At 63.3% G+C, this 54,704-nt stretch carries 55 protein-coding genes and 2 tRNA genes; 36 read left to right on the top strand and 21 right to left on the bottom strand.

Going from position 1 to position 54,704, the window contains the following annotated elements:
• Nucleotides 1–8 precede the first annotated feature (8 nt).
• Entirely contained in the window at nt 9–335 is a 327-nt protein-coding gene (locus HGO38_RS24425; protein ID WP_250958421.1) for a hypothetical protein, read from the bottom strand.
• 123 nt (nt 336–458) lie between these two features.
• On the opposite strand from HGO38_RS24425, the gene HGO38_RS24420 reads away from it, so the two are divergent.
• The 3 genes from HGO38_RS24420 (at nt 459) to HGO38_RS24410 (ending at nt 3,040) form a co-directional block, all read left to right on the top strand.
• Nucleotides 459–1,085, top strand: coding sequence for a HupE/UreJ family protein (locus tag HGO38_RS24420; protein ID WP_250958420.1), 627 nt, complete (start codon nt 459–461; stop codon nt 1,083–1,085).
• Entirely contained in the window at nt 1,082–1,981 is a 900-nt protein-coding gene (locus HGO38_RS24415) for a hypothetical protein (RefSeq protein WP_250958419.1), read from the top strand. The genes HGO38_RS24420 and HGO38_RS24415 overlap by 4 nt, the downstream gene beginning before the upstream one ends.
• 147 nt (nt 1,982–2,128) lie before the next feature.
• Nucleotides 2,129–3,040: a DUF1499 domain-containing protein gene (locus HGO38_RS24410; protein WP_250958418.1), complete on the top strand. Its 912-nt coding sequence runs from the start codon at nt 2,129–2,131 to the stop codon at nt 3,038–3,040.
• 5 nt (nt 3,041–3,045) lie between these two features.
• On the opposite strand, the gene HGO38_RS24405 is transcribed toward HGO38_RS24410, so the two are convergent.
• Nucleotides 3,046–3,972 carry an MBL fold metallo-hydrolase gene (locus HGO38_RS24405; protein WP_250958417.1) on the bottom strand — a complete coding sequence of 309 codons (927 nt, stop codon included), beginning with the start codon at nt 3,970–3,972 and terminating at the stop codon, nt 3,046–3,048.
• Nucleotides 3,969–4,265, bottom strand: coding sequence for a cupin domain-containing protein (locus tag HGO38_RS24400; protein WP_250958416.1), 297 nt, complete (start codon nt 4,263–4,265; stop codon nt 3,969–3,971). The genes HGO38_RS24405 and HGO38_RS24400 overlap by 4 nt, the downstream gene beginning before the upstream one ends.
• Nucleotides 4,266–4,523: 258 nt before the next feature.
• Here HGO38_RS24400 and HGO38_RS24395 point away from each other — a divergent pair.
• Both HGO38_RS24395 and HGO38_RS24390 read left to right on the top strand, forming a co-directional pair.
• Nucleotides 4,524–4,597: transfer RNA gene (locus HGO38_RS24395), tRNA-Gln, on the top strand.
• A gap of 427 nt (nt 4,598–5,024) precedes the next feature.
• On the top strand, nt 5,025–5,372 hold the full coding sequence (locus HGO38_RS24390) for a hypothetical protein (protein WP_250958415.1): 348 nt from the start codon (nt 5,025–5,027) through the stop codon (nt 5,370–5,372).
• Nucleotides 5,373–5,386: 14 nt separating this feature from the next.
• On the opposite strand, the gene HGO38_RS24385 is transcribed toward HGO38_RS24390, so the two are convergent.
• Nucleotides 5,387–5,836 (bottom strand): hypothetical protein, encoded by a 450-nt coding sequence (locus tag HGO38_RS24385; RefSeq protein WP_250958414.1) that lies wholly within the window; start codon nt 5,834–5,836, stop codon nt 5,387–5,389.
• Nucleotides 5,837–6,221: 385 nt separating this feature from the next.
• Between HGO38_RS24385 and HGO38_RS24380 the strand changes: the two genes are divergently transcribed.
• Nucleotides 6,222–7,271: a D-alanyl-D-alanine carboxypeptidase family protein gene (locus tag HGO38_RS24380; protein ID WP_250958413.1), complete on the top strand. Its 1,050-nt coding sequence runs from the start codon at nt 6,222–6,224 to the stop codon at nt 7,269–7,271.
• A 34-nt stretch (nt 7,272–7,305) separates the two neighbouring features.
• Here HGO38_RS24380 and HGO38_RS24375 read toward each other — a convergent pair whose 3' ends face one another.
• Entirely contained in the window at nt 7,306–8,520 is a 1,215-nt protein-coding gene (locus HGO38_RS24375) for a polyhydroxyalkanoate depolymerase (RefSeq protein ID WP_250958412.1), read from the bottom strand.
• Nucleotides 8,521–8,642: 122 nt separating this feature from the next.
• Here HGO38_RS24375 and HGO38_RS24370 point away from each other — a divergent pair, with 122 nt between their 5' ends.
• Together HGO38_RS24370 and HGO38_RS24365 are read left to right on the top strand one after the other, a co-directional pair.
• Complete coding sequence (locus HGO38_RS24370; RefSeq protein ID WP_250958411.1) at nt 8,643–9,296, top strand: glutathione S-transferase; 654 nt, start codon at nt 8,643–8,645, stop codon at nt 9,294–9,296.
• Nucleotides 9,297–9,642: 346 nt separating this feature from the next.
• Nucleotides 9,643–10,608 (top strand): flagellin N-terminal helical domain-containing protein, encoded by a 966-nt coding sequence (locus HGO38_RS24365; protein WP_250958410.1) that lies wholly within the window; start codon nt 9,643–9,645, stop codon nt 10,606–10,608.
• Nucleotides 10,609–10,942: 334 nt separating this feature from the next.
• Here HGO38_RS24365 and HGO38_RS24360 read toward each other — a convergent pair whose 3' ends face one another.
• Nucleotides 10,943–11,347 carry a hypothetical protein gene (locus tag HGO38_RS24360; RefSeq protein ID WP_250958409.1) on the bottom strand — a complete coding sequence of 135 codons (405 nt, stop codon included), beginning with the start codon at nt 11,345–11,347 and terminating at the stop codon, nt 10,943–10,945.
• A 324-nt stretch (nt 11,348–11,671) separates the two neighbouring features.
• On the opposite strand from HGO38_RS24360, the gene HGO38_RS24355 reads away from it, so the two are divergent.
• The 7 genes from HGO38_RS24355 to HGO38_RS24325 all read left to right on the top strand — a co-directional run bounded on the left by HGO38_RS24355 (nt 11,672) and on the right by HGO38_RS24325 (nt 18,471).
• Nucleotides 11,672–11,748 (top strand) — tRNA-Pro (locus HGO38_RS24355).
• A 153-nt stretch (nt 11,749–11,901) separates the two neighbouring features.
• Nucleotides 11,902–12,222, top strand: coding sequence for an ArsR/SmtB family transcription factor (locus tag HGO38_RS24350; RefSeq protein WP_250958408.1), 321 nt, complete (start codon nt 11,902–11,904; stop codon nt 12,220–12,222).
• A 53-nt stretch (nt 12,223–12,275) separates the two neighbouring features.
• Nucleotides 12,276–13,703, top strand: coding sequence for an NAD(P)/FAD-dependent oxidoreductase (locus HGO38_RS24345; protein WP_250958407.1), 1,428 nt, complete (start codon nt 12,276–12,278; stop codon nt 13,701–13,703).
• On the top strand, nt 13,700–14,947 hold the full coding sequence (arsK, locus tag HGO38_RS24340) for an arsenite efflux MFS transporter ArsK (RefSeq protein ID WP_250958406.1): 1,248 nt from the start codon (nt 13,700–13,702) through the stop codon (nt 14,945–14,947). The genes HGO38_RS24345 and arsK overlap by 4 nt, the downstream gene beginning before the upstream one ends.
• A gap of 397 nt (nt 14,948–15,344) precedes the next feature.
• Nucleotides 15,345–15,626 carry an EF-hand domain-containing protein gene (locus tag HGO38_RS24335; protein ID WP_250958405.1) on the top strand — a complete coding sequence of 94 codons (282 nt, stop codon included), beginning with the start codon at nt 15,345–15,347 and terminating at the stop codon, nt 15,624–15,626.
• Nucleotides 15,627–15,808: 182 nt separating this feature from the next.
• On the top strand, nt 15,809–16,492 hold the full coding sequence (locus HGO38_RS24330; RefSeq protein ID WP_250958404.1) for a response regulator: 684 nt from the start codon (nt 15,809–15,811) through the stop codon (nt 16,490–16,492).
• Nucleotides 16,489–18,471 (top strand): sensor histidine kinase, encoded by a 1,983-nt coding sequence (locus HGO38_RS24325; protein WP_250958403.1) that lies wholly within the window; start codon nt 16,489–16,491, stop codon nt 18,469–18,471. The genes HGO38_RS24330 and HGO38_RS24325 overlap by 4 nt, the downstream gene beginning before the upstream one ends.
• Before the next feature lie 419 nt (nt 18,472–18,890).
• Here the strand turns inward: HGO38_RS24325 and HGO38_RS24320 are convergent, their stop codons facing one another.
• Entirely contained in the window at nt 18,891–19,205 is a 315-nt protein-coding gene (locus tag HGO38_RS24320; protein ID WP_250958402.1) for a hypothetical protein, read from the bottom strand.
• A 318-nt stretch (nt 19,206–19,523) separates the two neighbouring features.
• On the opposite strand from HGO38_RS24320, the gene HGO38_RS24315 reads away from it, so the two are divergent.
• The 3 genes from HGO38_RS24315 to HGO38_RS24305 all read left to right on the top strand — a co-directional run bounded on the left by HGO38_RS24315 (nt 19,524) and on the right by HGO38_RS24305 (nt 23,876).
• Nucleotides 19,524–21,278: a type I secretion system permease/ATPase gene (locus tag HGO38_RS24315; protein WP_250958401.1), complete on the top strand. Its 1,755-nt coding sequence runs from the start codon at nt 19,524–19,526 to the stop codon at nt 21,276–21,278.
• Entirely contained in the window at nt 21,275–22,600 is a 1,326-nt protein-coding gene (locus HGO38_RS24310; protein WP_250958400.1) for an HlyD family type I secretion periplasmic adaptor subunit, read from the top strand. Before HGO38_RS24315 ends, HGO38_RS24310 begins: the two co-directional genes overlap by 4 nt.
• Before the next feature lie 244 nt (nt 22,601–22,844).
• A complete protein-coding gene (locus tag HGO38_RS24305) occupies nt 22,845–23,876 on the top strand; it encodes a LacI family DNA-binding transcriptional regulator (protein WP_250958399.1) in 1,032 nt (343 codons plus the stop codon).
• A gap of 407 nt (nt 23,877–24,283) precedes the next feature.
• Here the strand turns inward: HGO38_RS24305 and cysN are convergent, their stop codons facing one another.
• The 3 genes from cysN to HGO38_RS24290 all read right to left on the bottom strand — a co-directional run bounded on the left by cysN (nt 24,284) and on the right by HGO38_RS24290 (nt 27,574).
• Nucleotides 24,284–25,762: a sulfate adenylyltransferase subunit CysN gene (gene cysN / locus HGO38_RS24300; protein WP_250958398.1), complete on the bottom strand. Its 1,479-nt coding sequence runs from the start codon at nt 25,760–25,762 to the stop codon at nt 24,284–24,286.
• 1 nt (nt 25,763) lies between these two features.
• Entirely contained in the window at nt 25,764–26,714 is a 951-nt protein-coding gene (gene cysD / locus HGO38_RS24295) for a sulfate adenylyltransferase subunit CysD (RefSeq protein WP_250958397.1), read from the bottom strand.
• A gap of 110 nt (nt 26,715–26,824) precedes the next feature.
• Nucleotides 26,825–27,574: a phosphoadenylyl-sulfate reductase gene (locus HGO38_RS24290; protein WP_250958396.1), complete on the bottom strand. Its 750-nt coding sequence runs from the start codon at nt 27,572–27,574 to the stop codon at nt 26,825–26,827.
• Nucleotides 27,575–27,872: 298 nt separating this feature from the next.
• Between HGO38_RS24290 and HGO38_RS24285 the strand changes: the two genes are divergently transcribed.
• The 4 genes from HGO38_RS24285 (at nt 27,873) to HGO38_RS24270 (ending at nt 31,311) form a co-directional block, all read left to right on the top strand.
• Complete coding sequence (locus HGO38_RS24285) at nt 27,873–29,183, top strand: phosphatidylglycerol lysyltransferase domain-containing protein (protein ID WP_250958395.1); 1,311 nt, start codon at nt 27,873–27,875, stop codon at nt 29,181–29,183.
• Nucleotides 29,180–30,565 carry an AcvB/VirJ family lysyl-phosphatidylglycerol hydrolase gene (locus tag HGO38_RS24280; RefSeq protein ID WP_250958394.1) on the top strand — a complete coding sequence of 462 codons (1,386 nt, stop codon included), beginning with the start codon at nt 29,180–29,182 and terminating at the stop codon, nt 30,563–30,565. Before HGO38_RS24285 ends, HGO38_RS24280 begins: the two co-directional genes overlap by 4 nt.
• Before the next feature lie 174 nt (nt 30,566–30,739).
• Nucleotides 30,740–31,015, top strand: a complete 276-nt coding sequence (locus HGO38_RS24275; protein WP_250958393.1) for a YlcI/YnfO family protein — start codon at nt 30,740–30,742, stop codon at nt 31,013–31,015.
• Nucleotides 31,012–31,311: a type II toxin-antitoxin system RelE/ParE family toxin gene (locus HGO38_RS24270; RefSeq protein ID WP_250958392.1), complete on the top strand. Its 300-nt coding sequence runs from the start codon at nt 31,012–31,014 to the stop codon at nt 31,309–31,311. Before HGO38_RS24275 ends, HGO38_RS24270 begins: the two co-directional genes overlap by 4 nt.
• 3 nt (nt 31,312–31,314) lie before the next feature.
• Here the strand turns inward: HGO38_RS24270 and betA are convergent, their stop codons facing one another.
• Complete coding sequence (gene betA / locus HGO38_RS24265; protein ID WP_250958391.1) at nt 31,315–32,967, bottom strand: choline dehydrogenase; 1,653 nt, start codon at nt 32,965–32,967, stop codon at nt 31,315–31,317.
• A gap of 60 nt (nt 32,968–33,027) precedes the next feature.
• Between betA and HGO38_RS24260 the strand changes: the two genes are divergently transcribed.
• Nucleotides 33,028–33,306: a type II toxin-antitoxin system RelE family toxin gene (locus HGO38_RS24260; protein ID WP_250958390.1), complete on the top strand. Its 279-nt coding sequence runs from the start codon at nt 33,028–33,030 to the stop codon at nt 33,304–33,306.
• A 6-nt stretch (nt 33,307–33,312) separates the two neighbouring features.
• The gene (locus HGO38_RS24255) at nt 33,313–33,675 is read left to right on the top strand and encodes a helix-turn-helix domain-containing protein (protein WP_250958389.1); all 363 of its coding nucleotides are present in this window, start codon (nt 33,313–33,315) and stop codon (nt 33,673–33,675) included.
• Between the two features lie 10 nt (nt 33,676–33,685).
• Here the strand turns inward: HGO38_RS24255 and betB are convergent, their stop codons facing one another.
• The 3 genes from betB to betI form a co-directional block, all read right to left on the bottom strand.
• Nucleotides 33,686–35,149, bottom strand: coding sequence for a betaine-aldehyde dehydrogenase (gene betB / locus HGO38_RS24250; RefSeq protein ID WP_250958388.1), 1,464 nt, complete (start codon nt 35,147–35,149; stop codon nt 33,686–33,688).
• Between the two features lie 2 nt (nt 35,150–35,151).
• Complete coding sequence (gene betC / locus HGO38_RS24245) at nt 35,152–36,678, bottom strand: choline-sulfatase (protein ID WP_250958387.1); 1,527 nt, start codon at nt 36,676–36,678, stop codon at nt 35,152–35,154.
• Between the two features lie 106 nt (nt 36,679–36,784).
• Nucleotides 36,785–37,441 (bottom strand): transcriptional regulator BetI, encoded by a 657-nt coding sequence (gene betI / locus HGO38_RS24240; RefSeq protein ID WP_250958386.1) that lies wholly within the window; start codon nt 37,439–37,441, stop codon nt 36,785–36,787.
• A gap of 199 nt (nt 37,442–37,640) precedes the next feature.
• On the opposite strand from betI, the gene HGO38_RS24235 reads away from it, so the two are divergent.
• The 4 genes from HGO38_RS24235 to HGO38_RS24220 all read left to right on the top strand — a co-directional run bounded on the left by HGO38_RS24235 (nt 37,641) and on the right by HGO38_RS24220 (nt 43,964).
• Nucleotides 37,641–38,621 (top strand): hypothetical protein, encoded by a 981-nt coding sequence (locus tag HGO38_RS24235; protein WP_250958385.1) that lies wholly within the window; start codon nt 37,641–37,643, stop codon nt 38,619–38,621.
• 94 nt (nt 38,622–38,715) lie between these two features.
• The gene (locus tag HGO38_RS24230) at nt 38,716–40,521 is read left to right on the top strand and encodes a bifunctional diguanylate cyclase/phosphodiesterase (protein ID WP_250958384.1); all 1,806 of its coding nucleotides are present in this window, start codon (nt 38,716–38,718) and stop codon (nt 40,519–40,521) included.
• An 83-nt stretch (nt 40,522–40,604) separates the two neighbouring features.
• Nucleotides 40,605–41,606 carry an NAD(P)H-quinone oxidoreductase gene (locus HGO38_RS24225; protein ID WP_250958383.1) on the top strand — a complete coding sequence of 334 codons (1,002 nt, stop codon included), beginning with the start codon at nt 40,605–40,607 and terminating at the stop codon, nt 41,604–41,606.
• Between the two features lie 438 nt (nt 41,607–42,044).
• Nucleotides 42,045–43,964, top strand: coding sequence for an O-linked N-acetylglucosamine transferase, SPINDLY family protein (locus HGO38_RS24220; RefSeq protein ID WP_250958382.1), 1,920 nt, complete (start codon nt 42,045–42,047; stop codon nt 43,962–43,964).
• Between the two features lie 4 nt (nt 43,965–43,968).
• Here the strand turns inward: HGO38_RS24220 and HGO38_RS24215 are convergent, their stop codons facing one another.
• Nucleotides 43,969–44,706: a DUF3750 domain-containing protein gene (locus tag HGO38_RS24215; RefSeq protein WP_250958381.1), complete on the bottom strand. Its 738-nt coding sequence runs from the start codon at nt 44,704–44,706 to the stop codon at nt 43,969–43,971.
• A 72-nt stretch (nt 44,707–44,778) separates the two neighbouring features.
• Here HGO38_RS24215 and HGO38_RS24210 point away from each other — a divergent pair, with 72 nt between their 5' ends.
• Nucleotides 44,779–45,786, top strand: coding sequence for an asparaginase (locus HGO38_RS24210; RefSeq protein WP_250958380.1), 1,008 nt, complete (start codon nt 44,779–44,781; stop codon nt 45,784–45,786).
• A gap of 128 nt (nt 45,787–45,914) precedes the next feature.
• Here HGO38_RS24210 and HGO38_RS24205 read toward each other — a convergent pair whose 3' ends face one another.
• Nucleotides 45,915–46,295, bottom strand: coding sequence for a hypothetical protein (locus tag HGO38_RS24205; RefSeq protein WP_250958379.1), 381 nt, complete (start codon nt 46,293–46,295; stop codon nt 45,915–45,917).
• 89 nt (nt 46,296–46,384) lie between these two features.
• Nucleotides 46,385–47,140, bottom strand: a complete 756-nt coding sequence (locus HGO38_RS24200; RefSeq protein ID WP_250958378.1) for a DeoR/GlpR family DNA-binding transcription regulator — start codon at nt 47,138–47,140, stop codon at nt 46,385–46,387.
• Nucleotides 47,141–47,268: 128 nt separating this feature from the next.
• Between HGO38_RS24200 and HGO38_RS24195 the strand changes: the two genes are divergently transcribed.
• Nucleotides 47,269–47,625: a DUF4406 domain-containing protein gene (locus HGO38_RS24195; protein ID WP_250958377.1), complete on the top strand. Its 357-nt coding sequence runs from the start codon at nt 47,269–47,271 to the stop codon at nt 47,623–47,625.
• Between the two features lie 136 nt (nt 47,626–47,761).
• On the opposite strand, the gene HGO38_RS24190 is transcribed toward HGO38_RS24195, so the two are convergent.
• Complete coding sequence (locus tag HGO38_RS24190; RefSeq protein ID WP_250958454.1) at nt 47,762–48,490, bottom strand: carboxylesterase family protein; 729 nt, start codon at nt 48,488–48,490, stop codon at nt 47,762–47,764.
• Nucleotides 48,491–48,867: 377 nt separating this feature from the next.
• On the opposite strand from HGO38_RS24190, the gene HGO38_RS24185 reads away from it, so the two are divergent.
• Nucleotides 48,868–49,209, top strand: coding sequence for an ArsR/SmtB family transcription factor (locus HGO38_RS24185; RefSeq protein WP_250958376.1), 342 nt, complete (start codon nt 48,868–48,870; stop codon nt 49,207–49,209).
• Complete coding sequence (locus HGO38_RS24180; RefSeq protein WP_250958375.1) at nt 49,206–49,709, top strand: SRPBCC family protein; 504 nt, start codon at nt 49,206–49,208, stop codon at nt 49,707–49,709. The genes HGO38_RS24185 and HGO38_RS24180 overlap by 4 nt, the downstream gene beginning before the upstream one ends.
• Nucleotides 49,710–49,731: 22 nt before the next feature.
• On the opposite strand, the gene HGO38_RS24175 is transcribed toward HGO38_RS24180, so the two are convergent.
• Nucleotides 49,732–50,187: a cupin domain-containing protein gene (locus tag HGO38_RS24175; protein WP_250958374.1), complete on the bottom strand. Its 456-nt coding sequence runs from the start codon at nt 50,185–50,187 to the stop codon at nt 49,732–49,734.
• A gap of 214 nt (nt 50,188–50,401) precedes the next feature.
• Here HGO38_RS24175 and HGO38_RS24170 point away from each other — a divergent pair, with 214 nt between their 5' ends.
• Nucleotides 50,402–51,307 (top strand): LysR family transcriptional regulator, encoded by a 906-nt coding sequence (locus HGO38_RS24170; protein WP_250958373.1) that lies wholly within the window; start codon nt 50,402–50,404, stop codon nt 51,305–51,307.
• Nucleotides 51,308–51,370: 63 nt separating this feature from the next.
• On the opposite strand, the gene HGO38_RS24165 is transcribed toward HGO38_RS24170, so the two are convergent.
• Nucleotides 51,371–51,802 (bottom strand): VOC family protein, encoded by a 432-nt coding sequence (locus HGO38_RS24165; RefSeq protein WP_250958372.1) that lies wholly within the window; start codon nt 51,800–51,802, stop codon nt 51,371–51,373.
• Between the two features lie 250 nt (nt 51,803–52,052).
• Here HGO38_RS24165 and HGO38_RS24160 point away from each other — a divergent pair, with 250 nt between their 5' ends.
• Entirely contained in the window at nt 52,053–52,781 is a 729-nt protein-coding gene (locus tag HGO38_RS24160; protein ID WP_250958371.1) for a hypothetical protein, read from the top strand.
• Between the two features lie 81 nt (nt 52,782–52,862).
• On the top strand, nt 52,863–53,078 hold the full coding sequence (locus tag HGO38_RS24155; RefSeq protein ID WP_250958370.1) for a KTSC domain-containing protein: 216 nt from the start codon (nt 52,863–52,865) through the stop codon (nt 53,076–53,078).
• A 30-nt stretch (nt 53,079–53,108) separates the two neighbouring features.
• Here the strand turns inward: HGO38_RS24155 and HGO38_RS24150 are convergent, their stop codons facing one another.
• Nucleotides 53,109–53,768, bottom strand: coding sequence for a glutathione S-transferase family protein (locus HGO38_RS24150; protein ID WP_250958369.1), 660 nt, complete (start codon nt 53,766–53,768; stop codon nt 53,109–53,111).
• 307 nt (nt 53,769–54,075) lie between these two features.
• Here HGO38_RS24150 and HGO38_RS24145 point away from each other — a divergent pair, with 307 nt between their 5' ends.
• On the top strand, nt 54,076–54,657 hold the full coding sequence (locus HGO38_RS24145) for a DUF2087 domain-containing protein (protein WP_250958368.1): 582 nt from the start codon (nt 54,076–54,078) through the stop codon (nt 54,655–54,657).
• Nucleotides 54,658–54,704 lie beyond the last annotated feature (47 nt).

Here is a 54,704-nt window from a genome sequence, read left to right as displayed (position 1 = left end):
GCCCCAAATCAGCCGGGCACGGCCGGGATGGCGCGGCGCAAGTCCGGTTCGTTATGGATGAAGGTGATCTGCAGCGATCCGGAGAGGTCCTTGTCGGGCGGGCAGGCGGTCGGCAGGCCGTCCTGGTCGATGGCGATGTGGCTGTCGGCAAGGGCGGCGACCAGCGCCGGCAGGGCCTCGCCGGGCAGGGTGAAACGGATGGTGTTCATGATGTTGGAATACATGTGTACGTCATCCACCCAGCCGCCGAGCCGGTTCAGGGTGTCGAAGACGAGGGTGGTCGCTTCGTGGCGGGGCATGCGCGTCACCGCGCTCAGCATCATCAGGCGCTGCATGGTGATCTCATTCCTGGAAGAACAACTGTGCCGGCAGTTTAGCGCCGCGCCGCGATGATGACAAATCGCCCTGTTTGTGGAATAGCCGTGAGCAACAGGTGATTTGGCGAAAGTGTCGCGGCTATGGTGTTTTTTTCTCTTCCGGTCTTCAGGGCACATCCACGGCCAGCAGCCCGTGCGGCGCTTGCCGCCGCACTCCTGATCCTTACCGCAGCCGCGCCGGCCGAGGCGCATATCCTCGGCGGGCCGATGGGCGGTTTCGGCTCGGGCTTTGAACATCCGCTGCTCGGCTTCGATCATTTCCTCGCCATGCTGGCGGTCGGCCTGTGGGGCGCGCAGATGGGCGGCCGCGCCGTCTGGTCGCTGCCGGCCACCTTCCCGATGATCATGTGCCTCGGCGGCATCGTCGGCATGACCGAGATGTTCCCCATTCCCTATATGGAACTCGGCATTGCCCTGTCGATCATCGTGCTGGGTGGCGCCATAGCCGCGGCCTGGAAAGCCGGCGAGGCGGTGGCGCTGGTGATCATCGCCTTCTTCGCCATCTTCCACGGTTATGCCCATGGCCAGGAACTGCCGCTGGCCGCCGACCCGGCCGCCTATGCCGTCGGCTTTGTCGTCGCAACCGGCCTGATCCACGTCGCCGGCGTCGGCCTCGGCCTGGTGCTCGGCCGGTTTTATGACGGCAAGCTGACGCGGGCGCTGGGCGGGGCGATCGTGCTCTGCGGCCTCTATTACCTGATCCGATGACCAAAAAACCCGCCCGCAAGGCCAGAAAAACCGGCAATCCGGCCCGCCAGACCGCCAAGGCGAGGCCGCAGCCGACAGCCGCCGCCATCCCGTTGCCCGCCGTCCCCGCCGCCGTGGCGCCGGATGTGGTGCCTCTGACGCCAGCGGGCCGGCCGGACTGGCGGGTGATCGTGCGCACCCGTCGCTTCAGGGCGGCGGGCGGGTTTCTGGCGCTCGGCTTTGTCCTTTTTGCTTTTTCCCAGGCCATTCCCCATGACTACGGTTTTCTGGAGCTGGGCGGCCTGTTCACGCTCTCGGTCTACGATCTGGTGCTGGCCATGCTCGGCCTGTCGGTGGCCGCCGCCATCGCCGAGACCATGCGGCAGTTCCGCGCCATCGTGCTCACCTTTCTGGGCGTCTTGGCCGTCATGCTCATGTTCTTCGACAGCCTGTTTGCGCTGATCCTTTTGACCCCGCTCGGCGACAACCTGTTTCTGGTGGCGCCCTCGGCGGTGATCCTGACCGGCGCCTCGCTCTGGCTGCCGGGCCGCTGGCGGCAGCGGGCGGTCACGGTTTCGGCCGGCCTGGTCGGCTTTTCCTTCGCGCTGTTCATCGGGCTTGACGATCTCGGCGTCGGCATTGTCCGCTTTGCCTTCGGCGCCGTCGCGGAAGCGCTCTGGGTTATCCTGGCGCCGGCCTTCCTGCTGCGCCAGTTCCGCGGGCCCTGGCTCACCATTCCGCTGCGCATCGTCGGCAGCTGGCTTGTCGTCATCGGCGTGATCGTCATGGTCTCGCTCTACCTGCCGATGAAACAGGCCGATGCGCCGCCGCTGCCGGCCACGGGCGAGCCGCTGATGATCCTGCCGAACGGCGAGCAGGTGCCGCTGGTCCTGCCGGAAGACGAACCGGAGATGTAAAGCGGGAAGGGGGCTCGCGATCGCAGCCGGAAATCGATTCCGGTTTGGCCAAGAATGCAGTAGACAGGGGATCACGCAGACCGGCTATCGAAACCGGCGCCTGAAGCCGCTTGCAGACCTTAAGCCACAGACCCCGGTACCCGCCCGATGACCATCCGCTATGTCCGTCCCGTCTCCCACGCCGCAAGCATTGCCGAACGGCTCGGCTTCGTCGCGCTGGTCATGCTGGTCGTGGTCTTCCTGCTGCATCGCTTCGGGCAATTGGCAACCCCGGATGCGGTCGCCCTGGTGCTGTTTGCCGCGGTGCTCGCAGCCCTTGCCGTGCCGCTGGCCCTGATTGGTCTCGTCAGGCTCTGGCAGGTCGGGGCGCTCGGCGGCGTCGCCGCCGTCAAGGCCTTGCTGTTTGCCGCTTTGCCGCTGGCTGTGGTTGCGCTCGGTGCGGAACGTTATATGACGCGGCCGCTGCTCTATGACGTCTCGACCGACCTGATCGATGCCCCGGCCTGGATCGACGCGCCATCCGCGCCGCAGCGCCTGCTGCCGCGCCCGGCGGTGGTCACGCCGGCGGACCGCGAAGCGCAGCTGATCGCCTATCCGGGCCTCACCGGCCGGCGCTACGAGGGCGCGCTGGATCGGGTCTACGAGGCGGTCTTGAAAGTGGCGAAGACCAGCGGGTTTGTCATCAGGACCAGCCGCGGCAAGGAATATGCCCTGCCGGAATTCCTGCCGCAGAGGCAAGAGGAGGCCGAGCCGGGCCTGGCCGGCGGCCTGCCGCAGGTGGTGCCCGTGCCACTACCGCGCCCCCTGCCAGAACCGTCGCAAAGCGCGGGGGAGACGGAGCCGCCGGGCACGGTGCGCATCCAGGCCGAAACCCGCACCCTGCTGCTCGGCCTCAGCTTCGACATCATGATCCGCCTGCGCGAGGAGGCGGAAACCACGCTGGTCGACATCCGCGTTGCCAGCCGCTACGGCCCGCACGATCTCGGCCTGTCCGCCGCCATCGCCGAGGCCTATCTGCACGCGCTCGACGCCGAACTGCTCGGAATATCAGCGGATTGACGGCGTCACGCCACCATAAAAACCCCGGTCAGCCGGGCCGGGCCGTCGGTTTGAACCAGCCCCTTTTCCACCAGATCCTCCAGATGCGCCAGAACGGAGAGGGCGGCGGCGCCATGCAGGCGCGGATCTGTGTCGCGATAGATCGCCGCCACCATGTCGGGGATCAGCCGGTCGCCGCCCCGGATGCGCTCCAGCACGGCCCGCTCGCGCATGCGCCGATGGGTGCGCAGACCCCTAAGAAAACTCTGGGGCTGGCGCACCGGGCCGCCATGGCCGGGGAAATAGATCCGGTCGTCGCGGCTAAGCAATCGATCCAGCGAGGCCATGTAATCACCCATCGCCCCGTCCGGCGGCGCGACGATCGAGGTCGCCCAGGCCATCACGTGGTCGGCCGAAAAGACCACGCCGGTGTTTTCCAGCGCAAAGGCCGCATGGTTGGCGGTATGGCCGGGGGTCAAAATCGTTTCGAGAACCCAGCCGTCGCCCTCGATCCGGTCGCCCTCCAAAAGCGCGATATCCGGCTGGAACGCGAGGTCGGAGCTTTCGCCGAATGGATTGACCTCGCCCGCATGCAGGGCCCGCGCCGCCCGGTGCGGGCCTTCGGCAACGATCGTCGCACCGGTTGCCGCCTTCAGCCGGCGGGCCAGCGGCGAATGGTCCTTGTGGGTATGGCTGACGGCGATATGGGTCACCTCGCGGCCTTCGAGCGCTGCCATCAGAGCCTCAAAATGCGCGTCGCTGTCGGGGCCCGGATCGATCACGCAGACCGAGCGCGTCCCGACGATATAGCTGTTGGTGCCGTGGAAGGTGAACGGCGAGGGGTTGTTGACGGTCACGCGCTGCACCCCCGGCGCCACCGGCACCGGCTCGCCATAGGAGGGCTCGAAGGCCAGGTCGAAGTCCGGGCTCTTCGGCTCGCCCGCCTCGCTCATTTATATTCGATCTCGATGAAGGCCATCGGCTGGTCGCCGCCATTGACCACATTGTGCTCGACGCCGGCATCGCGGCGATAGACCTCGCCGGCCTTGCTGGTGACGCGCCGCTCGCCGGCGGCATCCTCGATCAGGAAATGGCAATCGGTCATCGGCACCACGACATAGCCCATGCCATGCACATGATGGCCGGTCGCCGCCCCCGGCTCGAAATCCCAGCGGGTGATCCGCACCATCTGGTCGTCGAGCAGCAGGGTGGAGATGGCGGGCGGACGGGCGGAATAACCGGGCATAAGCAGGCTCCTGTGCAGTGCGAAAGACAACACCCGTTTATCGAGCCCCGACGCGCCGCCGTAAAGCGGAAAATCGCCGCGTGTGAGCCTCGGCGCCGCCACCGCGCATGCTCAAGCCCCCCGGACCCGTGTAGCGACCGGCCGAGCCTGCGATAATTCCACAAAAATCGCCAAGGAAGTGATTGCCGCCCGTCCCGGCTTTTGCTAATCAGGCCCGCACCGGGCTTGGAAAGCATATCTTCTCAAGGCCCGTCACGGTGGGGCGTAGCCAAGCGGTAAGGCACTGGTTTTTGGTACCGGCACCCCAGGTTCGATCCCTGGCGCCCCAGCCACGCTTCAATGGTCAATCCAGAACGGCGATTTTGTTCGATTATAGGCATTGGTTTCATGTCATTTTCTTTTTGACATTCGGAATTCCACACGTATATTTGGATCTATTAGAACCCCACGCGATACTCCCGCCATTCGGGACAAGGTTGACCGTGCATCAATATTCCGGGGATGCGGCTACGCGTCCCCGTTTGTATATGAGGCGTGATGAATACGATCCCCTCTGCACCCACATAAACAGCTCCTATTCATATCATACTGGGTTCTGAATTCCTTCAGTTGCGGTCCCGAACATAAGTTCATTGACGAGGCCAGCTGTGCGCATTGCGCGGTTTAGGGTTTTGATAGCCAGGCGGGTCCGAATATCACAGATTTTGACCATCTAGGCCAACAGGTGGTCTCTGTCATTGCAACGGGGATGTAACCAAGATGGACCTGAAATCCTTCGTCAAAGCGGCGCTCAATGACGTGATGGATGCCGTTCAAGAAACGATTGAAGAGCGCAAAGCCAGAGAAAAGCAAGGCTTCATAAATCCTAAGATTCATGATCCTGAAGTGATGGAAATTGACACGATCAAGTTTGACGTGGCTGTTTCGGTCGGGACGAAGACGCAAGGCGGGGCGGAAGCCGGTCTTGAGGTTTTTTCTGTAAAGCTTGGCGGGTCTGGAACTCATGAGCGGGAGGCATCGAACGTCAGCCGTATTGAGTTCACGCTAGGCGTATCTTGGCCGCATACGCACATACTCGATGCGAAGAAATTAGTCAGGGCCAGCTAACGAATGGCCTATTCCTATCTATTGATATAGGCGCTCACACCATACTCCATACCCGAGTGCAGCAACACCAACAGTATGAGTGACAATCCGTTCGCAACAACGACTCTGACTCGTCCATTTCGAGCGGCGGGCCAAAAATCTCTGACGTTGGATTTAAACTCCGTTCCCATCCAAGCACTAATTATTGTGTCGACGAGATCGGAAACGACCCTGAAAATCGAAATCCAAAACAAGCAGTAGATAACGATGAAAAATAACATCGAAAAGTAGTATGTAGCTTCTTGCCCTCTTTGCGGGACAGACGCATAGATCACGTTAATGAGAGCGAGTAGAATTCCCATTCTGACAATCATCCCGACGAAGTCAGATATCTTTTTGGTGAAATCAAAACTCTGCTTAAGCTCTGAAGCCACGATCGGCTCAACAAGCCGCAACACATTGATGACTCGTTCGCGGGTTCCCATTTCGACCTCCTTGACCTGCCGTAATATTTGGCAAAATTCGACATAAATTAACAACTAATAATTTACGCCCCAAGCGTTCTCTGCGAGTATTTTGGGGATTGCTATTTAATGGTCCCAATGCCGCTCGCTCGGCGGACATTGTAAAGACCGCTGCACCTTCCTCACCCCCAAAAAAACCTACTCCCTCGCCAGAATCATAGTCCGCACCACCGGATAGATCTCGGTCGCCCCCAGCGCCGACCCTTGAGCACACCATAGTGCCCACATAACCCATTCCACCCTCTGGAACCCCCGCTCGCCTATTGCGTTCCGCTCACACCGATGAAGCCCTTGTGCCTCACCAGCGCATCGTGGCATTCAAACATCTTTTCCAGGAGACTGGCGTATGCGCAGAACACCATCGGCCGGGCGGTCACGCAATGCGTGGATGTTAATCGCATCGCTTGTCATGGCGCTGCCGGCCCATGCCACGCCTGTGCTGGTGGTCGATACCGCAAGCCGCCAGGTTCTCTATCAGGAGGAGGCCGGCGTGCCGTGGTATCCGGCCTCGACGGCCAAGCTGATGACGGCCTTTGTGGTGTTCGAAGCGTTGCGGGCCGGTCAGGTCACCCTCACCACGCCTGTTATGATGACGCGCAATGCGATGAAACAGGCTTTTCTGGAATCGGGCCTCACCTTCGGGCGGACCATGACGCTGGAAGATGCGCTGTTCGCCACGCTCACCGCCTCGGCCAATGATGTCGCGGTCGCGCTGGCCGAAGCCGTTGCCGGCGATGAAAAGACCTTTGTTCAGCGCATGAATGCCGCAGCGTCCAGCCTTGGCATGACGGCCACCCATTTTTCCTCTCCGAACGGCCTGTTCGACCGCGCCACCGTGACGACGGCGCGGGATCTGGCCGTGCTCGGCTTGGAGGTCGATCGCCGCTTTCCGGATTTTCAGCGTTTCTTTGCCGGCTCTGCCGTGACGATCGACGGCAAGGAGATCAAATCCAACAATGCCTTGCTGACCCGTTTCGCCGGCACGATCGGCATGAAGACCGGTTTTTTATGCGCTTCGGGACGAAACTATGTCGGCCTTGCCGCCCGGCAGGGCAAGCGCGTCATGGTGGTCGTTCTGGGGGCGACCACGGAGCGGGAACGCAATGAACGATCGGCGTTTTATCTGACCCAGGCCTTCGAGGGCCGCCTGACGCCGGCGGGCCGTGTCGACGATCTGCAAAATCACCCCGACAGGACGCCCGAGGATATGCGCATCCGGCTCTGCACGGACCAGAGCGCCGCCTATGAGGCCGAGCGGGAAGCGCTTTATCCGATGGGACTGCCGGGCCGCGAAACCTATCTGCGCGACGAGATCCCCGGCCATATCCACGCGATCAGTACCTGGCTTAATGAGACTGCCGCCGATGTGCCGATCCCGACGCCGCGCCCGTCGTGAGCTGTGCGCCCGCTAAGCTTCTACCGACGAAACCCTATTCCATCGCTAAAATCATGTTGCGCACCACCGGATAGATCTCCGCCTCCCAGCGGCGGCCGTTGAACACGCCGTAATGGCCGACATTGGCCTGCAGATGGTGGCGCTTCAGGTGCGGACGCAGCGACCGACACAGTTCGTGGGCCGAGGAGGTCTGGCCGAGTGCGCAGATATCGTCGCGGCCGCCCTCAACGGTCAGCAGCGCGGTCTTGCGGATATGGGCGGGATCGACCTTGCGGCCGTGATGGGTGAAATCGCCGGTGGCCAGCTCCGCCTTCTGGAACACCCGGTCGATCGTCTCGATGTAGAATTCCTCCGTCATGTCGAGCACGGCGAAATACTCGTCATAGAAGGTCTTGATCTTGTCGGCCTTGTCCGTCTCACCCTTGGCCAGATGCTCGAACAGCTTGCGATGCTGCTCCTGGTGGCGGTCCATGTTCATCGCCATGAAGGCGACCAGCTGCAGGAAGCCCGGATAGACCCGCCGGCCGGCACCCTCAAAGCGCGCCGGCACCTCGCTGATCAGCGAGGTCTCGAACCACGACAGCGGTTTGGACACGGCGAGTTCGTTGACCTTGGTCGGGCTTTCGCGCGGATCGATCGGCCCGGCCATCAGGGTCATGGTGCGCGGCGTGGCCGGATGCTGCTGCTCCGACATCACGGCGACGGCGGCCAGCGTCTGCACGCACGGCTGACAGACCGCCAGCACATGGGCGCCGGGGCCGATCTCCTCCAGAAAGCGGATGATATAGTCGACATATTCGTCGACGCCGAACCGCCCGGCCGACAGCGGCACATCGCGGGCATTGACCCAGTCCGTCACATAGACGTCGTGATCGCGCAAAAGCGTCTGCACCGTGCCGCGCAACAGCGTCGCAAAATGTCCGGACAGCGGCGCCACCACCAGCACCCTGGGGCGCGGCGTATCGACATCGACGGCAAAATGCAGCAGCTTGCCGAACGGCAGGTCCAGCGTGGTCTCGATCGTTACGGGCGCGTCGCGATTGCCGATCATCACCGAGGTGATCGCAAACTCCGGACCGGTATGGATGATCTCGAAGCGCGACACCAGCTCCATCGCCGCGCCGAAATAGCGCGACATCGTCTCCACCGGTTCAAAGAACGACAGGCCGGTAAAAGCCTGCAGTCGCCGCGCCATGTCGCGCATCGGCGCCATCAGGTCGTCGTGGAACTGGTAGGTTTGATAGAGCATGAGCAAGGGACCCCGTCACCGCAGAATTGCCGCACTGCAAAAAATGCTAGTGCAACAAGGTCCACTATGCGAGAAGATTGTGAGGGAATGTATAACATTGTCCGATAAGGATCTTCACGGCCATGGCCCATGCGACACTGACCCTTTCCTCCAAGAACTACTCCTCCTGGTCGCTGCGCGGCTGGCTATTGTGCCGAATGGCCGGTCTCGACTTCAAGGAAGTCATGGTCGATCTCGACGACGGTGCCCGCCAGGAGCTGCTGTTGCTGTCGCCCTCCGTGCTGGTGCCGCGCCTGACCCATGAAGGCGTGACGGTCTGGGATACGCTGGCGATCGCCGAATATCTGCACGAGATCACGCCCAAGGCCGGTCTCTGGCCGGCCGACCAGGCAACCCGCGCCCATTGCCGCTCGGTGTCGGGCGAAATGCATTCCGGCTTTTATAACATGCGCTCCGCATTGCCGATGAACCTGAAGACCGTCCACCCGCGGTTCAAGATGTTTTCCGGCGCCCGCCCGGATGTCGAGCGCATCAAGGCGATCTGGACCGAGTGTCTGGAGCAAAGCGGCGGGCCATGGCTGTTCGGCAAGACGCCCACCGTCGCCGATGCCATGTATGCGCCGGTCTGCAGCCGCTTCCGCACCTATTCGGTCGATCTGGATCCGACACTCTCCGCCTATTGCGACACCGTCTTCGCCTGGCCCCTGATGGTGGAGTGGACCGAAGGCGCCAAGGCCGAACCCGACGAGATCATCGAGCTCGAGGTGGAATTCTGACCCCCCTGAGCAGGGGCATCGGCGTTACGCCAGCCCATTCGGCAACGTCCTGATCTTTTGTCATGCGCGGCAGTCCTCGCAGACGCCGCCGCGCGCGCCCGGGCAACCGCCAGGCGAAACCTTGCCCGCTGCTGTTTTTCCTTTCTTCACTAATATAAAATTTCAGTAAATGCCCCGTTTACGGAATATTAATCTCGTTTATAAGGCATTTTTTAACCTTAACAGATGTATAAAAATACTGTTCAGGCATTAAGTCTCGTGCTTTGAGCCCAGAAAATAGAATAACTGTTACGAATTGGGCGGTCGTATTTCCATTTCCGGTTTTCGTACTGAATGAGTGAATTCCATGGTGAGTATAAACACCAATAGCGCAGCTATAGGCGCGCTTGATGTATTGAGGGCCACGGTGGATGGCCGGAACCAGACCCAGTCGCGGGTGATCACCGGCTACCGCGTCTCGCAGGCCTCGGATGACGCCGCCTACTGGTCGATCGCCACGACCATGCGCTCCGACAACAAGGCGCTCTCGGCGGTCGAGGATGCGCTTGGCATGGCCGGCGCCGTCGTCGACACCGCCAGCAACGGGGTGGAGAGCGCTGTCGATGTCATGCAGGAGATCAAGCAGCGCATGGTGCTGGCCCGCGAGCCCGGCGTCGACCGCGACAAGATCAATACCGAGCTCGTCGAGCTGAAGGAACAGCTGAAGACCATCACCCATGCCTCGACCTTTTCCGGCCAGAACTGGCTGTGGCGCACCGATGTCGCCGACGATGAGCCCAAGCAGCTGGTCGGCTCGTTCCGCCGCGATTCCGATGGCGGCGTGACGGTGACCAATGTCGAATACGAGGTGGCCGGCACGGCCGGAACCTCGGAGGTCAATTTCCTGATCGACGACGTCAGCGGCGATAGCGGCATCCTGACCGGCTCCGGCTTTGCAAGCGAACTGGGCACGACCAAGAACTGGGTGATGTTCAACAGCGAAGATGGCCCGACTTACGACGAGATGGTGCTCAACGACACCGTGACGGATACCGAGATCGAGGAAATGATCAGCGTCGTCGATGCCATGGCGCAACGCACCATCGATGTCGGCACGACGCTCGGCGCTTTGTCCATGCGGGTCGAATTGCAGAACGGTTTCGTGATGGACCTGCAGGATTCCATCCACTACGGCGTCGGCAAGATGGTCGATGCCGATATGGATCTGGAATCAACCCGCCTGCGCGCCATTGAAACCAAGGAACAGCTCGGCGTCCAGGCCCTGGCCATCGCCAATGCCAGCACCGAACCGCTGATCTCGCTGCTGCGGTAGATCGACTGAGGCGAAACGGGGTAAAGCCGGGCAGGGCGCCAGCGTCTGGGACCAGGGCAAAAGGATAGATCCGCTTCGACCCGCGGTACCCCACCTCTGGCTTGCCAGCCATCTCCCCCACATGGGGGGAGATCGATCCGGCCGCCACCGTTTGCATCAGTCAACGGCCAGCAATCAGGGCAGGAACAGTTCGGCAGTCCGGTCTCCCCCCATGTGGGGGAGATGCCCGGCAGGGCAGTGGGGGGTATCCTCGCTCTGCCGTCGATTATTTGCCCCGCATCCGACCGGAAAAGTCAGCCCCAAAGCTCCAGCCATGGGGCAGCTTACAAAGCGCTTACGCGCCGCCCAGGAACTCTTCGCAATAGCTCGGGCCACCGGCCTGGCCGGGCTTGTCGATCACCGTGCGGATGCTGCGGATATTGTAGTCCGGCGACACGGTCAGCTGCACTTCGCAGCGCAGGTATTCGGTGCGGGCCCGGGTCAGCATGGCGCCCTTCTTGCCGTTCGGCAATTCCTCATAGGTCGCCGGCACGGCGCGGGTCTTGTAGCCGCCGCGCCAGGTATAGACCGTCGCGCCGCCAGCCGTGCTGTCATTGATCGGCGGGCCGAATTTTGCGAAGAAGGCGCCGGCCGGCTGGCCGTTCCAGCGGGCTTCGACGGCGTTCTTGGCCGGTCCGGTCGTGGTACAGCCGGCAAGGGCCAGCCCCAGGCCGGCCAGGGTGAGCATGCGGAAATTCATCTGTTCTGTCCCTCAGATCTTGTGCTGGAAAAGCCTCGCCGCGCCCCCGAGCCTTGACGCTTTCCATCGGCATGTCCTTATCCGCAAATGCGCGATTGTGAAATCACGCTCCGCGCGATTTCCGCAAATTTTCCACGCTGATGCGTTGCAGCCACGCTGCCGGGCCGAAGACCCGGCTTTGCACCGGCTTAAGGGGAGGGCATGGGCACGGCCCGCCACCCGCCAGGGCCTTGGGCTGCCGCAGTTTTTGCACCGGCCTTCAGGTTTTTTCAAATCAGCGCTTGTGCAACAAAAAACGCTGGTCTATAGAGGCGCCGCTGGTCACGGAGTGTAGCGCAGTCTGGTAGCGCACCACGTTCGGGACGTGGGGGTCGAGTGTTCGAATCACTCCACTCCGACCAGCTGAAAAACTCCCGATCTTTTACCCCTTTTCCGGCCTATCTCGAGCGGATCCGTTCCGCCGCGTGGCTATGGCCTTAGCCCGCCCGCATTCTATTTCGACAATCATCGAAATAGCCTTGACGTCTCCCGTTTTCATCGATACGCCTATTTCCATGAAACTCGAAATAGCGGCATCCCAGATGGAATCCCTTGGCAATCCGACGCGGCTGCGGCTGTATCGGGCGCTGGTGCGCGCCGGCTTCGACGGCCTGCCGGTCGGCGCCCTGCAGCAGAAGCTCGACATCCCCGCCTCGACGCTCTCACACCATTGCCGGAAACTTGTGGATGCCGGCCTGGTGACCCAGGAGCGTCAGGGCACGACGCTGATCTGCCGCGCCAATTATACCGCCATGACAGCGCTGATCGGCTATCTCGCAGACGAATGCTGCGCCGATGGCCGTTGCACGGAGAGCCCGGTCGAGGCCGACGCCTGATATTTTTTTGACCTGATAATTCGATAAAACCGGAATTATGGAAGGAGAATGACATGACGGAGCTCAGGCACTTGCCGGTCGCGGTCATCGGCGCGGGGCCCGTGGGGCTTGCAGCCGGCGCCCATCTGCTGTCGCGCGGCCTGACGCCGGTCATTCTCGAGGCCAGCCCTTCGGTGGCGGCCTCCTTGCGCGCCTGGGGCCATGTCCGGGTCTTCTCGCCCTGGCGTTATGTCGTCGATGCTACGGCCGCCCGCCTGCTGGAGAGCACCGGCTGGTCGGCGCCGGACCCGGAAGGACTGCCGACCGGCGCGGAGATCGCCGAGCGCTACCTGGCGCCGTTGGCGCAGCATCCGGCCCTTGCGCCGCACATCCGCTTCAACGCCACAGTGTCCGCCGTCACCCGCCAGGGCCTCGACAAGATGTCGAATGCCGGGCGGGAGGCGTCCCCCCTGGTCATCCGCTATGTCGACGGGCAGGGCCGGGACCGCCAGCTGCTGGCCAGCGCCGTGCTGGACGCTTCCGGCACCTGGAACCGACCTAATCCGGCCGGCATCGATGGCCTGCCGGTGCAAGGGGAAAAAGTGGCGGGCGACCGCATTGCCTATGGCATTCCCGACGTGCTGGGCGCGGATCGCGCCGCTTATCAAGACCAGCATGTGCTGGTGATCGGCAGCGGCCATTCGGCCATCAATGCCGTGCTCGCCTTGCTGGAATTGCAGGGCCAGGCCCCCGCCACCCGCGTCTCCTGGGGTCTGCGCAGCAATAGGCTGCAGCGGCTTTTGGGCGGCGGCCTCAACGATCAGCTGCCGGCCCGTGGCGCGCTTGGCCTTGCCGCCGGTCAGGCAATTTCTGAAGGTCGGCTCGATCTGCTGGTGCCCTTCGATCTGCAGCGGATCGAAACCCAAGGCGATGGCCTGCTGCTCAACGCCAGCGTCGAAGGACAGGACCGCGTCCTCGCCGTCGACCGCATCATCGTCGCCACCGGCTTTCGCCCCGATCTGTCGATCGCTGGCGAACTCCGGCTCGATCTCGACCCGTCGGTCGAGGCGCCGCGTCGCCTGGCGCCGATGATCGATCCCAATCTGCATTCCTGCGGTTCGGTGCCGGCCCATGGGGTCGACGAACTCGCCCATCCCGAGCCAGGCTTCTATATCGTCGGCTCGAAATCCTACGGTCGCGCCCCGACCTTCCTGATGGCGACCGGCTATGAGCAGGTCCGCTCGGTGGTGGCCGATCTGGCCGGCGATGCGGTTGCGGCCCGTGAGGTGCATCTGGTCCTGCCGGAAACCGGCGTCTGCAGCTCGGTCGAGATCGACGGCGATGACGGCGCCAGAAAAGCCGGCTGCTGCGGCGGGCCGCCGCCAACGGACGTCGATGCCTGCTGTGCCGCCGATGCGACGGCCAAGGCTGAAGGGGCCGCCGGCTGCGGTTGCGGCACGCCTGCCGCGACGCCGCACCTTGCGACGGAGCCTGCCCAATGAGCGGCGCCGCTGCGCCGGCCCGGTTGATCTGGGCGCTCGGCGTCACGCAGATCATCGGCTATGGCTCGCTCTATTATTCCTTCAGCATCCTGGCGCCGGAGATGGCGCGCGATGTGGCGCTGCCGCTCGACTGGCTGTTTGCCATTCTCTCCGTCTGCCTGCTGGCGGGCGGCATGATGGCGCCCAAGGCCGGCCGCTGGGCCGATCGCTTCGGGGCAGGGCGGCTGATGGCGCCGGGCTCGCTGGCGGCGGGCCTTGCCCTTCTCGCCGCCGCGCTTTCGCCCAATGCATTTTCGCTTGCCCTGTCGCTGGCCGCCATGGAAATCGCCTCGGCCTTCGTGCTCTACGGCACGGCCTTTGCGGCCATCGTCCAGGCCGGCGGCCGCAGCGCCCAGCGCAGCATCACCCATCTGACGCTGATCGCCGGTTTCGCCTCGACGCTGTTCTGGCCGCTGACCGCCAGCCTGCACGAGCATCTCTCCTGGCGCATGGTCTATATGCTGTTTGCCGCGCTCAATATTCTGGTCTGCCTGCCGATCCATGTCTGGGCCGGCCGCCTGCCGCGGGTGGCGGATCTCGAGCCCGTGGCAAAGCTGGCCGTGAGCGATCCGGCCGGAACGACGAATGCGGCGGGAAAACCGGTGAACTCGCCCTCCGGCAATCTGCTGTTCGGGCTGATGCTGGCCGCCTTTGCCGCCGAAGGCCTCGTGCTCTCGTCGATCCTCGTGCACATGGTGCCGCTGATCACCGCCCTTGGCCTTGGCACGGCCGGGCTTCTCGTCTCCGCACTGTTCGGCCCGTCGCAGGTGGCAAGCCGCTTGATCAACATGCTGTTCGGCGGCCGGCTGTCGCAGACCATGCTGGCGGTCATTGCCGCCGGCCTCCTGCCGCTGGCCCTCATGCTCCTGACCGCCACCAGCCCCTGGCTGCCGGGCGTCATGCTGTTTGCCGTGCTGTTCGGCCTCGGCTCCGGCCTCACCAGCATTGTCGGCGGCACGCTGCCGCTGGAACTGTTCGGCCGGGCCGGTTATGGCGCCCGCCTCGGCTGGGTTACGGCGGCCCGGCAGTTTTCCGCAGCGCTTGCCCCCTTCGCCTTCGCCTTTGCCCTGCAGCGCTTCGGCACCGGCATCGCCCTGACCATCGGCACCGTGCTGGGCGCCGGCGGTCTGGCGCTGTTTGTCGCCATCGCCGTGATCCGCTACCGCCTCGCGCCGTCCCCGGCCGTGGTCGCCGCCGGCGAATAACGGCTGGGGCCATCGCCTGGAACTTTACCGCGTCACCACCATGAACATGGCATGGTGAGAGACCGAACTTCCCGGCACACTCCTTTCCAGCATGAAACGCTTCGACCCCGTCCGGTGCGCCGGCGCGGCAGGTGTTTCTGCAAGATGTTTGATAGGATTTTCGTTTGAAGGCTCGCCCCCGTCTAGGGATCTGGCCCCTCATCCCCCTGCCGGGACCTTCTCCCCGTGAACGGGGAGAAGGACGACGTCGCACCGCCCTATGTCCCTCACGCGCGTCGAGTGGGGCACGTCCCCTCTCCCCGTTCACGGGGAGAGGGCTAGGGTGAGGGGCAGGGAGATGGGAGGCGTTCGAATGGAAACCGTGTCATCTAACCCGACCCCAAAAGGAGATTTCAGCATGCAGACCTTCCCGTTCCGGCTTGCAGCCATTGCCTTTGCCGCAGCGCTTGCCCTCGCCACCGCCGCCTCCGCCCAGGATGCCTTTGCCGCGTCAGATGCCAATGGCGATGGCGCGCTGGATAGCGCCGAATTCGTCACCTTCATCAACATGGCCGCCAAGGCCGGCCGCGGCCAGGCCAAGAAGGTGGCGGCCAACAATATGTATGGCAAGGCCTTTGCCCGCGTCGACAAGAACCAGGATGGCAAGATCGCGCCGGGCGAAGTGGCAGCGCTGCAATAGAAACCGTCGATCCGAGAGCCGGCCATGCCTCGACCCCGCATCCTTGCCGCGCTTTTTCCGGCCGTGCCGCTGATCTCAAGCGGCTCGGTCTTGCTGCTGCTGATTGCGCTTTCAGCAAAAAATGCCATCCTGACCAGGGGTGATGCCGGTCCGGCAAGGGCGGGTGAGGGAAGGGGATGACGATGACCCAGGCACATCGGGATCGCGACAACGAGACGACAATCACCATTCTGGTCGTCGAGGATGACGCGCCGATCCGCTGGCGGGTCTGCGATGCCCTGCGGCTCGCCCCGGAATTCGTCGTCTCGGAAGCCGCCACCCTGGCCGAAGCGCGCAGCCTGCTTTCCGGCAATCCCAGCCGCGTGCTGCTGACCGATATCCGCCTGCCGGACGGCACCGGCATCGACCTGATCCGCGAGGTGAGAAGCAAGCAGCCCGACACCGAGATCATGGTGATCTCCATCCTCGGCGACGAGGAAAGCGTGCTGTCGGCGATCATGGTCGGCGCCAACGGCTATCTGCTGAAGGATGCCTTTCCGGCCGATATCGTCGAGACGGTGCGCGATCTGGTGCGCGGCCATTCGCCGATTTCCGCCTCGATTGCCCGCTTCATCGTCAAACGCACCCAGGCAACGCCGCAAAGCGCCCCGCTTGCCAATCTCAATGCCGCCCGGCTGACGCCGCGCGAGATCGACATTCTCTGGGGCATCGCCAAGGGCTTCAGCTATGCCGATATTGCAGACCATCTCGGCATTTCGCGCCAGACCGTGCCCGGCCATATCAAGAACATCTATCGCAAGCTGGAGGTCAACACCCGCGGCGAGGCGGTGTTCGAGGCCCTGCAGCAGGGGCTGATCAAGGTATGATCCAGTCCTTTATGGCGCCTTTCGGCAGGCCCGATGCCTACCTGCTGCGCGGCGTGGTCTTTGCGCTTTCGTGCGTGCTGGCGGTCGCAGCCGGCCTTGGCCTGCTCAGCCTGCGCTTGCCCGAGCCGCCGCGGCAGTATCGTTTCACCGCCGTCATGGCTGAACTCCAGCCGGGCGAATGGCGCCGCATCACCCTGCCGAACCTCAACCGCGACGCGGCCCCCAAGCCGGGCGACACGCTCTATCGCCTGTCCTTCGAGATCCCGGCCGATCAGGCCGCCAGCCCCTGGGCTGTGTTCCTGCCGCGCTTCATGATCGATGCGGCGGTGCTGGTCAACGGCGTCGAAATTGCCGACAGCCGCGATGGTCCCGGCGCCGGCAAGCCGGACCGCAACATACCCCTGCTCGGCGTCATTCCAAAGCCGCTGCTGCGCGACGGCGCCAATGAGCTGACCGTCGCCGTCATGTCCACGGCGCCGGTCGCCGAGTATCTGGAGAGCATCTATGTTGGTCCGGAGGAGGCCCTGCGCCCCGCCTATGACCGGCGCATGATGCTGTTCGGCCTGCTGCCCATCGTGCTACTGTCCTGGCAGGTGATTGTCGGCGCCCTGCTGCTGACCATCTGGTGCAGCCGGCCGCGCGAGATCGCCTACGCCTTCCTGGCATTCGCCATGCTGTTCGGCGTCACCCGTGTGGCCGCGCTGACGCTGCAGACGCCCCTGCATCTGGCCCTGGCCGGCGCGGCGCTGGCCTTTGAAATGGGGCTGGCGGTGCTGTTTGTGCTGGCCTTTCTCGATATCCGCCTGCGCTGGTGGCACGGGCTGGTATTCGTGCCGGCGGGTCTGGTGCTGTCGATCGGGCTTTACGGCGATCCGACGATGATCCTGGTCGCCTATATGCTGTTCGGGCCGCCGAGCTTCGGGCTCTATCTGCTGCTGATCGGCGGCCTGTTCTGCTGGTCGGCCATCGTCTGGGCACGGGGCGCCAGTTTCCTGATGGGCATTGTCATCGCAACGGTATCGACCGGCTGGGCCCATGATGTCGCGATCCTCGCCGGCTACTTCGTCGATCAGCGCTATTTTGTCGGGCGGCTGTCCTATTCCACCATGCTGATTGCCATCGGGACCCTGCTGTCGCTGCGCTTCGTGCAGGCGCTCAACAAGATCGACAATTTCGCCGCACAGATGGTGGTCAAGATCGCCGAGACCGAGGACAAGCTGCGCCGCAGTTTCGCGCGGGAAGAGCTGCAGGCGCGCAACCAGGCCCTGGCGCTGGAACGCGGCCGGCTGATGCGCGACCTGCATGACGGGCTGGGCGGCCAGCTGGTGCGCATCGTGGCGCTGAGCGAGCGCGGCGGCAGCGATCCGGGCGGCGGCGATGGGGCGGCGAGCAGCAGCGAAAACCCGATCACCGAGGCGGCCCGCGCTGCGCTCAAGGATCTGAGGCTGGTGATCGATGCCATGGAGGATGTCGGCGGCGACCTTCTGCTGGCGCTCGGCTCCTGGCGCGAGCGCACCGCCATGCAGCTGCGCGCCCATCAGATCGAACTCGACTGGCAGGTCAGGACCAATGGCGGCCTGCCGCACTTCGAGGACCTGCGGCCCTGGCACGTCATCCAGATCGTCAGGCTGATGGACGAGGCGATCACCAATGCCGTCAAACATTCCGGCGCCGGCCGAATTTCGGTGATCCTGCGCACCGTGAGCAACGCCGCGGCCGGCAATGGTCAGGGAGACAGCACGGTCCACATCGTCATCCGCGACGACGGCCACGGCTTCGTGGCGAACGAGCCCGGCCATGAGACCGGCCACGGCCTTGCCAATATGCGCCGACGCGCTGATCTCTGCCAGGCGCGGTTGACCATCGACAGCGGCCCGGACGGCACCTCGGTGGCGCTCGACCTGCCAAACCGCTTTCCGCCGATGCCCGAAGCCCAGGTTTTTTCCGGTCCGCCGCCGGTGTCGGGAACCCTTCCTTGAGGATTTGCGTGAAATCTGACGGTGCTGCCCCTCACCCTAGCCCTCTCCCCGCAGGCGGGGAGAGGGGACGCTGCTGCGATGAGCTGCTGACGCCCCATTTCCCATTCGACGGCGAAGATGCAAAGACCGCGAGGGTGCGGCATGTCCCTTCTCCCCGCTTGCGGGGAGAAGGTGGCGGCAGCCGGATGAGGGGCGGCCCCCGTCCGACGGTCAGCCGATCGACGGAATATCGCTTCCTGTCGCTGCCAGGAAAAACACTGTGGCACCCGGCACAGGGGGGTGGTGTGGGGACCTTGCCGCAGGAGAGACAGGGAACCCTGCGGCATGTGCCGGGCGCCGAACGGCTGCGGCGAGAGACGGGCCGCGCCGTTATCCTTATTGAACGTATTGGATGGGTGGCCGAGCGGCCGGCAAACGCTTTAGCGCACGCCGACGCGGTTGACCGGGCCGCCGCGATTGCCGGGCACGCCGCGCACCCCAACGCCGGGCGCACCGACGCCGGGCACGGCGACGGCGGCCGGCCGCCGGGCAGCACAGCCGACCGGATAACCGGGCCTTGTGCAATAGACCACGACGGCGGTCGGGCGGGCGACGCAGCCCTTCGGCACGCCGACGGTCTTGCAATAGACCACCGCCGCTGCCGGTTTGGCCGGCAGCAGGCTGGCGCCGGCAAAGGTGGAAAGGGCAAGGGCAAGCCCGCAGCCTGTGCGGGTCAGAAGTGCAGCATAGGTCATGGTTTTTGTCCTGTCTCGAAGACTTGGTGAACCCACCCGGCAGTATCTGCCGGCCCTGTTCTTATCGCAGAGGCCGGCCTGGGCGGCCATGCCATGAACATGGGGGCCAAGGGGTATTTGCGCTTGGCGAGCCGGGCCGAAAACTGCGGGCAAAGAGTATACCCAATATTAAGCAATAGTACCTGTGACGTTGGTACTTTCTTATTACCGTAATTTTCGATATTGAGGCCTGACACGGGAAATCGGGGGCGATGACCGCGGCGTCACGACAGCGAGCGGACGCGGCATTGGCCCGCCGGCGGGAGATGGAACAAGGTGATGAACACGGGTTCGAAAGCCGGCCTTGAAGAGTTGCGGCGCGCGCTGGCCCGCAGCCGTTTCGGTTTCTTTGCCATCGGTGTCTTCAGCTTCTTCGTCAATCTGCTCGTCTTGACCGGCCCGCTGTTCATGCTGCAGGTCTATGACCGGGTGCTGGCCGCCCGCTCGGAGCCGACGTTGCTCGTGCTCTTCCTGCTGGTGGTCATGCTCTATGCCATCATGGGCATTCTCGACCATCTGCGGGCGCGCATTGCGGCGCGCATCGGCGCCCGTTTCCAGGCCGATTTCGACATTCGTGTTTTCCGTGCGCTGCTCGACCGCACGACGCTGGCCTCGCGCGGCATCTCCGGCGCGTCCGGCATGCGCGATCTCGATTCGGTGCAGAAAGTGCTGGCCTCGCCGGCCATTTTTGCCGTCTTCGACATCCCCTGGACGCCGGTCTTCATCTTCGTGATCTTCGTCTTCCATCCCTGGATGGGCTGGCTGGCGGTGGCTGGCGGCGCCTTCCTGATCGTCTTGACCTGGCTCAACCAGAACGGCACCAAGCGCCACCAGATCAAGGCGCTGGAGGCAACCCGCCAGAGCGAGGAAATCACTGCGGCCCTTTCCCGCGACAGCGATACCGTGCGGGCGCTGGGCATGCGCCGCAGTGCTGCGGAGCGCTGGCAGAAGGCGCGGTCCGTGGCGCTCGAGGCCAATATGGAATATTCGGATGCCAACGGCTTCTATGCCACGGCCTCCAAGACCTTCCGCATCTTCCTGCAATCGGCCATCCTGGCGCTCGGCGCCTGGCTGGTGCTGAAGGGCGAGATCAATGCCGGCGCGATGATTGCCGGCTCCATCCTGATCGGCCGTGGTCTGGCGCCGATCGAAGGCGCCATCGGCCAGTGGTCCATGGTGCAGCGCGCTTTCGAGGGCTGGCGCGGCCTCGCGCATCTGTTGACGCAGGTGCCGGAAGACGATCTGCGCACCGCCCTTCCGAGACCGCGCGCCATCCTCAACGTGCAGCAGGTGACGGCTGTGCCGCCCGGCGAAAACATCGCCACCCTGCGCATGGTCAGCTTCGACCTGCCGCCCGGCCAGGCGCTCGGCGTTATCGGCCCGAGCGGTTCCGGCAAGTCGACGCTGGCCCGCCTTTTGACCGGCGTCTGGCATCCCGCCGCCGGCAAGATCCGCCTCGACGGCGCCTCGCTCGAACAATATGGCCCGGACGATCTGGCCGATCACATCGGCTACCTGCCGCAGGACGTGGTGCTGTTTGAAGGCACGATCGCCGAAAACATCGCCCGGCTCGACAGCCATCCCGACCCGCAGCGGGTGGTGGAGGCCGCCAAGAAGGCCGCCGCCCACGAGATGATCCTGAAGCTGCCGAACGGCTACGACACGCGGCTGCCGGCCGTCGGCCAGAAGCTGTCGGGCGGCCAGAAGCAGCGCATCGGTCTTGCCCGCGCGCTCTACGGCAATCCGGCCATCGTCATTCTCGACGAACCCAATTCCAATCTCGATGCCGAGGGTTCCAATGCCCTCAACCTTGCCATCCGGGCGATGAAGGCCGATGGCCGCTCGGCCGTCATCATGGCCCATCGCCCGGCGGCGATCGAGGAATGCGACCTGATCCTCATTCTCGACGGCGGCACCCGCGTTGCCTTCGGCCCGCGTGACGACGTGCTGCGCGCCCATCTGCGCAACGCGTCCCAGGTCGTCGGCCTGCCCGGCGGCACCAATACCACCATGATACAGGGGCCGCAGCGATGAGCCTGGTCCAGAAAATACCCTCGGCCGGCGCGGTCCGCTGGAACAGCCGCAGCCACATGCTGGCCGGTTTCCTGACGCTTGCCTTCCTGGTCATCGGCATCGGTGCCTGGGTGGCCCTGACGACGATCCACGGCGCGGTGATCGGCAGCGGCATCGTCGAGGTCGAGACCAATCGCCAGGTCGTGCAGCACCAGATCGGCGGCGTGGTCGGCGAGATCCTGGTCCAGGACGGCGATGTCGTGACCGCCGGCCAGGTGCTGATGCGCTTCGACGAGAAGATCGACCGCTCGGAACTGGCCATCATCGAAGGCCAGCTCTATTCGCTGCTCGGCACCCAGGCGCGGCTGAAGGCCGAACAGGACGATACGGCCGACATCCAATTCGATCCGGACATGCTGGAACGCGCCAAGACCGATGCCGATGTCGCGGAAATGGTGACCGGCCAGACGCGGCTGCTGAACGCCCGCCGCGATACCCGCGACAAGCAGATCGGCCAGCTGGTCGAGCGCCGCAAGCAGATCACCGAGCAGATCGACGGCCTGGTCGACCGCGTTACCGCGCTCGAGCGGCAGAAGAGCTTCATCGATTCCGAACTGGTCGGCCAGAACAAGCTTCTGAAGGAAGGGCTGACCCAGACCAGCCAGGTCATGGCGCTGGAACGCGAAGGCGCCGAGATCGATGGCGATACCTCGGGCGCCCGCGCCAGCGTCGCGGAAAACCGCGCCCGCATCGCCGAGATCGAGATCGCCATTCTCAACGTGTCGAGCGCCATGCGCGAAGAGGCGATCACCCAGCTGCGCACCATCGAGGCGCAGATCGCCGAGCTGCGCCAGCGCCGTATCGCGGCGATCGAAACCCTGAGCCGCATGGAGTTGCGCGCGCCCGTTGGCGGCGTGGTGTTCGGCCTGCAGGTGCATGCGCTGCGCGCCGTGGTGCGGGCCGCCGAACCCATTCTCTACATCATCCCGCAGGATGTCGGCCTGGTCGTCACCACCAATATCCCCCCGGCGTCGATCGACCAGGTGCATGTCGGGCAGAAGGCCGAGCTGCTGTTCGTCGCCTTCGACCGTCACCAGACGCCGGAGATCAAGGGCACCGTTGCCGAAGTGTCGGCTGACGTGTTCAGCGACGAACGCTCCGGCGCCAGCTTCTACAAGGTGCGCATCCTGCCGGATGCCGGCGAGATCGCCAAGCTCGGCACGGCCCATATCGTGCCGGGCATGCCGGTCGAGGCCTTCATCCAGACGACGGAACGTTCGCCGCTCACCTATCTGGTCATGCCGCTGGCCCATTATTTCAGCAAGGCCTTCCGCGAACGCTGAGCGTTGCTTGGCAAAAATGCTGCAACGCACAATATTCTGCGGTTCGACGCCGCCGAAGAGATTGCCGCAGTTCTCAACCTGCGTTAAGATCACAATTGTTGGTTGTTGGCGTCATCATCAGGTCGGATCGACCGGTTATGCCATGAAGACTTGGCGATGCTTGACAATGAACCGGCCTGCAGCCGACGTGGCGGCGTCATCTGCAGGCCAAAAGACCAGGCGGGCACCATGGGGCAGGTGATATTTGGCAGTTAAGCGGCATCGGCATCGTCAGGAACGCATCACCCTTATCGATGTCGCCAGGGTTGCAGGCGTCAGTTCGATCACGGTATCGCGGGCGCTGCGCAATCCGGAAAAAGTCTCTCCCAAACTGCGCGACACCATTCTTCGGATCATCGAGGACATGGGCTATGTGCCGGATTTCGCCGCCCGCGCCCTGGCGAGCCGCAACAACGGCATCATCGGCGTTCTGTCACCCGCCCTGGCCAGCTATGTCTTTTTGAGCGTCATGCGCGGCATCGAGGATCGGGTTCGCTCCACAGATCTGCGCATTCAATATGCCAACACCCATTTCGACCCCGCCGAAGAGATCAAGCAGCTGAAATTGTTCTTTGGGCAGAATCCGGCCGGCATCATCATTGCCGGTGTGGAGGTGCACGAACCGGTGATCGAGCTTCTGAAAAAGGCGCCATGTCCGGTGGTGCAGATTATGGATATCACCGTGCCGCCGGTCGACATGGCGATCGGCATCGATCACCGGGCCGCCGCCATCGCCGCCACCCGGCATCTGCTGGCGGCCGGCTATCGGCGCATCGGCCTGCTCGGCGGCCATATGGACATCCGCGGCCGCCACCGCCTTGAAGGCTATCGCTCCGTGCTGGAGGAGGCCGGCCTGTTCGATCCGGCCCTGGTGCAATCCTCCGACATCCATACCAGCGTCGGCGTCGGCTGCAGCCTGCTGGACCGGCTGCTGCGCCAGGTGCCCGACAGCGATGCCGTCTTCTGCCACAATGATGATATCGCGCTTGGCGTGCTGTTCGAATGCCAGCGCCGGGGTTTACGCGTGCCGGAGGATTTCGGCATCTGCGGTTTCAACGACCTGGACTTCACCAGTGTTTCGCAACCGACGCTGACCACCGTGCGGTTGCCGCGCTACGACATCGGCTATCGCGCCGTCGAAATGATCGTGCGCGCCGAAACCGACAACCGCATCCGTGGCACCGTCGATCTCTGTTACACGCTGATCGAACGGCAATCGACACGGAAGATGGGCTGAAGATTGGAAACGGCTAAAACCGATCGGGCAGGACATCTGCGGCCGGTCTTCTCCTCTCGGGGAGAAGGTGGCGCGCAGCGCCGGATGAGGGGGACGGCAGGTCTCTGCGCACTGGCCCCTCATCCCCCTGCCGGGACCTTCTCCCCGTGAACGGGGAGAAGGACAGATGCCGCACCGTCTCCGCCCTCTCTCAACGCCCAATGGGGCACGTCCCCTCTTGCAACACCGAGCGGGGCAAGTTCCCTCTCTCAACGGTCGAGTGGGGCACGTCCCCTCTCCCCGCTTGCGGGGAGAGGGCTAGGGTGAGGGGCAAGGCAGAGGGGCAAGGCAGAGGGCCAGGGGTGAGGGGCAAGGCAGGCTTGCCGGACAGTCCGTCTCAAGCCATCGCCGTTTCAAAAAGGCTTCTCTCAGCCGTCCAGGCCATCAAACAACGCGCGGGCGGCGCCGGCGGTGATGCGGCGGGTTTCCACCTCGTCGCGGCGGCTCGCCAGCAGCTCGGTGGCCATCACCTGGTCGGCGAGGTCGGCCGGCAGCGAGACGATGACGCGGGCGTCATGGGCATGCAATCCGCCGAGATCGGAGCGCTTGGCGGTGATCATACCGCCGGCCACCGTATTGTTGGTGTCGGGGTCGATCAGGATGAAGGCGCCGGTCGCCCGGTTCAGCTCATAGGCATCGAACACGGCCTTCTCGTCGAAATCCAGATGCACCTTGCCGATGCCGTTCATCGGCAAAATGTCGGCCGGGTTCCACTTGCCGGTCTTCAGGTCCAGCTGCGAGATCGGCTGCACCTGCACGCGCTGGCGGCGCGAGCCGGATTTCAGCCAGTAGCGCTTGCCCGGCAGGATGCCGTCCGGCTGCAGGGCGACCATCTGCGCATCGAAGGACAGGCCGATCTGCGGCTGGCTGTCGAGCGAGACGATCATGTCGCCGCGCGACACGTCGACCTGCCGGTCGAGCACCAGCGTCACGGCATCGCCGGCAACGGCGGCATTGCGCACCAGGTCGAAGGTGACGATCTGCTTGACATTGGCAACGGCGCCCGACGGCAGGATGGCGACGCTGTCGCCCGGCTTGACCGCGCCGCCGGCAACGGTGCCCTGATAGCCGCGAAAACTTTCGCCGGGCCGGCAGACGCGCTGCACGGGCAGGCGGAAACCGGTGGTCTGGGCCGAGCGCAGGGTGGCCAGCTCCAGGGTTTCGACCAGCGTCTGGCCGTCATACCACGGCATCACGGATTTGCCGGAATAGACGACGTTCTCGCCCTTCAGCGCCGACATCGGGATGGTGGTGATCTGCCGCACGCCGAGCGTCAGGGCGAGCGCCTTGAACTCGGCGGAGATCGCCTCGAACCCGGCCCGGTCGTAATTGGTCAGGTCGATCTTGTTGATCGCCAGCACGAACTGCTTGATGCCCATCAGCGAGGCGATGGTGGCATGCCGACGGGTCTGCTCGAGAATACCGGTGCGGGCATCGACCAACAGCACGGCGAGATCGGCGGTCGAGGCGCCGGTTGCCATGTTGCGGGTATATTGCTCATGGCCGGGTGTGTCGGCGACGATGAACGAGCGCTTGTCGGTGGCGAAATAGCGATAGGCGACATCGATGGTGATGCCCTGTTCGCGTTCGGCTTGCAACCCGTCGAGCAGCAGGGCGAAATCCGGCAGGCCGAGATCGTTCTGCTTGCCGCTGTCACGGTGCAGCGTCGCTGCCTGGTCTTCCTTGACCGCCTTGGTATCCCAGAGCAGGCGGCCGATCAGCGTGGACTTGCCGTCGTCGACGCTGCCGCAGGTGATCAGGCGAAGCGGGCGGACGTCGCGGCCGACAAAGACCGGCTCGGACTGCGGCAGGGTATCGGCAAGGGCGGTGGCGCTAGTGGGCGTCATCTCAGAAATATCCTTCGCGTTTTTTCTTTTCCATCGATCCGGCCTGGTCCTTGTCGATGGCGCGGCCCTGGCGTTCGGAGACGGTGGCGATTTCAAGTTCGGCGATCACGTCGTCGAGCGTCGTTGCCGTGGAGCGGATGGCGCCGGTCAGCGGGAAGCAGCCGAGCGTGCGGAAGCGGATCATGCCCTCCTGGCGCACTTCGCCGGGCAGCAGTTCGAGCCGCGGATCTTCGGCCAGAATCATCATGCCGTCGCGCTCGACGAAGGGGCGCTTGGCGGCGAAATAGAGCGGCACCAGTGGGATCTGTTCCGCCTGGATATAGCGCCAGATGTCGACCTCGGTCCAGTTCGACAGCGGGAAGGCGCGCACGCTCTCGCCCTTGCGGATCATGCCGTTATAGACGTTCCACAGTTCCGGGCGCTGGTTGCGCGGGTCCCAGCGATGGTCGGGCGTGCGGAACGAATAGATGCGCTCCTTGGCGCGGCTGGCCTCCTCGTCGCGCCGCGCACCGCCGAAGGCCGCATCATATTTGCCGGCATCGAGCGCCTGGCGCAGAGCCTCGGTCTTCATGATATCGGTATAGAGCGACGAGCCGTGGCTGAACGGGCTGATCTTCTCGGCTGCGCCGCGCGGATTGGTATGGGCCACCAGATCGAGATCGTAGCGGTCGACCATCTCGTCGCGAAAGGCGATCATTTCCTTGAACTTCCAGCCGGTGTCGACATGCAGCAGCGGAAAGGGGACGCGGCCGGGATAAAACGCCTTGCGCGCCAGGTGCAGCAGCACGGACGAATCCTTGCCGACCGAATAGAGCATCACAGGCTTTTCGAACTCGCCGGCCACTTCGCGGAAGATGTGGATCGCTTCGTTTTCCAGCGCCTTCAGATGCGGATCGAGCGGTTCCTTGGCCGGCTGGTCCTTGGAATGGGTATCGAATTCGGAATGGTGCATATCGTTATCCTGGCAGGCCCCTGGGGCCCCTTTTTCTTGCGGTTTTGCCTCGCCAGCGTCTGGTTCGAGAAACCAGATCGGGCGAGGCGTCCGCCTGTCATTCGCGTGATTTACAAGGAGCTGGCGGTGAGCGAGGTTGCTGCGGCTTCCGGGACATGCAGTCCGCACTCGCGCTTTTCGTCGTTTTCCCACCACCATCGGCCAGCCCGTTCCGGTTCGCCCGGACGGATGGCCCTCGTACACGGCTCGCAGCCGATGGACGGAAAGCCGCGGGCATGCAGCGGATTGATCGGCACGGCCTGCGCGTCCACATAGGCGTTGATGTGGTCGAGCGACCAGTCGGCCAAAGGATTGATCTTCAGCAGATTGCGCTCGGCATCATATTCGGCAAACGGCGTGGTGGCGCGATTGCCCGACTGTCCGCGGCGCAAGCCCGTCACCCACACGGCAGCGCCGTCCAGGGCGCGGGCCAAAGGCTTCAGCTTGCGCACATGACAGCAGGCGTGGCGGGCTTCGACGCTGTCGTAGAAACCATTGAGGCCGTACTGGCTGGCATAGGCATCGATATCGGCCTGATCCGGTGCGTAGCGGGTGATCGTCATGCCGAAGCGGTCTTCGGTCTCGGTCATCAGCGCCACGGTTTGCGGAAACAGCCGGCCGGTTTCGAGCGTCGCCACTTCGATCGGCAGGCCCGCCAGGCCGATGGCGGCGGTGATCACCTGATCCTCGATCCCGAGGCTGGTGGTAAAAACGGCGCGTCCGCCAAGTTCGGCGACGAGACGCAGTCGGGCCGTCAGATCGAGGCCAGCCAAGGTGGCATCGAGCGTTTCGGCGTCCTGTGCGGCATTTTGAGCGGTCATCGGGGATTCCTGTAGCCCATGTTTGTGACACTATCGCAGTTTGTCGCGCCGCCTGACAGAAACAGCCGTTCTGGATGTGTCGTCATGGGAGCAAATATCTCTCCCCATGCCGGTTGCAAAAGAAAACCCGCCCATGCGGCCGGTGCTGGCGTCCGCAGGCCGCAACGTCGACTATTTCAGGGCTGCAGCAATTGTAGCGGTGATGTTTCGGAACTGTTTACCGCCCTGTGAGACAAGGCTGGCTCCATCCAGACATACTAATAAAAGCGCCGTTGCCGTCATCACTCCCAGGTTCACCATGGTCGATACATCACTTGAGTCTCCCCTGCCGCCGTCGGCGCGCCGCTTCTATCGACCGCTTGGCCGCGCCGCGCAGCGAACGGCCGGCGCCGTGCTTTCCGGCGTCAAGATGCGGGCTGTCGTGGCATCGGCGCTGGTTGCCCTGGCGCTGGTCTCCCTGGTTCAGCTGCTGGTCGATGAGAGCGTCCTGCGGCTCGGCTGGCAGGTTTGGCGGATGCAGGACACCCTGCCCGAGGAAGGCCCGATGGGACTGGCGCTGTTCCTCGGCATGCTGGCGACTCGACGTTTCACCTGGCGTGGCAGAACACCATCCCGGCCGTGTCCTGATCAGGTGCAGCGTGCCGTCGCGCTGCTCGACGCACAGCCGCATGCCTGCGCCGGGCTGGTTCGGCTCGGCGACAAATCGGTGCTGTTTTCCGATTGCGGCAAGGCCTTCATCATGTATGCCCGCAAGGGGCGCTCGCTGGTGGCGCTGTTCGATCCTGTCGGCGATCGCGCCGCCTGGCCGGATCTCGTGGCCGCCTTCTGCGATCTGGCCCGCCGTCAAGGATGCCGGCCGGTCTTCTACCAGGTCTCTCAGGATTTCCTGCCCCATGCCGTCGATCTCGGCCTGCACTCCCTCAAGCTCGGTGAACAGGCAGTGGTCGACCTGACGACCTTCGACACCAGGGGTGGCGACTGGGTGAAACTGCGCCGCTCCATCAACCGGGCGGAACGCGACGGCCTGCAATTCGCGATGCTGTCGCCGGCAGAGGTTCTTGCGGCGATGGATGACCTCGAAAATGTCTCGAATGCCTGGCTCGCCCAGCACAATGCCGCCGAAAAAGGCTTTTCGCTCGGCACCTTCAAACGCGACTATGTGGCATCGGGACCGGTCGCCGTCATCCGCCTCGACGGCCGCATCGTCGCCTTCGCCAGCATTCTGACCGCCGATGCGGGCGGCGACGCCTTCATCGACCTGATGCGGCATCTGCCCGATACCCATCGCGGCATGATGGACCTGCTGTTCGTGCGCACCATGGAGCATCTGAAGGGCGCCGGCTATCGGGCGCTCAATCTCGGCATGGCGCCGCTCGCCGGCCTGTCGAGCCACGCCCATGCACCGCTCTGGAACCGCATCGGCCGCCGTGTCTATCGGACTGGCGAGCGCTACTACAATTTCCAGGGTGTCCACAGCTTCAAGTCGAAATTCGATCCGCAATGGCAGCCGCGCTACTTCGTGGTCAAGGGCGCCGCGCTGCCGGTTGTCGCCCTGTTCGATGTCACCATGCTGATCGGCGGCGGGCTGCGCGGCGTTCTGCGTCGATGACCGGCCCTGCATCGACCGGCTGCCGTCGGCTGTCGGCGGCGCTGCTGGCAGCGCTCTGGCTGTTGGGGACATCCGCCGTGGCACCGGCGACCGAACTGCAGACCGCCAGCCTGCCGACGGATCGCCTGATCCGGCCGAGCGGCGACATTGCGGGGCTCGTGGTCCTGCTGTCCGATGCCGCCGGCTGGTCGCCGGCCGAAGAGGCCGCGTCCCAGGCGCTGGCAGCGGAAGGCGCATTGGTCATTGGTGTCGATCTGCCATCCTATTACGCGGCGCTGCGCCGCGAGACGCGCGACTGCCTCTACCTGATCGCCGATGTGGAAAAACTGTCCAAGGAGATCCACCGGCTGGAGGGTCTGCAGACCTACCACCCGCCGCTGCTCGCCGGTTGGGGCGAGGGGGCAAGTCTTGCCCTGGCGATGACGGCCCAGTCGCCGCAAGCCACGATCTCGGAGACCGTGGCGGTCGATCCCGGCGCCCCTGTTCCCCTTCAGACCCCGCTCTGCACGCCGGCGCCGAAAACGCCGGTGCCTGGCGGCATCGTCTACGGCTTGACATCCGGCGCCCTGCCGCAACCGGTCTCGATCGCCTTCAGCCGGCAGGCCGGGCCGGAGGGACGCGCCCAGGCCGCAGCCCTCAAGGCGAGCCATCCCGATATCGTCATCACCGACGGAGCCGGCGCTGCCGCAGATCTGGTGACCGATCAGCTCCGCGCCGCCTCTCTGCGCCACATGAAAACCGCAGCCCCGCTCGACCTGCCGATCGTCGTGCTCGATGCCGAGCCGGTCTACGACACCCTGGCGGTGATCTATTCCGGCGATGGCGGCTGGCGCGATATCGACCAGAAACTCGGAGCCCATCTGCAGGAGGCCGGCGTGCCCGTGGTCGGCGTCGATGCGCTGCGCTATTTCTGGAGTGAGAAGAGCCCCGAGCAGACGGCCGCCGACCTCACGCGCATCCTGGCCGTTCACAAGGCCCGCTGGAAGGTCCGCAAGGTCGTGCTCGTCGGCTATTCCTTCGGCGCCAATATCCTGCCGGCGACCTATCTTCGCCTGCCCCAGGCGGATCGACAGGCGATCACGCTGCTCTCGCTGCTGGCCCTGTCGCACGCCGCCGATTTCGAGATTGCGCTGACCGGCTGGGTCGGCATACCCGGCTCTGCCAAACACGGCGATCCCGTCGATCATCTCAACGGCATAGAGCCGGTCAAGATCCAGTGCATCGAGGGAAAGGACGATCCGGAAAACGCCTGTCCCGCCCTTCGCCCGCGTCTGGACGAGGGCGTCGAGATCATCACCCGCGATGGCGGCCATCACTTCGACGGCGATTACCGGGCCCTGAGCGCGTTCATCCTGCAACGGCTGGGCGCGCCGCTGCCGTGAGGAGCGACACCCGGACATGCGGTTCGTCTGCGATGGCGCTCAACCAAAGGTGAACCCGATCGCCCTGTTGATGCGGCCGCTGGATCGGCTTTTCTAAAGCTAAGACGCCGGCCATCTTGTCCGATTGCCGATCCGTGGTATGCTGCATCGCAATTGCAACGCAGGAGGCTTCCGATGAAATCCGCAACCATCCCATCGCTTCGTGTCGATCCGCAGCTGCGCGCCGATGCAGAAAGCGTGCTGAACGAAGGCGAAACCCTGTCCGCATTCGTGGAACATTCGCTGAGAAAACAGATCCATTATCGCAAGACCCAGGCCGAATTTATCGCCCGGGGACTTGCATCGCTTGCCGAAGCCGAGCGCACGGGTGTCTATTACACGACCGAGGAGGTGCTTGGCGAGTTGAAGGGTATGCTTGATGCCAAGCGGGCGGAAAACGCTCGAAAATGAGCTACAAGATCCAGTGGACGTTGAAATCACGTGAAGATCTGCGCAGGCACTACGCTTACCTCCTTGACTTTGACGAGGACATTGCCGCGCACGCTTACGCGGCAATAACAAAGTCGGTGACGCTGCTGGAAACCTTTCCCTTCAGCTGTCGCAAGGCCAAGGGCGACGACGCGTTTCTGCGCGAACTCGTCGTGCCGTTCGGTTCAAGCGGCTATATCGTCCTGTTTCGTGTCGACGACGGAAAAACGGTGACCGTTGCCGCCGTCCGCCACCAGCGCGAGGACGACTATTACTGACCCTTACCGATCGCTCGTCTCCCAGCGCGGGTTCATCCACGGTTCCTGGTTCGAGCGGGGCAGGGGCTGCTTGCCGAGGATGTGGTCGGCGGCCTTTTCTCCGGTCATGATCGATGGGCCGTTGAGATTGCCATAGGTGACATGCGGGAAGATCGAGCTGTCGGCGACCCGCAGACCCTCGACGCCGATCACCCGCGTTTCCGGATCCACCACCGCCATCGGATCGCGGCTGTCGCCCATCCGGCAGGTGCCGCAGGGGTGATAGGCGCTCTCCAGGTGTTCGCTCAGGAAGTCGTCGATCTGCTCGTCGCTCTGCAGCGCTTCGCCCGGCTGGATTTCCGGTCCGCGGAATTCGTCGAAGGCCTGCTGGCCAAAGATCTCGCGGGTCAGCCGCACGCAGTGGCGAAACTTTTCCCAGTCTTCGGGATGGCTCATATAGTTGAAACGGATGACCGGATCGGCCATCGGATCGGAGGAGCGCAGCGTCACGCTGCCGCGCGATTTCGACAGGTTGTAGCCGACATGGGCCTGGAAGCCGTGGCTCTTGGCGGCCGCCTTGCCATCGTAGGAAATCGCCACGGGCAGGAAATGATACTGGATATCAGGCCGCTTGACGCCGGCGCTGGAGCGCAGGAAGGCGCAGGCCTCGAACTGGTTGGAGGCGCCAAGCCCGCCCTTCGACAACAACCATTGCGCGCCCGCCACCCCCTGCCAGAACCACGGCAGCCAGGAATAGAGGCTGACCGGCTTGGTGGAGACCTGCTGGAAGTAGAATTCCATATGATCCTGCAAGTTGGCGCCGACCCCCGGCCGGTCGACCTTGACCTCGATCCCCATCTCTTTCAGGTGATCGGCCGGACCGATGCCCGACAGCATCAAGAGTTTCGGCGAGTTGAACGACGAGGCCGAGACGATCACCTCGCGATTAGCCTTCACCACCTCGATTTTCCCGGCCCGCTCGATCTCGACGCCAACCGCGCGACCGTTCTCGATCACCACCTTGCGGGCGAAACAATGGATCACCCGGCAATTGTCGCGCTTCAGCGCCGGCCGCAGATAGGCATTGGCCGCCGACCAGCGCCGGCCCTGGTGGATGGTCTGCTCCATCAGGCCAAAGCCCTCCTGCTTGCAGCCGTTACAGTCTTCCGTCGTCTCGAATCCGGCCTGCTGGCCGGCCTTGATGAAGGCATGGAACAGCGGATTGTGGACCGGCCCGCGCTGTACATGCAGCGGCCCGTCCGTGCCGCGCCAGCCGGATTCTCCGCCATGGCTGTGCTCCATGCGCTTGAAATAGGGGAGAACGTCGGCATAGGCCCAGCCGCGCGCGCCAAGCTCTTCCCAGTTGTTGAAATCCTCGGCGTGGCCCCGCACATAGACCAGACCATTGATCGACGACGAGCCGCCCAGCACCTTGCCGCGCGGCGCGGTGATGCGGCGGTTGTTGAGATTCGGCTCGGGTTCGGAGAGATAACCCCAATTGTAGCGCTTCATGCTCATCGGCCAGGCAAGGGCCGCCGGCATCTGGATGAATGGCCCGAAATCCGAGCCGCCATATTCCAGCACGATCACCGAATGCTTGCCATCCTCCGACAGCCGATAAGCCAGCGCCGAGCCGGCCGAGCCGGAACCGATGATGATGAAGTCTGCCTGGTTCATGGGGCTCCCGACGGTCTATTGGAAAGAGTGACAGGTGTATTGCGATGCGCTATAATCCGCATGCGCGGTATAGCTCAGGGCGACGGTGTCGGAATGAAAGAGGTCGTGGTATCCCGGCTTGCCGATAAAGCGCTGATGCGCATGCAGCCGAAACGGCGGCTGGCGATCATTGAAAAAGTCAAAGCCTATGCGCGCGGAGACGTGGTCGACATCAAGAAGATGAAGGGTGGAAATCTCTACCGCATCAGGGTCGGGCAGGATCGCGTCATCATCGATGATAAGGGCAGGATCGTCTTGGTCATGGACGCAGGCCCGCGCGGCAGTATCTACAAGGAGTGAGCCACAATGGGCGATATCAAGCGGTTCGACATCGACGGCAAGGCCTATGTCCTGCTGAGTGAAGAAGATTACGAAGATCTCGTTGATGGAATGAGAGCGAACGCGGTCCTGGCTGGGATTGCCGCAGGGGAAGAAACCTGGCCTCTGGAAATCGTCGAGGCTCGCGCCAATGGCGGAAATGCCGTGCGGATCTTCCGCACCTACCGCGGCATGACCGTTTCCGAGCTCGCTGCCGCGGCCGGCATTTCGCAGCCCTACCTGTCTGAAATCGAGACCGGAAGAAAGACCGGCAGTGTCGACGTGCTGAAGCGCATCGCCACCGCATTGAAGGTCGATCTCGACGATCTCGTGGTTGATAAGGCCGACTGAGCCGCTCATCTCAATACGGCGCCTCGACTCGGCCCATGCCGACATAGATCGTCTTCAGCTCGCTGTAGTGCTCCAGGGCTGCTTCCGAATTTTCCCGCCCGAAGCCGGATTGTTTCGAGCCGCCGAACGGCATTTCCACCGGGCAGAGATTGTAGGTGTTGATCCACAGCGTGCCGGCCTCGAGCTGGTCGACCACCCGGTGGGCCCGCGCCATGTCGGCGGTGAAGACGCCGCCGGCCAGGCCGAATTCGGTGTCATTGGCCCGGGCGATCACATCCGACTCGTCGTCGAAATCGAGCACGCACATGACAGGCCCGAATATCTCTTCCCGCGCGATGGTCATGCCGTCGGTGACATCGGCAAACACCGTCGGCTGCACGTAATAGCCTTCGCCCGACACCGTGTTGGGAATGCCGCCGCCGGTCAAAAGCGTCGCGCCTTCGGCTCTGCCCTTTTCGATATAGCCGAGCACCTTTTCGCGCTGCGCAAACGACACCATCGGCCCCATCTGCGTCGCCTCGTCGGTCGGATCGCCGATCAGGATCTTTTCCGTGCGGGCCTTCAGGCGCTTCAGAAACTCCGTCTTGATGGCGCTGTGCACGAAGACGCGCGTGCCGTTCGAGCAGACCTGGCCGGTCGAGTAGAAATTGCCGAGCATGGCGCCGCCGATCGCGCTGTCGAGATCGGCATCGTCGAAGACGATGATCGGCGATTTGCCGCCAAGCTCCATCGTCACATGCTTGAGGTTGCCTGCCGCCGCCGCCGCCACCTTGCGACCGGTCGGCACCGAGCCGGTCAGCGACACTTTCGCGACATCAGGATGGTTGACCAGTAAAGGACCGGTGTCGCGGTCGCCCTGGATGACGTTGAACACGCCCTTCGGCAGGCCGGCCTCGATCAGGATCTCGGCGATCTTCAGCGCCCCCAGCGGCGTCATTTCCGACGGCTTGAACACCATGGCATTGCCGGCGACAAGCGCCGGGGCCGCCTTCCAGCAGGCGATCTGCTGGGGATAGTTCCAGGCCCCGATGCCGACCACCACGCCGAGCGGCACCCGCTTGGTATAGGCCCAGTCGGAGCCCAGCGGAATCTGGCTGCCGTTCATCGCCGAGGGCGCAATGCCGCCGAAAAATTCCAGCGCATCAGCGCCCGATGTCGGGTCGGCGACGATGGTTTCCTGGATCGGCTTGCCGGTGTCGAGCGTTTCCAGCTCCGACAGTTCGCGGTTGCGGATCCGCATGATCGCCGCGGCATTTTTGAGAATGCGGCCGCGCGCCATCGGGCTTAGTGCCGCCCATTCCTTCTGCGCCCGCTTGGCCGAGGCGATCGCCTGCTCGACGATCGCAGGCGTTGCCGCATGCAGCCGGGCGATCACTTCGCCGGTCGCCGGATAAAGGCTCTCGATCACCGTGCCGGCGGTGTCCTCGACATAGGCGCCGTCGATGAAGTGCGAGGCTTTCGGTTGGGCTTTCATGATCATTCTCCGCGCGGATAACGTTTGGATTCTTCGAGGATGTTGAGGTCCATGTGGTTGCGCATGTAGCGCTCGGAGGCCTTCTGCAGCGGCTGGTAATCCCAGGGGAAATAGCTGCCGTTGCGCAGCGCCTCGTAGACCACCCAGCGCCGCGCCTGGCTTTCGCGCACGGCGGCGTCAAAGGCAGCCATGTCCCAGCGCGCCTTGCGCATCGCGGTGAAATAGGAAAGCAGATCGGTATAGCCGGGCAGGGCGGCCAGATTGTTGAGCTCCTGCGGGTCGGTTTCCAGGTCGAACAACTGGTCCGGGTCGAGCGTGCAATGGATATATTTCCACTTGCCCTCGCGGATGGCGACCAGCGGCGCATAGGAGCCTTCCGCGGCATATTCCATCAGCACCGGCGCTGAGCGGCTCTCGCCCTTCATCATGCCGGTCAGGCTCATGCCGTCGGTCCAGGGTTCGATTTCGGCGATCGAAATGCCGGCAAGTTCGGCCATGGTGGGCGTGATGTCGAGATTGGAGGTCGGCGTGACATGCAGGCCGGGGGTGATGCCGGGACCGGCCACCATCAGCGGCACGCGGGCCGAGCCTTCGAAGAAGTTCATCTTGAACCACAGCCCGCGCTCGCCGAGCATGTCGCCATGGTCGGAGCAGAACAGGATGAACGTGTCGTCCAGCATGCGGGTGCGCGTCAGCGTGTCGATCAGCTCTCCGACCTTTTCGTCGAGATAGGAGATATTGGCGAAATAGGCCTGGCGCGAGCGGCGGATATGCTCCTCCGTCACGTCGAAATTGGCATAGTCGCAGGAATGGATGATGCGCTTGGAATGCGGATCCTGTTGGCTTTCGGGCAGGGCGCCGACCTCCGGCATCAGGTATTGGCAATCCTCGTAGAGATCCCAGAATGTCTTGCGCGCCACGTAAGGATCGTGCGGATGGGTGAAGGACACCGTCAGGCACCACGGCCGGCGCTCAGGATCGTCGTTTTCGCGCGAGAGATGATAGAGCTTCTGGTTGGCCAGAAAAGCGACCTCGTCGTCATATTCCATCTGGTTGGTGATCTCGGCGACGCCGGCGCCGGTCACCGAGCCGAGATTGTGATACCACCAGTCGATGCGCTCGCCGGGCTTGCGGTAATCCGGCGTCCAGCCGAAATCGGCCGGGTAGATGTCGGTGGTCAGCCGCTCCTCGAAACCGTGCAACTGGTCCGGCCCGACGAAATGCATCTTGCCCGACAGCGCGGTATAATAGCCGGCGCGGCGCAGGTGATGGGCATAGGTCGGGATCGACGAGACATATTCGGCGGCATTGTCATAGACCTGCGTGCGGCTCGGCAATTGCCCGGCCATGAACGAGGCCCGCGCCGGCGCGCAGAGCGGCGAGGACGTATAATTGTTGCGAAACCGCGCCGACCGCTCGGCCAGGCTTTTCAGATGCGGCGCATGCAGAAACTCCGCCGGCCCATCGGGAAAAAACGTCCCGTTCAACTGGTCGACCATGATGATCAGGATATTGGGTTTATGGGCCATGCGTTTTCTCTATTGTTCCTGTCCTGCGTGTAGCGTGCCCCTCATCCCCCTGCCGGGACCTTCTCCCCGCGAGCGGGGCGAAGGCGACAGGACGCCGACGTTGCAGCTAGCCCCTTCTCCCCGCCTGCGGGGAGAAGGTCCCGGCAGGGGGATGAGGGGCTGTTTTGACTGTTCGTGCGGCCGATATCATCGCCAATTGCCCTTGCACATAATCCTCGACCAGCGCCACCGAGGCTTCGATGCTGAGCGGTGCCGAGCGCAGACTTTGCCGGATATAGAGCCCGTCGATCATCGCAGCCGCGCCTTCGGCAATCCGTCCCGCGTCATCGGCCGGACAAAGCGTCTTGAGATCGGCCAGCAGGTTGGAGCGCAGGCGCCGCGCATAGATGACCAGCAGCCGGCGCACCAGGTCCGAGCGCTGCGCCTCGACATAAAAGGCAAGCCAGGCGGCGATGGTGTCGGCGGCGAACTGGTCGGACTGGAAGCTGACCCGGATCACGGCCGAAAGCCGCTCCGCTGGCGTGGTCGCCGTCCGCAGCGCGGTGACCGCATCGGCCCGCAATTGCTGCAGCAGCGAGCGGATCGTCTCGATCAGCAATTGCTCCTTGGAGCCGAAATAGTGATGCGCCAGCGCCGCCGACACCCCGGCCTCGCGGGCGATGTCCGACATGGTGACGCTGAGCGACCCGTGATGACCGATGGCCCGCAAGGCGGCATCGACAAGCGCCTTGCGGCGCACCGGTTCCATTCCGACCTTCGGCATAGGCGTCCTTTAAATTGGGCAGGCATTTTTATTGATTGATGGGTCAATCAATAAAAACATGAAATGCGGTGGGACTGCAAGCCCCCGCTTGAGCCCATGACGATTGCCGGTCACGGGAAAGATTGCCATGACAGGCGGCTGGCAAATCGGATGAAAAACCGCTCTAAGACAGATATTCTTCAGCGTAGCAGGGCAGGCAATGAAACTGAATATCCATATGGGCGTGCACAAGACAGGCACCAGCGCCATGCAACACGTTCTTCTGCGCAATCGCAAGGCGCTTTCCGAGCAAGGTGTGGGCTATGTGTCGCTTGGGGCGTTCCGCAAGGGCTATTATCATCCCATGGCCAGTCTGGCCCAAATGCCGAGCCTTCTCGACACGCTGCAACGCAGCCGTTTGTCAGACCTTTTCGAAGCCCAGATTGCCCCGCATGAAGGTTTGCCCCGTGCCATCGTGACGGAGGAAAACCTCGCCGGCCCCTTGCCGCACCTGTTGAAGGGCCGTCTCTACACCCAGCTTGGTCGCAACATGCGCCTGGTGCACGAATCCGCCAAGGCTCATGATCGCCACTATTTCCTCTGCATCCGCGCCTATGACGCGTTTTTCGTCTCGGCCTATCTGCAACTGCTGCGCAAATTCGAGATGCCCAGTATTCCGGCCTTTGTCGGCAAGCTGCAGGACAGCGGACGCGGCTGGGCCGATCTGGCGGCCGACATGATAGCCATCGCTGGCGCCGAAAATGTCACCGTCTGGACCTACGAGGCGTTCAGGGCCGATCCGCAGCTTCCCTATCGCCTGTTGTCCGGCGGTGCGCATGTCGAGCTTGTCGAGCCCCGAACGGCCCGCGACGCCAATCCGTCGCTGAGCGCCAAGGGATTGCAGATCCTTGAGGCTGCGCAAGGCTTTGTGTCAAAGGAGGAACGCATTCGTCTTGGCAATACACTGCGCTTTTTTGAATTTGACCCGCCTGTCGCCAAGGTGCAGATCGAGGATAAGGCCACGGTCGAGGCTCTCAGCGCCCGCTACCGGGCCGACAAGGCGCGCATCGCTTCCCTCGGCTGCGCCTTCCATGACGTCGAGGAGCCGGCCGACCAAACCATGCTTCCCCAGGGTTGCGTTCCCAGAAAACGTTTCTTTTCAGTTGTTTGGCCATTTTTGACGCGCCGCGGATTGTCATAAAAGTTTCATCCTCCATTTCCGTCTCGGCAAGGAAATCTTGAGGATTTGCCCGGAAGGTCCTTGCTATAAAACACAAGGACTTTTGGAGAAGATCATGAACTTGAGTGCCGCGGTGGAGACCGGAGTTTTGCGCCGGTTCGCCAATGATCAGCTTCTGACATTGGCTAAGCTGGTTGTCGAGAATGCCTTTCAGCCGATCGTCGAGGTCGGCACGGGTGTCGTCTTCGGCTATGAATCGCTGATGCGCGGCCAGGAGAGGATCGGTTTCAACACGCCGCTCGAGATTCTCGATCAGGCCGCTGCAACCGGCCATCTGCTGGCGCTGGAGCAGATGGTCTCCAGCCGGGCGCTTGCCAAATTCGCCACCATTCCCGATTTCGCCAGCGCCACCCTGTTTCTCAATCTCGACGTCCGGCTGATCCCGCATGGCAAGGTGCTGATCGAATCGCTGCTGGCCCATCTCGCCAAGGCGAATATCCCGCCATCGTCGATCTGCTTTGAACTGTCGGAACGCTTCGACAATACCCAGGTGCCGGAGTTCCCCGATCTGGTCGATCGCATGCGCCGCGCCGGCTTCAAGCTGGCGATCGACGACTTCGGCGTCGGCCACGCTGAAATGAAGCTGCTCTGCGACTATCCGATCGACTACATGAAGATCGACCGCCATCTCATCGCCGATCTCGACAAGAGCCCGCGCCGCCGCCACCTGGTCAAGAACATCGTCAACATCGCCCATGTGCTCGGCGTCCGGGTGATTGCCGAAGGCATCGAGACCGAGCAGGAATTCGTCACCTGCCGGGAATTCGGCGTCGATCTGGTGCAGGGCTGGTTCATCGCCAAGCCGACCACCTTCCTGTCGGAGCTGAAACCGTCCTTTCCGCACCTGCAGGATATCGGCAAGAGCCGTCGCAGCACCCAATCGCTCGACGAAATCCTGATCCGCAAGCAGATCGAGCGCCTGCCGACCGTGTTTGAACACGAAAGCATCGACAGCGTCTTCGACCTGTTCCGCCGCAATCCGCGCCAGTCCTTCTTTCCGGTGCTCAACGCCAATGGCGAACCGCGCGGCATCATCAACGAATTCCACCTCAAGGAATTCATCTACCAGCCTTTCGGCCGCGATCTCCTGAAGAACAAGGTCTACGAGCGCTCGATCTCCCATTTCGTCGACCGCGCCCCGATCGTCGGGCTCGATGCCGATGCCGATCGGCTGATGTCGATCTTTGCCAATATGGAGGGCAGCGACTGCGTGCTGCTGACCGAGAACATGCGCTATGCCGGCGTCGTCTCGGCCGCCTCGCTGATCCGCGTCATCAACGAGAAGCAGCTGAAGCTGGCCCAGGACCAGAACCCGCTGACCGGCCTGCCGGGCAACCACGCCATCCGCGACTTCATGCAGGATTCCGGCCGCGACGGCGATGAAGACCGCTTTTTCTGCTATTGCGATTTCGACAATTTCAAACCGTTCAACGATCACTACGGCTTTCACCTCGGCGACCATGCCATCAGCCTGTTTGCCGCCCTGCTGCGCCGCTACTTCTTCTCCGAAGGCGATTTTCTCGGCCATGTCGGCGGCGACGATTTCTTCATCGGCGTCAGCGACTGGACGGAAGCGGAACTGACCGAGATCCTCGACCGGCTGCTGTCGGATTTCCACGACGATGTCATCACCCTCTATTCCGACAGCGACCGGTTGAGCGGCCATATCCGCGGCCATGATCGCTCGGGCGTCGAGCGGGATTTTGCCCTGATGCGCTGCTCGATCGGCGTTCTGTCGCTGCCCCGCGGCCTGGTGCTCGACGATATCAACCGTGTCAGCGCCGAGATCGCCGAGGTCAAGAAACGCGCCAAGGACAGCGACAGCGGCCTGGTGCTGCGGGAGTTCGGGCAGACGGAGTAGGGGCCGCGGCAATCGACCTCCTTTTCAACACAGAGGCCCTGCTCTATGTGCTGATCACGGAAACGATGCACAGGAGTTCCTCGATGACCCTTACCGCCACCATGCGTTTTGTCGATCTGCCCGCCTTCGGCGCTCCGGAGGTCATGGCGTTTTCGACCGGCCCGGTGCCGCAGCCGGGGCCAGGCGAGATCCTGCTGAAGGTCGAAGCAGCCGGCGTCAACCGGCCCGATGTGGCGCAGCGCCAGGGCACCTATCCGGCGCCCAAAGATGCAAGCCCGATCCTTGGCCTCGAAGTGGCCGGCGAAGTGGTGGCGCTCGGGGCCGATGTGACCGAGTATGCGCTGGGCGATCGTGTCTGCGGGCTGGCCAATGGCGGCGGTTATGCAGAGTACTGCGTCCTGCCCGCCGGCCAGGCGCTGCCGTTTCCGAAAGGCTATGATGCGGTCAGGGCTGCGGCGCTGCCGGAAACCTTCTTCACCGTCTGGGCCAATCTGTTCCAGATGGCTGGCCTCACCGAAGGCGAGACCGTGCTGATCCATGGCGGCACGTCCGGCATCGGCACCACGGCGATCCAGCTGGCAAAGGCCTTCGGCGCCACCGTCTACACGACGGCCGGGTCAGTGGAGAAATGCCAGGCCTGCATTGGGCTGGGCGCCAGCCGCGCCATCAATTACAAGACCGAGGATTTCGCCGAAGTGGTCAAGGCCGAGACCGGCAAGCGCGGCGTCGACATCGTACTCGACATGATAGGGGCTGCCTATTTCGACAAGAACCTCTCCGTGCTCGCCAAGGACGGCTGCCTGTCGATCATCGCTTTTCTGGGCGGTGCGGTGGCCGACAAGGTCGATCTGCGGCCGATCATGGTCAAGCGCCTGACGGTCACCGGCTCCACCATGCGGCCGCGCACGGCAGAAGAAAAACGCGGCATCCGCGACGAGTTGCTGGCGCAGGTCTGGCCGCTCTTGGAGGCCGGAACGGTGGCGCCTGTCATCCATACGGTGGTCGGTTTCGAGGATGTGGTCGAGGCCCATCGGCTGATGGAAAGCAGCCGGCATATCGGCAAGATCGTCATGCAGATCGGCTAAGTCCAGGGAATCTCATTGGGAAGTTGGCGTATGATAAGCCAGTTTTGCTGCAATGCAACTCACATATTGCCTCAGGTGTTTTACAATATGTGGCTTGCAGACGTCGACCGTCACGCCTACCTTTTGATCATCGACAACGTAACGAAAGGAAGGTGATCCAATGTCTAATGAGATTTCGGTCTGTGTTCGTGACATGGTTAAGGTGATGGTTTTGACGGGGCAGCCCTCGGCCTGAACGCGCCTTCCTACGGGTCGCCTGACCGGCGGTCCGGGTCTGAAACAGGACCAAACTCATGGAAGGGCCGCCTCGCGCGGCCCTTTTTGCATTCTACCGATCACAACAGGCGGGATGGCCAGTTTCGTGCAACGGTGCGGCTCTACCGCTGGCCGCAACGGGGGCGACCGGATCGGGCGCCTTGGATGGCGGGGACGGACGGCATGAAGGGTTCACTTGAAAAGGCGGTGCGCGATTATCAGGCGGGTCGCTACGATGCGGCCCTGTCGCTCGCCAAGTCTGCCGTCATCCCCGGCAATCCGGCCTCGGTCGGCCCTTTGGCGCTGATCGGCAATATCCACCTGAAGACCGGCGACCAGCTGGCCGCAGCGCATGCCTTTGCCCAGGCCGGCGGCTTTGCCGGCGACAAGGCGGCGAGTTTCATGAAGATTGCCGTGCGGCTCTACCTGGCGCTCGGCCTGACCGAGGCGGTGCTGAAGATCGGCCCGCGCGCCGCACAGCTCAATCCCACGGACGCCGACCTCGCCTTTACGGTGGCCAACCTGCTGTTTTCCAATGGCCGGCGCGGCGATCTTGAACCATTGCTGGCAAGCCTTGATCGCGCCAATCCGCAGCATATGGCGCTGATGATCAACCACTACAGGCTGTCCGGCCGCTTCGACGAACTCTACGCCTTTCTGACCTCGGCGCTGGCCGCCGCCCCTGACGATGCCTTCCTGCTGTCGACCCGCTACACCGTCGCCCGCGAGGTCTGCGATTTCGAGGCCATGCGGGCCTATGAAACGCTGATGGCCGACCCCGACCGGCCGGACGCCGAGCGTCTGCTGCAGCGCGAGGCGCCGCTCGCCCGTATCCTCTGGAGCGAGAATGAGGCGCTCAACAGCCGCCCCAGCAACGAGACCCGGAAATTTTCCGCCGGCCGGCTCGGCCAGCCGGTGCCGCGCCGGCCGTTTTCAGCCCCGGGGACGAAGATCCGCGTTGCCTATCTCTCCAATGACTTTTTTGGCCACGCCACCATGACGCTGTTTCGCGAGGTGATGGCGGCACACGATCCGGAGAAATTCGAGATCGTGTTGCTCTGCCATACCGAGCGCCATGCCGCCACCCAGCAGGCCAACTGGCCGGAGGCGCTGCGCCGCTCGATCGTGCCGGTCTTCGATCTGAGCGACGCGCAGGTGGTAGAGATGATCCGCGATCTTGGCATCGACATCCTCGTCGATCTCAAGGGCCACACGATGGGCGCACGGCTCGAGATCGTCCATCTCTCAGATGCGCCGGTCAAGGTCACCTATCTCGGCTTTCCCGGCAGCGTCACCGGCGTCGATCTCGACTATGTCATCGCCGATCCCGTGGTGACGCCCGACAGCAGCCGGCCCTTCTATTCGGAAAAACTCTGCCGCCTGCAGGAGACCTACCAGGCCAATACGGCCCTGGCCCGCCCCCTGCCGCAACCTTCGACGCGCGCCGCCCACGGCCTCCCACAGGACGCCTTTGTCTTTGCCTCGTTCAATGCCACCTACAAGATCACGCCGGGCGCCGTTGATCTGTGGGCCGAGGTGCTGAACGCCGTGCCGGACAGCGTGTTCTGGATCCTCTGCGGCGCCGATATCGCCCGGCGCAATCTCGGTGCCGCCCTGACGGAGAAGGGCGTGTCTCCCACCCGCATCGTCTTTGCCGGCAACCGGCCCTATGCCGAGCATGTGTCGCGCCTGCCGCTCGCCGATCTCGGCCTCGATACCTTCCCCTATAACGGCCACACCACCACATCCGACATGCTCTGGGCCGGATTGCCTGTCTTGACGAAAAAGGGAACGGCCTTTGCCGCGCGGGTCTCCGAAAGCCTGCTGAAGGCCGCCGGTGTGCCGGAACTGGTGGCCGACAATCCCGCCGATTTCGTCGATCGGGCGGTGCGGCTGGCCGCCGATCCCGCAGCTCTTCGTGGGATTCGCCAGCGGCTGGAGAGCAACCGCTTCCTCGCGCCGCTGTTCGACAGCGAACGCTTCACCCGCCATCTGGAGCGCGGCTATGAAATGATGGCCGAGCGGGCCAGGGCAGGGCAGCCGCCCGACCACATCGATGTTCCAGCCCTGCCGGCACGCTCCACGCCCTTCACCAGCCGTTGACCGCTCAGAAGCGCCAGGTTCCAAGCCCCGGCACCTTCAGGCCCGGATTCTGCACATCGATGCCGGCCACCAGCCCTAGGAAATGCACTTCCAGCCCGCTGCGCACGCCGGCCGCCAGTCCAATCAGCCCGTCATAGGTCAGGTGCATGTCGCGGCCGTCCGCGTCGATCGAAAACACCCGTCCCTCCGCCAGATAATCCCGGCCGACCGCATCGGACGGCAGCACGGCGCCAAGTTCCGGCACTTGTCGCAGCACATGCGCCACGAAAGTATTGGAGTTCGGGCCGGGATAGATGCGGTAGCCGCCGGCCATGCCATAGGGATAGTCGGCGATCGCCTGCTCGACTTTGGGGATCAGCCTTTCAGCCGCCTCGCCATGCACTTCCGTCACCAGCCGCGGCGCATTGGAATACCAATAGGCATCCGGCGGGCGATGGTTGCGGCGGATAGGGCTGCCCCAGCCGACCTTGTCATAGCGTTGATACTCCGCGCCGCCCTTCTGCTTGGTGACGATCCAGGCATGGCTGGCAATGGCGCCCTTCAAACCGCCGGTCATCGCCGAAAACACATAGATAGCCGCCTCGCGATCTTCCCGCGCCGGCGGCAATTGCCCGGAGGACGACCAGTCGGCATCGCGCCAATTGGCCGGCCGCTCCTTGATGACCCAGAGCCCGGCCGAGACCAGCGTCGGCAGCACGAAGATCACCAGCACGGCCAGCACCAGTCGTTTCAGGAATTTCATGGGCAAAGCCTCGTGCATCGGATCGTGGTTTGCTATGAGCGATGCAAATCAGGAATTTTTTGAGGCTTGCAGATGCACAATCCCGTTACCGTTGAAGTGACCCGCGGCACGCTGGTCGAAAGCCGCCATCGCGGCATGGCCGTGGTGGTCGATGGCGATGGCGCCGTGGTGTTTGCCGCCGGCGACATCGACACCCCTGTCTTCCCGCGCTCGGCCTGCAAGGCCATGCAGGCACTGCCGCTGGTCGAAAGCGGTGCGGCCGACGCCTATGGCTTCGGCAACAAGGAACTGGCCTTCGCCTGCGCCTCCCATTCCGGCGAAGACGCCCATGCCGAGCTTGCAGCTTCGATGCTGGCCCGCGCCGGCCGCGATGTCGACACGCTGGAATGCGGCGCCCACTGGTCGTTTGACCAGAACACCCTGATCCACCAGGCCCGCACCATGGACCGGCCGACGGCGCTTCACAACAATTGCTCGGGCAAACATTCCGGCTTCGTCTGCGCCTGCTGCCACATGGGCCATGATCCCAAGGGCTATGTCGAATACGATCACCCGCTGCAGGCCGAAATCCGCGCCACCATGCAGAGCCTGACCGGCGCGCATCTGGGCACCGAGACCTGCGGCACCGACGGCTGCTCGATCCCGACCTATGCCGTGCCGCTGAAGGGTCTCGCCCACGGTTTCGCCAAAATGGCCACCGGCACCGGCCTTGAACCCTTGCGCGCCAAAGCCTCGAAACGCCTGATCGAGGCCTGCATGGCGGAACCCTTCTATGTCGCCGGCACCAAGCGCGCCTGCACCGAGATCATGCAGATCGCACCCGGAAAAATCTTCGCAAAAACCGGCGCCGAAGGCGTGTTCTGCGCCATTCTGCCGGACCAGGGCCTGTCGATTGCGGTCAAATGCGAAGACGGCACCACCCGCGCCGCCGAAGCGATGATCGCCGCTTTGCTAGCCCGCTATGTCGAGCAGGACAGCCCCGAGCAGGCCTCTCTGATGGGCATGGCCAACCACACCATGCACAACTGGAACCGCCGGGCAGTGGGCGATGTCAGGGTGACGGATGTGCTGTTTGGATGATTGTGAGGCGGGAGGTTGGATCCGATCGATATCGGAACGGATGGCGGGTGGATTCAATCGCAGTGGATTTTGGCGGCGCCAAGCGCCCCGACTATTCACTCTATCTCGCGGGTGGCCCCCAGCGGCACTTAAGAGATGAGCCGCTGTCCGCCTACTGTCAGGGAAAAGCATAGCTCATTCGCGACGAAGCACTCCTCAATTGCTCCAGCTTGAAGGAGCGCCTTGATCACTCCTTTGTCCGGCCGATATCGTGTCCTATCAATAAAAGCGAATGCGGCTGGGAATGTATTTGGCGGAAGACCTTGTACCGCTCGCGACGCAATATCCATGTAAAGCGAAAGAGCCGCACGTTTCCGATCCTGCTCAACGCGCTCATCTTTTGGGCTAGACGTCCACCAAGCCAAAGACTGTGCATCCGCAGGACGAGGGTTCTTTGATATTGGTTTGCTGCCGGCATACCGTGCAGAAATGATCTCGATGGCTTCGCTTGAGGAGATGGTAATCTGCATTGTTATTTGTCCTCTTCCCAACTACTCCTCAGCAAGCAATATCGCAAAAATATAGCTCAAATAAGAGCGAAAAATGAGCGCCCAACCGCTCACCCCGCCATCACCGCTATCCCCGTCGCCCGATAGGGTGCCAGCACCGCCTCGTCCGTATCCGCCGGCACGATCAGGCCCGACAGTTTGTCGAGGGCCATGATCCGGCAGGGCGACAGGCGGTCGAGTTTGTCTGTGGTCGCCGTCAGGTAGGTCTCCGCACTCGCCTCAGCGATATGCCGCTTGATCGCCGCCTCCTCGAAATCGCCCGTCGACAGCCCGTGTACGGCATGCACCGCCGTCACGCCGAGGAAGAACAGGTCCGGGCGCAGCGCGTCGATGGCGGACATCGCCGTCGCCCCGACCGAGACCATCGAATGCTTGTAGAGCCGCCCGCCGATCAGGATCACCTCGATGTGGACGTGATGCTCGAATTCGGCGGCGATCGTCGGGCTGTGGGTGGCGATGGTGAGCGCGATATCGCGCGGCAGGTGGCGGGCGATTGCAGCCGTCGTCGTGCCGCCATCGAGAAACACCATCTGCCCCGGCTGGATCAGGCTTGCGGCCTTCGCCCCCAGCGCCGATTTGACGTCGGACGAAAGGCTGCGGCGGACGGTCAGATCCGGCAGCTCGGGCGACAGCGGCAGGGCGCCGCCATGCACCCGCTTCAACAGCCCGGCGGCCGCCATGTCGCGCATGTCGCGGCGGATCGTGTCCTCCGAGACGCCAAGCTCCACCGCCAGATCCTTGGCCACCGCCTGGCCGCGGCTCTGAAGGGCGGCGAGAATAAGCGCCTTGCGCTGCTCGGTCAGCATGCCGACTCCTGCACGAAAATTTACGATAATCCACAAATAGCATTCAGATGACTCGACAATCAAGAAAAATCACGCATTATCGTGCAAATTCCCGCATGAGGCGGGAGCAAAACACCAAGGAGAAAGACATGCTGATCCTGATTGCCGGCCCCTATCGCTCCGGAACGGGCGACGACCCGCAGAAGATGGCCGCCAATCTGAAGGTCCTGGAAGCGCCGTCCCATGCGCTGTTTGAGGCCGGCCATGTGCCGATGATCGGCGAATGGGTGGCCCTGCCGATCTGGCATGCGGCGGGTGGCAAGACGATCGGCGACGATCTCTACGAGGCGATCTTCCACCCCGTCGCCGGCCGGTTGTTGCTATTGTGCGAAGGCGTGCTGCGCCTGCCCGGCGCCTCCAAGGGCGCCGACAACGACGTCCGCATCGCCACCGAGCGCGGCATTCCGGTCTGGTACCGGCTGGAGGACGTGCCGGGCTGCGCGTAACGGGCAGGGGGAGGTCGGCACACGGTGTGCTGGGCCTCACATTTACTCTCGCGACGGGGAGGTGTGGCGACCGCATGCGAGGATTGTCCGGCGAGGCGCCGTTCACATTCGGCGGGACACGTTGCGGATCGAAATTTTAGGGAGCAACCTCAAGACGCTGTTTCAAAAGCCAATTCCACAGCTCTGGATCCTTTAAGGCGGCCCATTCGACGCCCGAGTGATCGACACCCTCGAGAACGCTCAAACGAGCATTGCGTTTCAAGCCCACGAGGCGCTCGTAAAGCACGACCGAATCCGACAAAGGGATGACGGCATCATTGGTGCCGTGGAAGACCCAGAAGGCGGCTTTTTCGTTTGTTCTGCTCAGGTAGTGACGATTTCCGCCACCCGCCATCGGAACGACAGCGGCAAAAGTTTCGGGAAACTGCTCTGCCATGGCCCAAGTCCCGAAGCCACCGCGACTAAACCCCATGACATAGACACGTGTGCGATCGACGCGATATTTCGACATAACCTCATCGAGGGCCGCCTTCACTTTCTCGATCGGATAAAGCAGTTCTTCACTCGGATTCTGCGGCGAAAACACCAGGAAGGGGAATGCCTTTCCGTCCTCGATCAGTTTCGGAATGCCACTCGATTTAACTTTCTCGATATCGGCCCCGCCCTGATCGCCGCCGTGTAGCCATACAACAAGCGGATAGGCTTTGCCGGACGACGCATAGTCGTCTGGCGTGTACATGAGATAATTGAGATCATTCTTGATGCTGGCGCTCGATCGGTCTGCCAATTGCTCGGCATTCGCCGCGCCCGCGCTGCACATTCCGATGACGACCGTTAAAGCCAGCGCGATGATGTTCCTCGTCATTTGATCTCTTCCCTTCATGATATTTGTCCTCCAGGCACATGAAATGGAACCGAAGAACCAGAATTCAAGCCTACTGACCCGGAGGATGGACCGGCTCACGGAAGGGGTTATGCGGCCCCCCAGCCCCTCACACCGCAAACACCCCACATCATCCGCAACCACCTTGAACTCCATCGCCTTGCCGGACGGATCACACACAAACAGCGTGCCTTGTTCGCCGCTCTCACTTCAAAGCGCAGTGGCCCCCAGCGGGTGGCGGGGTCTGATTCCAGCCGTTGGCCAGCGCCAGGACATCGTCCATCTGCAGGATCACGCCGACATGCGCCACGGTGTCGCCGCGCTTGCGTCCTGCGCGCACTGGCTCTATACTGAACCATATGGTTCAGTATAGAGCCCCCCTCGACCTCTCCTTTGCGGCACTGTCAGATGCCACCCGCCGCGGCATCATCGATGAGCTTGGGCGAGGGGAAGCGTCGATCACCAGTCTCGCGGACACGTTCCAGATGACGCTGACCGGCATCAAGAAGCATGTCCAGATTCTCGAGCGAGCGGGGCTTGTCGTGACAGAAAAGGTTGGCCGGGTGAGAACCTGCAAGCTTGGGACACGCGGGCTTACCGCGGAGGCCGAGTGGATCGCGGCGCATCGCACGCTCTTCGAGGCCCGCTTCGCGGCATTGGACGACATCATCAGGGAATTGGACCAGGGAGGGACGCGATGAATGAGCAGGTTGACCATGGAGTTGGAAGGCAGAACCGCACATCCGTCGAACGCAGAGGGGATCGCGAACTCGTCGTAACGCGGACATTCGATGCGCCGCCGAGCACCGTTTACCAGGCGTGGAGCCAGCCCGAACTGTTCAAGCGCTGGTGGGTGCCAGAATCGGTGCCCGGCCTTTCGCTGGTCGCGTGCGCCATGGACGTGCGCACCGGCGGCACCTATCGGCTGGAATTCGGCGCCGGCGGTTCGGACACCATGGCCTTCCACGGCCAGTATCTCGAGGTGGTGCCGAACGAGCGCATCGTCTGGACCAACGACGAGGGCGAACAAGGCGCGGTCACCACCGTGACCTTCGAGGACCAGGGCGGAAAGACGTTTGTGACGTTTCACGAGGTCTATCCGTCCAGGGAGGCGCTTGAGGACGCCCTGCAGGGCTCGGCGGCCGCATTGCCGGAACAACTGGACCAGCTCGACCACTTGCTGTCCGGCACAGGCGCGTAGCGCGGATCATCGACACGTGGTCTCAAGCAATCGGCGGTCCCAGAAGATCGATGGCGTGCGCGCTGCAGATCTGCGCGAGCGCCTGCTGCTGTTCAAGCGTCGGTGGCGTCTGCTCGGGCAGCTCGTCCGTTGCGGCGGGACGGGCTGCGGCCCGGACCATGTCCTCGAAAGGACCGTTGGTGATGGTGAGGCAGCGGCCGTAATCCGACACCACGCGGAAACCATGCACGCAATTCTTCGGCAGATGGATGGTGTCGCCGACATCAGCTTCGATGACCTCACCATCGCGCTGGAAGCGGAACCGGCCTTCCAGGATGACGAAGGTTTCGCTTTCCTGATGATGAACATGCAGAGGCGGCGCAAAATCCTTGGCCATGCGATGTTCGATGATGGACAGGCCCTCAGTGTTGTCCGATTGCTTGAGGCGGATCAGCAGATGGGCGGTCATGAACCAGAGACTATCGGCAGTGGCGGTCATTTTGTGTTTTCCTTTCATGGCTGGGTGAAGTGCGTGAAGGGCCACGCGGTTGAGGATGGGATGGTGCTTGAGAGTGCGGACTGACCTTGAGATCGCGGCGACGACGAAGGCTTTCATGAGGGTCTCCGAAACCAGATTTTGCTGCGCCGGATGTATCAAAAGGCCGGGAAATGATAAGATCGATCATCGAGCACCATTATATGGATGAATAAACATGCGATCCCTGGACCCTTTGGAAGGCGTCGCCGCCTTCATGACCGTCGCCAAGCATTTGAGTTTCACCAAAGCGGCAGAAGAGCTGGGGATGTCGCGCGCCACGGTCGGCGCGCAGGTTCAGGCGCTTGAGGGCAAACTCGCGGTTCGGCTTCTGCATCGCTCGACACGCAAGGTCATCCTGACCGAAGCGGGGACCGCCTATGTCCAGTCCCTGGTCGGCATCCTTCCTCAGGTCCGCGAAGCCGAGCGTGCCGCCTTGAGCTATCAGGAGGAGGTTGTCGGCCGGTTGAAGATGACCGTGCCGCCCGAGTTCGCGCAGCTTCACATGGCGTCAATCATCGCGGAGTTCCTGAAGCGCAACCCTTCGGTTTCCATCGACGTGACGTTCTCCCACCGGGCGGTCAATCTCATCGACGAAGGCTATGATCTGGCCATTCGGGGAACGATTGTCCTGGAGCCCAATCTGATCACGCGCCACATCGGCGATTCACCGCTCATCCTGTGCGCCGCGCCCGATTACATCGACAGACATGGCGCGCCGGCCGAACCCACTGACCTGGCGGACCACGCCTGCCTGCACTTCTCCGGTCTCCGATGGGGCAATGTCTGGATCTTCAACAAGGACGGCCAGACGCTGCGCATCCCCATCGTGCCGCGCTATCTCGCCAATGACGGCATCACGCTGCGAGATGTGGCCGTTGCCGGCGCCGGGATCACGCTGTTGCCGATGTTCGAGATCGGCCCGGAGATCCGCGACGGCCGTCTCGTCCGCGTGCTCGACACCTGGGAGATTGGCTCAGTTCCCGTTCACGCCGTCTATCCCGCCAACAAGAACATTGCGTCGAAGGTCAGGCGGTTCACGGACTTCCTGGTGAAAAACCTGCCGAAGGACGCCTTCTCCTAACACCATGGACCCAAACGAGGGCGCGAATAGCCCGCTCTGGTATCTCCCATCCCGCAACGAAAATCACACCGCAAAAATCCCCATATCATCCGCAAACGCCTTGAACTCCAGCGCATTGCCCGAGGGGTCGTAGACGAAGAGAGTGCGTTGTTCGCCGCTCTGGCCTTCAAAGCGCAGTTTCGGCTTTAGGCCCCAGCGGGTGGCGGGGTCGGATTCGAGCCGTTTGGCCAGCGCCAGGAAATCGTCCATCTGCAGGATCACGCCGAAATGCGGAATCGGCACGGTGTCGCCGTCGACGGTGCCGCTGGAAAGACTGCCCGCCGGGTCGCTCGGCAGATCGGCCCGCAGATGGGCCGACATCTGGTGGCCGTAAAGGTCGAAATCGATCCAGTGGCCGGGGCTCTCCCGGCCGATCGGGCAGCCGAGCACCGTCCCGTAGAAATGCCGGGTGGCGCCGAGATCGGTGACGGCAAAGGCAAGGTGAAAGGGGCGCATCAAGGTCTCCTGCATGGTCGGCTGAGCATCGCCCGACAGGCCTGGCGAAGGCAAGTCCTGCCATGGCGTCTGGTGACAGGCAGCGGTGCCAAGCCGTTAAACATCGGTAAATGTGCCGAAGCGGCACAGGCGGCTTTACGATTCCGCAAAATCTAATATGCCGTCAACCAGTCCGCCGCTCTCTGCGTGCATTTTTGCCGGCTGTCGGGCTAGGATCGGGCGATCGGTGTCCGTGGTCATGAGGGCGGGTATGTTTGCAGGTCGATATCTCTGGTGGATGCTGATGAGCACCGCGGCCTTCCTGTTTTTCGCGGTCTATTTCGATTACGTCACCTGGGGGCTGATGCAGATCTCCGGCTGCAGCGATATCGTCGGCCGCTGCGGCACCATCGCCGCCCATATGGGCGGCGGTATCAAGCCGGCCGGCTTCGTTGGCGTCGCCGCCGTCGTGCTGGCGGTCACCGTGGCCCGCATCGCCTATCTCAAAATCCCTCTGCTCTGGGCGCTGGCCTTTGCCGTCTGGCTTCTCGCCTCCGCGCCGTTTTTCCTGCTGTTTCACGACATCTGGGCCGGCCGCCTGACCCTGGAGGTCATCGCCGCCGCCATGCCGCCCTCGCTGCTGCTGCTAAGCGCTGCCATCGGCTATCTGTGCTGGCCGCTCGAAGAGGTAAGCCAGCCCTCAGGCCGTGCCGCGCAAAGGCTGAAATGGGTGGCCGCCATCGCCGCCGGCCAGGCGACGCTGGCATCGCTGTCGGGCATCGAGGCGCTGGCCGGCAGCGCCGTTTGGGCCAGCGGCTCGCCGCTGTCGGGCCTGGCGCTGCGCCAGATCCAGCAGAGCCTCGGTCTCCTCGCCTCGCTGGGTGGTGCCGTGCCGGCCATGGCCGGCGCCGCCCTGCTGGTCGCCACCCTGGCCGCCGCCCTGGTCCTGCAGTTCGGAAATCCCGGCCTGAAAAAGCCGAGCCGCGCACGTCTCGGTTGACAAAATTCTATTGCGGCGCACAATTTAGCCTCGACCGAAAAGCCGTTCCAGAGGCCTGGTTCGGCACAGAGCGAGGTTTCGATGAGCAAGGTGCATCTGACATCGCGGGAAATCGCCGCCGTCGAGTATGACGTCGGCTCGGGACGGCTCAAGGTTGAGACCCGCAAGGGCGGTCTCTACGAAATCACCGATGTGCCGGCCCATGTCTATGCGACATTGGTCGCTTCGCAATCGCCCGGCACCTTTTATCACCTGCATATCCGCAAGGGCGACTACAAGATCACCCGGCTGCGCTGAACGCCGCCGGGTGCTGCGACGTGAAAACCGTCATTCCTTCTCGTCGAGGCGGGCCTGCCACATGGTCTTGAAACCCGGCCGGTCCTGGCAGCGGGCCAGCCAGTCGCGCACATGCGGATGGGCGTCCATCAGCGAGGTCAGCGGCTGGGCATAACGCACCACTTCCGCCAGGTTGATGTCGCCGACGGTAAACCGATCGCCGACCGCATAGGCATGGGCGGCAAAATGCTGTTCCAGCACGCCGAACGGCCGCCGCAACAGCCGCGCATGGACGTCGGCCTCCTGCGCGCCGGTCTTCGTCGAGAGCCGCTCGGCGGCGTTGAGCTGCGAGATCTTCAGGGCATTGCTTTCGATCTCCGTGGCGGCAAACAGCGACCACTGCATCATCAGGGCATCTTCGGCCAGATCCTGCGGGGCAAGCGGTCCGCCATGCTTCTTGGCGAGATAGAGGGTGATCGCCAGCGATTCGTGCAGCTTGAGGCCGTCATCGTCGATCGACGGAATGGCGCCCATCGGGTTGATGGCCAGAAAGGCCGGCGAGCGGGTGTTGAGCGGCGCATCAGCGGCCAGCGGATCGGCCAGCTTATAGGCCTGGATCACCGGGATTTTCTCATAAGCCAGGTCCAGTTCCGCGGCCAGCCAGTAGAGGCGCGTGGCGCGGGATTTGTGGACGCCGTAGATCTTCAACATGTCTGCCATTCTCCAGTTTGGGGCGGAGCGGAAACTACCCGCCGGCGTCCGTGTTGGGAAGCGGGAAAGGGGTGATCCGGTCATGAATTGTTGTGATCGCAGCGATCGTCCTGCGCGTTGACAAGCCCCGTTTCGCGCCGTATCACCAGAGCAAGGTCGGCAGAAACACCTAGGCGTCACCGCCCCGCAAGGGGAGCTAAACCTGCACAGCGATGATACCGGACAGAGACTTTTCCCGTGCCGTGTCGACAAGACGGTGACCACCGGCAATTTCAGTTTCTGACGGCACGATATCGAGGAAAAGACGATGTCGAGACAACCCCAACCCTATCAGGCGCCCGACATGTCGGTGCTGGCGCGCCAGTTGAAACGCGAACTGGACGGCCGTACGGACAAGCCCGGCCATGTCGAGCTGCTGAATATCCTGGCCAGGGCCGCAGGCTTCCGCAATTACCAGCATATGCGGGCCTCGCAGGCGGCCCATGAGCGGCTGGCGGCGGAGCCATCGGTCAGCGAGCCGGTCGATTATCGCCGCGTCGAGGCGGCAGCCCGCTGCTTTGATGGCGATGGCGTGCTGCTCCGCTGGCCGGCCAGAACCGTGCAGCAGCAGCTCTGCCTGTGGAAGCTGTGGAGCGTTATACCCGCCGAGGTCGATCTTGCCGAGCGGGAGGTCAACGGGCTGCTGAAGCGCCTCAACCGCTTCGGCGATCACGTGCTGCTGCGCCGCGAAATGGTCAACCAGCGCCTGCTGTCGCGCCCGAAGGATTGCTCGATCTACCGCCGCATCGAACGCCGCCCGCCCGCCGAAGCCCTGGCGCTCATCCGGGGGCGGGTGGAGGCGGATGAAAAGATCCCCTCCCAAACCCTCCCCACAAGGGGGAGGGCTTAACCAAGCCTCGCCCTCAGCGATAGGTCGATGCGTGGCCGCGAGTCTTC

Source organism: Rhizobium sp. CG5 (assembly GCF_023701945.1).
In the GTDB taxonomy this organism is placed as follows: Bacteria; Pseudomonadota; Alphaproteobacteria; order Rhizobiales; family Rhizobiaceae; genus Allorhizobium.
Note: the sequence above shows the minus strand (reverse complement) of the source record. Positions and strands in the feature narration are given on the sequence as shown.

Bases quoted from the DNA above. Each gene is read 5' to 3' on its own strand.
- HGO38_RS24425 (WP_250958421.1), bottom strand. From the start codon at position 335: ATGCAGCGCCTGATGATGCTGAGCGCGGTGACGCGCATGCCCCGCCAC.
- HGO38_RS24420 (WP_250958420.1), top strand. From the start codon at position 459: ATGGTGTTTTTTTCTCTTCCGGTCTTCAGGGCACATCCACGGCCAGCA.
- HGO38_RS24415 (WP_250958419.1), top strand. From the start codon at position 1,082: ATGACCAAAAAACCCGCCCGCAAGGCCAGAAAAACCGGCAATCCGGCC.
- HGO38_RS24410 (WP_250958418.1), top strand. From the start codon at position 2,129: ATGACCATCCGCTATGTCCGTCCCGTCTCCCACGCCGCAAGCATTGCC.
- HGO38_RS24405 (WP_250958417.1), bottom strand. From the start codon at position 3,972: ATGAGCGAGGCGGGCGAGCCGAAGAGCCCGGACTTCGACCTGGCCTTC.
- HGO38_RS24400 (WP_250958416.1), bottom strand. From the start codon at position 4,265: ATGCCCGGTTATTCCGCCCGTCCGCCCGCCATCTCCACCCTGCTGCTC.
- HGO38_RS24390 (WP_250958415.1), top strand. From the start codon at position 5,025: ATGGACCTGAAATCCTTCGTCAAAGCGGCGCTCAATGACGTGATGGAT.
- HGO38_RS24385 (WP_250958414.1), bottom strand. From the start codon at position 5,836: ATGGGAACCCGCGAACGAGTCATCAATGTGTTGCGGCTTGTTGAGCCG.
- HGO38_RS24380 (WP_250958413.1), top strand. From the start codon at position 6,222: ATGCGCAGAACACCATCGGCCGGGCGGTCACGCAATGCGTGGATGTTA.
- HGO38_RS24375 (WP_250958412.1), bottom strand. From the start codon at position 8,520: ATGCTCTATCAAACCTACCAGTTCCACGACGACCTGATGGCGCCGATG.
- HGO38_RS24370 (WP_250958411.1), top strand. From the start codon at position 8,643: ATGGCCCATGCGACACTGACCCTTTCCTCCAAGAACTACTCCTCCTGG.
- HGO38_RS24365 (WP_250958410.1), top strand. From the start codon at position 9,643: ATGGTGAGTATAAACACCAATAGCGCAGCTATAGGCGCGCTTGATGTA.
- HGO38_RS24360 (WP_250958409.1), bottom strand. From the start codon at position 11,347: ATGAATTTCCGCATGCTCACCCTGGCCGGCCTGGGGCTGGCCCTTGCC.
- HGO38_RS24350 (WP_250958408.1), top strand. From the start codon at position 11,902: ATGAAACTCGAAATAGCGGCATCCCAGATGGAATCCCTTGGCAATCCG.
- HGO38_RS24345 (WP_250958407.1), top strand. From the start codon at position 12,276: ATGACGGAGCTCAGGCACTTGCCGGTCGCGGTCATCGGCGCGGGGCCC.
- arsK (WP_250958406.1), top strand. From the start codon at position 13,700: ATGAGCGGCGCCGCTGCGCCGGCCCGGTTGATCTGGGCGCTCGGCGTC.
- HGO38_RS24335 (WP_250958405.1), top strand. From the start codon at position 15,345: ATGCAGACCTTCCCGTTCCGGCTTGCAGCCATTGCCTTTGCCGCAGCG.
- HGO38_RS24330 (WP_250958404.1), top strand. From the start codon at position 15,809: ATGACCCAGGCACATCGGGATCGCGACAACGAGACGACAATCACCATT.
- HGO38_RS24325 (WP_250958403.1), top strand. From the start codon at position 16,489: ATGATCCAGTCCTTTATGGCGCCTTTCGGCAGGCCCGATGCCTACCTG.
- HGO38_RS24320 (WP_250958402.1), bottom strand. From the start codon at position 19,205: ATGACCTATGCTGCACTTCTGACCCGCACAGGCTGCGGGCTTGCCCTT.
- HGO38_RS24315 (WP_250958401.1), top strand. From the start codon at position 19,524: ATGAACACGGGTTCGAAAGCCGGCCTTGAAGAGTTGCGGCGCGCGCTG.
- HGO38_RS24310 (WP_250958400.1), top strand. From the start codon at position 21,275: ATGAGCCTGGTCCAGAAAATACCCTCGGCCGGCGCGGTCCGCTGGAAC.
- cysN (WP_250958398.1), bottom strand. From the start codon at position 25,762: ATGACGCCCACTAGCGCCACCGCCCTTGCCGATACCCTGCCGCAGTCC.
- cysD (WP_250958397.1), bottom strand. From the start codon at position 26,714: ATGCACCATTCCGAATTCGATACCCATTCCAAGGACCAGCCGGCCAAG.
- HGO38_RS24290 (WP_250958396.1), bottom strand. From the start codon at position 27,574: ATGACCGCTCAAAATGCCGCACAGGACGCCGAAACGCTCGATGCCACC.
- HGO38_RS24285 (WP_250958395.1), top strand. From the start codon at position 27,873: ATGGTCGATACATCACTTGAGTCTCCCCTGCCGCCGTCGGCGCGCCGC.
- HGO38_RS24280 (WP_250958394.1), top strand. From the start codon at position 29,180: ATGACCGGCCCTGCATCGACCGGCTGCCGTCGGCTGTCGGCGGCGCTG.
- HGO38_RS24275 (WP_250958393.1), top strand. From the start codon at position 30,740: ATGAAATCCGCAACCATCCCATCGCTTCGTGTCGATCCGCAGCTGCGC.
- HGO38_RS24270 (WP_250958392.1), top strand. From the start codon at position 31,012: ATGAGCTACAAGATCCAGTGGACGTTGAAATCACGTGAAGATCTGCGC.
- betA (WP_250958391.1), bottom strand. From the start codon at position 32,967: ATGAACCAGGCAGACTTCATCATCATCGGTTCCGGCTCGGCCGGCTCG.
- HGO38_RS24260 (WP_250958390.1), top strand. From the start codon at position 33,028: ATGCGCGGTATAGCTCAGGGCGACGGTGTCGGAATGAAAGAGGTCGTG.
- HGO38_RS24255 (WP_250958389.1), top strand. From the start codon at position 33,313: ATGGGCGATATCAAGCGGTTCGACATCGACGGCAAGGCCTATGTCCTG.
- betB (WP_250958388.1), bottom strand. From the start codon at position 35,149: ATGAAAGCCCAACCGAAAGCCTCGCACTTCATCGACGGCGCCTATGTC.
- betC (WP_250958387.1), bottom strand. From the start codon at position 36,678: ATGGCCCATAAACCCAATATCCTGATCATCATGGTCGACCAGTTGAAC.
- betI (WP_250958386.1), bottom strand. From the start codon at position 37,441: ATGCCGAAGGTCGGAATGGAACCGGTGCGCCGCAAGGCGCTTGTCGAT.
- HGO38_RS24235 (WP_250958385.1), top strand. From the start codon at position 37,641: ATGAAACTGAATATCCATATGGGCGTGCACAAGACAGGCACCAGCGCC.
- HGO38_RS24230 (WP_250958384.1), top strand. From the start codon at position 38,716: ATGAACTTGAGTGCCGCGGTGGAGACCGGAGTTTTGCGCCGGTTCGCC.
- HGO38_RS24225 (WP_250958383.1), top strand. From the start codon at position 40,605: ATGACCCTTACCGCCACCATGCGTTTTGTCGATCTGCCCGCCTTCGGC.
- HGO38_RS24220 (WP_250958382.1), top strand. From the start codon at position 42,045: ATGAAGGGTTCACTTGAAAAGGCGGTGCGCGATTATCAGGCGGGTCGC.
- HGO38_RS24215 (WP_250958381.1), bottom strand. From the start codon at position 44,706: ATGAAATTCCTGAAACGACTGGTGCTGGCCGTGCTGGTGATCTTCGTG.
- HGO38_RS24210 (WP_250958380.1), top strand. From the start codon at position 44,779: ATGCACAATCCCGTTACCGTTGAAGTGACCCGCGGCACGCTGGTCGAA.
- HGO38_RS24205 (WP_250958379.1), bottom strand. From the start codon at position 46,295: ATGCAGATTACCATCTCCTCAAGCGAAGCCATCGAGATCATTTCTGCA.
- HGO38_RS24200 (WP_250958378.1), bottom strand. From the start codon at position 47,140: ATGCTGACCGAGCAGCGCAAGGCGCTTATTCTCGCCGCCCTTCAGAGC.
- HGO38_RS24195 (WP_250958377.1), top strand. From the start codon at position 47,269: ATGCTGATCCTGATTGCCGGCCCCTATCGCTCCGGAACGGGCGACGAC.
- HGO38_RS24190 (WP_250958454.1), bottom strand. From the start codon at position 48,490: ATGACGAGGAACATCATCGCGCTGGCTTTAACGGTCGTCATCGGAATG.
- HGO38_RS24185 (WP_250958376.1), top strand. From the start codon at position 48,868: ATGGTTCAGTATAGAGCCCCCCTCGACCTCTCCTTTGCGGCACTGTCA.
- HGO38_RS24180 (WP_250958375.1), top strand. From the start codon at position 49,206: ATGAATGAGCAGGTTGACCATGGAGTTGGAAGGCAGAACCGCACATCC.
- HGO38_RS24175 (WP_250958374.1), bottom strand. From the start codon at position 50,187: ATGACCGCCACTGCCGATAGTCTCTGGTTCATGACCGCCCATCTGCTG.
- HGO38_RS24170 (WP_250958373.1), top strand. From the start codon at position 50,402: ATGCGATCCCTGGACCCTTTGGAAGGCGTCGCCGCCTTCATGACCGTC.
- HGO38_RS24165 (WP_250958372.1), bottom strand. From the start codon at position 51,802: ATGCGCCCCTTTCACCTTGCCTTTGCCGTCACCGATCTCGGCGCCACC.
- HGO38_RS24160 (WP_250958371.1), top strand. From the start codon at position 52,053: ATGTTTGCAGGTCGATATCTCTGGTGGATGCTGATGAGCACCGCGGCC.
- HGO38_RS24155 (WP_250958370.1), top strand. From the start codon at position 52,863: ATGAGCAAGGTGCATCTGACATCGCGGGAAATCGCCGCCGTCGAGTAT.
- HGO38_RS24150 (WP_250958369.1), bottom strand. From the start codon at position 53,768: ATGTTGAAGATCTACGGCGTCCACAAATCCCGCGCCACGCGCCTCTAC.
- HGO38_RS24145 (WP_250958368.1), top strand. From the start codon at position 54,076: ATGTCGAGACAACCCCAACCCTATCAGGCGCCCGACATGTCGGTGCTG.